The 53,917-nt window shown below is 37.5% G+C and carries 43 protein-coding genes (1 of these 43 running past the window's edge); 21 read left to right on the top strand and 22 right to left on the bottom strand.

Annotation, left to right across the window (positions count from 1 at the left end; translation table 11 throughout):
* Positions 1-236 precede the first annotated feature (236 nt).
* The 19 genes from HNP38_RS16740 to HNP38_RS16650 form a co-directional block, all read right to left on the bottom strand.
* Positions 237-914, bottom strand: coding sequence for a hypothetical protein (locus HNP38_RS16740; RefSeq protein WP_184191659.1), 678 nt, complete (start codon positions 912-914; stop codon positions 237-239).
* A 4-nt stretch (positions 915-918) separates the two neighbouring features.
* Positions 919-1,794, bottom strand: coding sequence for a dTDP-4-dehydrorhamnose reductase (gene rfbD / locus HNP38_RS16735; protein ID WP_317166743.1), 876 nt, complete (start codon positions 1,792-1,794; stop codon positions 919-921).
* 139 nt (positions 1,795-1,933) lie between these two features.
* Complete coding sequence (locus tag HNP38_RS16730) at positions 1,934-2,419, bottom strand: acyl-CoA thioesterase (protein WP_184191655.1); 486 nt, start codon at positions 2,417-2,419, stop codon at positions 1,934-1,936.
* A gap of 69 nt (positions 2,420-2,488) precedes the next feature.
* Positions 2,489-2,992 carry an OmpH family outer membrane protein gene (locus tag HNP38_RS16725; protein WP_184191653.1) on the bottom strand — a complete coding sequence of 168 codons (504 nt, stop codon included), beginning with the start codon at positions 2,990-2,992 and terminating at the stop codon, positions 2,489-2,491.
* Between the two features lie 59 nt (positions 2,993-3,051).
* Positions 3,052-3,609 (bottom strand): OmpH family outer membrane protein, encoded by a 558-nt coding sequence (locus tag HNP38_RS16720; RefSeq protein WP_184191651.1) that lies wholly within the window; start codon positions 3,607-3,609, stop codon positions 3,052-3,054.
* 9 nt (positions 3,610-3,618) lie between these two features.
* The gene (gene bamA, locus HNP38_RS16715) at positions 3,619-6,156 is read right to left on the bottom strand and encodes an outer membrane protein assembly factor BamA (protein WP_184191649.1); all 2,538 of its coding nucleotides are present in this window, start codon (positions 6,154-6,156) and stop codon (positions 3,619-3,621) included.
* Between the two features lie 30 nt (positions 6,157-6,186).
* On the bottom strand, positions 6,187-6,936 hold the full coding sequence (locus tag HNP38_RS16710; RefSeq protein WP_184191646.1) for an isoprenyl transferase: 750 nt from the start codon (positions 6,934-6,936) through the stop codon (positions 6,187-6,189).
* 6 nt (positions 6,937-6,942) lie between these two features.
* Complete coding sequence (locus HNP38_RS16705) at positions 6,943-7,836, bottom strand: DUF6089 family protein (RefSeq protein ID WP_184191643.1); 894 nt, start codon at positions 7,834-7,836, stop codon at positions 6,943-6,945.
* A gap of 214 nt (positions 7,837-8,050) precedes the next feature.
* Positions 8,051-10,546: an exopolysaccharide transport family protein gene (locus tag HNP38_RS16700; RefSeq protein ID WP_184191640.1), complete on the bottom strand. Its 2,496-nt coding sequence runs from the start codon at positions 10,544-10,546 to the stop codon at positions 8,051-8,053.
* 2 nt (positions 10,547-10,548) lie between these two features.
* Positions 10,549-11,406: a polysaccharide biosynthesis/export family protein gene (locus HNP38_RS16695; protein ID WP_184191637.1), complete on the bottom strand. Its 858-nt coding sequence runs from the start codon at positions 11,404-11,406 to the stop codon at positions 10,549-10,551.
* 39 nt (positions 11,407-11,445) lie between these two features.
* A complete protein-coding gene (locus tag HNP38_RS16690; protein WP_184191634.1) occupies positions 11,446-12,564 on the bottom strand; it encodes a glycosyltransferase family 4 protein in 1,119 nt (372 codons plus the stop codon).
* Positions 12,565-12,656: 92 nt separating this feature from the next.
* Positions 12,657-13,661: a glycosyltransferase gene (locus HNP38_RS16685; protein ID WP_184191631.1), complete on the bottom strand. Its 1,005-nt coding sequence runs from the start codon at positions 13,659-13,661 to the stop codon at positions 12,657-12,659.
* 3 nt (positions 13,662-13,664) lie between these two features.
* A complete protein-coding gene (locus HNP38_RS16680; RefSeq protein WP_184191627.1) occupies positions 13,665-14,735 on the bottom strand; it encodes a formimidoylglutamase in 1,071 nt (356 codons plus the stop codon).
* Positions 14,736-14,979: 244 nt separating this feature from the next.
* The gene (locus HNP38_RS16675) at positions 14,980-16,533 is read right to left on the bottom strand and encodes a glycosyltransferase family 39 protein (protein WP_184191624.1); all 1,554 of its coding nucleotides are present in this window, start codon (positions 16,531-16,533) and stop codon (positions 14,980-14,982) included.
* Between the two features lie 104 nt (positions 16,534-16,637).
* Positions 16,638-19,166, bottom strand: coding sequence for a type I DNA topoisomerase (gene topA, locus HNP38_RS16670; RefSeq protein WP_184191621.1), 2,529 nt, complete (start codon positions 19,164-19,166; stop codon positions 16,638-16,640).
* Between the two features lie 265 nt (positions 19,167-19,431).
* Positions 19,432-22,806, bottom strand: coding sequence for a T9SS type A sorting domain-containing protein (locus HNP38_RS16665; protein WP_184191618.1), 3,375 nt, complete (start codon positions 22,804-22,806; stop codon positions 19,432-19,434).
* A 395-nt stretch (positions 22,807-23,201) separates the two neighbouring features.
* Positions 23,202-23,969: an SGNH/GDSL hydrolase family protein gene (locus tag HNP38_RS16660; RefSeq protein WP_184191615.1), complete on the bottom strand. Its 768-nt coding sequence runs from the start codon at positions 23,967-23,969 to the stop codon at positions 23,202-23,204.
* Positions 23,970-24,051: 82 nt separating this feature from the next.
* On the bottom strand, positions 24,052-28,875 hold the full coding sequence (locus HNP38_RS16655) for a T9SS type A sorting domain-containing protein (protein WP_184191612.1): 4,824 nt from the start codon (positions 28,873-28,875) through the stop codon (positions 24,052-24,054).
* 514 nt (positions 28,876-29,389) lie between these two features.
* Positions 29,390-30,526, bottom strand: coding sequence for an EpsG family protein (locus tag HNP38_RS16650; protein WP_184191609.1), 1,137 nt, complete (start codon positions 30,524-30,526; stop codon positions 29,390-29,392).
* A 221-nt stretch (positions 30,527-30,747) separates the two neighbouring features.
* On the opposite strand from HNP38_RS16650, the gene HNP38_RS16645 reads away from it, so the two are divergent.
* The 21 genes from HNP38_RS16645 (at position 30,748) to HNP38_RS16545 (ending at position 50,146) form a co-directional block, all read left to right on the top strand.
* Positions 30,748-34,401 carry an MMPL family transporter gene (locus tag HNP38_RS16645; protein ID WP_184191605.1) on the top strand — a complete coding sequence of 1,218 codons (3,654 nt, stop codon included), beginning with the start codon at positions 30,748-30,750 and terminating at the stop codon, positions 34,399-34,401.
* Between the two features lie 43 nt (positions 34,402-34,444).
* Positions 34,445-35,359: a dialkylrecorsinol condensing enzyme DarA gene (locus HNP38_RS16640; protein WP_184191602.1), complete on the top strand. Its 915-nt coding sequence runs from the start codon at positions 34,445-34,447 to the stop codon at positions 35,357-35,359.
* A gap of 2 nt (positions 35,360-35,361) precedes the next feature.
* Positions 35,362-36,501, top strand: coding sequence for a beta-ketoacyl-ACP synthase III (locus HNP38_RS16635; protein ID WP_184191600.1), 1,140 nt, complete (start codon positions 35,362-35,364; stop codon positions 36,499-36,501).
* Complete coding sequence (locus HNP38_RS16630; RefSeq protein ID WP_184191598.1) at positions 36,501-36,932, top strand: hypothetical protein; 432 nt, start codon at positions 36,501-36,503, stop codon at positions 36,930-36,932. Before HNP38_RS16635 ends, HNP38_RS16630 begins: the two co-directional genes overlap by 1 nt.
* A 4-nt stretch (positions 36,933-36,936) precedes the next feature.
* On the top strand, positions 36,937-37,380 hold the full coding sequence (locus tag HNP38_RS16625; RefSeq protein WP_184191596.1) for an ABC transporter permease: 444 nt from the start codon (positions 36,937-36,939) through the stop codon (positions 37,378-37,380).
* A 5-nt stretch (positions 37,381-37,385) separates the two neighbouring features.
* Complete coding sequence (locus tag HNP38_RS16620; RefSeq protein WP_184191594.1) at positions 37,386-37,790, top strand: hypothetical protein; 405 nt, start codon at positions 37,386-37,388, stop codon at positions 37,788-37,790.
* 53 nt (positions 37,791-37,843) lie between these two features.
* Positions 37,844-38,839: a BtrH N-terminal domain-containing protein gene (locus tag HNP38_RS16615; protein WP_184191592.1), complete on the top strand. Its 996-nt coding sequence runs from the start codon at positions 37,844-37,846 to the stop codon at positions 38,837-38,839.
* Positions 38,840-38,842: 3 nt separating this feature from the next.
* Positions 38,843-39,598, top strand: coding sequence for an ABC transporter ATP-binding protein (locus HNP38_RS16610; RefSeq protein WP_184191590.1), 756 nt, complete (start codon positions 38,843-38,845; stop codon positions 39,596-39,598).
* Complete coding sequence (locus HNP38_RS16605) at positions 39,588-40,853, top strand: ABC transporter permease (protein WP_184191588.1); 1,266 nt, start codon at positions 39,588-39,590, stop codon at positions 40,851-40,853. Before HNP38_RS16610 ends, HNP38_RS16605 begins: the two co-directional genes overlap by 11 nt.
* A gap of 63 nt (positions 40,854-40,916) precedes the next feature.
* Positions 40,917-41,348, top strand: coding sequence for an acyl-CoA thioesterase (locus tag HNP38_RS16600; RefSeq protein WP_184191586.1), 432 nt, complete (start codon positions 40,917-40,919; stop codon positions 41,346-41,348).
* Entirely contained in the window at positions 41,345-42,478 is a 1,134-nt protein-coding gene (locus HNP38_RS16595) for a beta-ketoacyl synthase N-terminal-like domain-containing protein (RefSeq protein ID WP_184191584.1), read from the top strand. Before HNP38_RS16600 ends, HNP38_RS16595 begins: the two co-directional genes overlap by 4 nt.
* A 10-nt stretch (positions 42,479-42,488) precedes the next feature.
* Positions 42,489-43,028: a 3-oxoacyl-ACP synthase gene (locus HNP38_RS16590; RefSeq protein ID WP_184191583.1), complete on the top strand. Its 540-nt coding sequence runs from the start codon at positions 42,489-42,491 to the stop codon at positions 43,026-43,028.
* 101 nt (positions 43,029-43,129) lie between these two features.
* Entirely contained in the window at positions 43,130-43,387 is a 258-nt protein-coding gene (locus HNP38_RS16585) for a phosphopantetheine-binding protein (RefSeq protein ID WP_184191582.1), read from the top strand.
* Positions 43,388-43,472: 85 nt separating this feature from the next.
* The gene (locus tag HNP38_RS16580) at positions 43,473-44,672 is read left to right on the top strand and encodes a beta-ketoacyl-[acyl-carrier-protein] synthase family protein (protein ID WP_184191581.1); all 1,200 of its coding nucleotides are present in this window, start codon (positions 43,473-43,475) and stop codon (positions 44,670-44,672) included.
* Positions 44,669-45,730, top strand: coding sequence for a beta-ketoacyl synthase N-terminal-like domain-containing protein (locus tag HNP38_RS16575; RefSeq protein ID WP_184191580.1), 1,062 nt, complete (start codon positions 44,669-44,671; stop codon positions 45,728-45,730). The genes HNP38_RS16580 and HNP38_RS16575 overlap by 4 nt, the downstream gene beginning before the upstream one ends.
* 190 nt (positions 45,731-45,920) lie before the next feature.
* On the top strand, positions 45,921-46,667 hold the full coding sequence (locus tag HNP38_RS16570; protein ID WP_184191579.1) for a polysaccharide deacetylase family protein: 747 nt from the start codon (positions 45,921-45,923) through the stop codon (positions 46,665-46,667).
* 203 nt (positions 46,668-46,870) lie between these two features.
* The gene (locus tag HNP38_RS16565) at positions 46,871-47,497 is read left to right on the top strand and encodes a LolA family protein (protein ID WP_184191578.1); all 627 of its coding nucleotides are present in this window, start codon (positions 46,871-46,873) and stop codon (positions 47,495-47,497) included.
* A 46-nt stretch (positions 47,498-47,543) separates the two neighbouring features.
* On the top strand, positions 47,544-48,101 hold the full coding sequence (locus HNP38_RS16560; RefSeq protein WP_228461085.1) for a hypothetical protein: 558 nt from the start codon (positions 47,544-47,546) through the stop codon (positions 48,099-48,101).
* Positions 48,102-48,104: 3 nt separating this feature from the next.
* A complete protein-coding gene (locus HNP38_RS16555; RefSeq protein ID WP_184191574.1) occupies positions 48,105-48,479 on the top strand; it encodes a 3-hydroxyacyl-ACP dehydratase in 375 nt (124 codons plus the stop codon).
* A 4-nt stretch (positions 48,480-48,483) separates the two neighbouring features.
* Positions 48,484-48,969 (top strand): hypothetical protein, encoded by a 486-nt coding sequence (locus tag HNP38_RS16550; protein ID WP_184191572.1) that lies wholly within the window; start codon positions 48,484-48,486, stop codon positions 48,967-48,969.
* A gap of 4 nt (positions 48,970-48,973) precedes the next feature.
* Positions 48,974-50,146 carry a DUF2062 domain-containing protein gene (locus HNP38_RS16545; protein WP_184191570.1) on the top strand — a complete coding sequence of 391 codons (1,173 nt, stop codon included), beginning with the start codon at positions 48,974-48,976 and terminating at the stop codon, positions 50,144-50,146.
* A gap of 73 nt (positions 50,147-50,219) precedes the next feature.
* Here the strand turns inward: HNP38_RS16545 and HNP38_RS16540 are convergent, their stop codons facing one another.
* From HNP38_RS16540 to HNP38_RS16530, 3 genes are all read right to left on the bottom strand, one after another.
* Positions 50,220-52,235: an FG-GAP-like repeat-containing protein gene (locus tag HNP38_RS16540; protein ID WP_184191568.1), complete on the bottom strand. Its 2,016-nt coding sequence runs from the start codon at positions 52,233-52,235 to the stop codon at positions 50,220-50,222.
* Between the two features lie 27 nt (positions 52,236-52,262).
* Positions 52,263-53,354: a hypothetical protein gene (locus HNP38_RS16535; RefSeq protein ID WP_184191566.1), complete on the bottom strand. Its 1,092-nt coding sequence runs from the start codon at positions 53,352-53,354 to the stop codon at positions 52,263-52,265.
* A 212-nt stretch (positions 53,355-53,566) separates the two neighbouring features.
* Positions 53,567-53,917, bottom strand: partial view of a C45 family autoproteolytic acyltransferase/hydolase gene (locus tag HNP38_RS16530; RefSeq protein ID WP_184191670.1) — the final stretch only. Its footprint extends 1,296 nt past the window's final position; only the last 351 of its 1,647 coding nucleotides appear in the window; the start codon falls outside the window, past its right edge — the gene reads right to left on this strand; the stop codon is at positions 53,567-53,569.

Below are 53,917 nucleotides of genomic sequence, written 5' to 3'. Positions count from 1 at the left end.
ATTAAAAGCCCTCCTGCGCTGCCTAATACCTCCCGGTTTTAGGTCCCGCAAAAATACAAACTTATCTACACACAAAACAAATCTATTTAACATAATTTTTACATCCACGTAACTTTAAAACTCTAAAACACTGAGTAACAAATTGAAAAATTTTAAAGATTGGAGGCAGTGTTTAAGAAAAGTCTGTGAAAATATGAAAATGTGAAGGTGAAAAATAGAAATTCTTCCGGTTGAAGCTATTTAATTTCCGAATATATAAGGCTTAAAAACTCGGCGAAGGATTTTTCCAACCCTATTATATCACCTGATTTTAAGTTCAGACCACCCACTCCCGAATCATCGGATCTCACTTTTAATGAGGATACCTGAAAGTACTGATTGGCATTTCCCTGCTTTGGCTGAAGCTTTACTGTGGATCCCAACAGTTTTTTTGTGGAAACGGTGTACAACTCTCCGGGAATTGTATTAATCCTCAGGTAAGATCTCGGAGACAGGGTATGGTCTTTTTTATTAATGCTTATTTTCTGATCTTTATCTGCAGAGGCGAACAGGTATAGCCTACCCGTTTGAGAAACCAGCTTTTCTTTCGGTAAATAATATAAACTTAATCTATAATTTGACGGATTGAATTCCTGAGGAGAACCGTCAATATTTTCAAAAGGCTTTAATGCTATTGTATTGGCCCCGATTTCTTTTGCTTTTTTATATATTAATGAAAAGGTGAGTGCATCATCTTTTGAGAATCCCTGTACTTCTACTTCTCCCAAATATTCTGCCTCTTTTATTTCTTCGTTAATCTTATATAAAAATTTGTCTGCATTATCATTTGTTTTTTCAACTTTTGTTAAATATACATTCTGTGCATTAACAAGCTGAATAAAAAACATTAAAATAAGTATTCCTGAGTTCTTCATTGTATTATTGTGAAAGGGTATTAATGCAATCTTCAAGGCTGTTCTCCCAATGTTTTAGCTCAATATTATACGTTTCCTGTATTTTGTCTAAACACATTGTGCTTCTTTTGGGCCTTTTCGCCGACGTTGGGTATTGCTCTGTGGTTAAAGCATTCAGTTTTATGGAAGATCCTGAGAGTTCTGCAATTTTTTTTGCGAAATCAAACCATGTTGTTTCCGGGTAATTGGAAAAGTGAAAGATTCCGAATGTTTTCTGTGGCACTTCAATGATATTCATAATGGCCTCTGCCAAATCATTTGCATTCGTTGGCTGTCCAAATTGGTCTGCCACAATTCCCAATTCTTCTTTTTGAGAAAACAGGCTGAGCATGGTTTTCACAAAATTTTTGTTGAATTCTGAGTACAACCATGAGGTTCTAAGGATAATTGTTTTAGAATTTATTTCCAAAGCCAACTCTTCTCCTTCTCTTTTTGATTCTCCGTAAACGCCAATTGGGTTTGTAAAATCGTCTTCGGAATAGCAAAGGTTTGTTTCTCCATCAAACACATAGTCTGTAGAAACGTGAATGAGTACTGTTTTATAGTCTGCGCAAGCCTGTGCAAGGTGGGCAACTCCTTCTGCATTCACTGCAAAGGCTTTTTCAGTTTCTTTTTCGGCAAGGTCAACTGCGGTGTACGCTGATGCATTGATACAGAAATCCGGTTTGTTATCGTAAAAGAAATCATTAACCTGATCTTCTTCTGTTATATTTAGTGTATGAGAGTCTGTAAAGATGAACTCATAGTTATTTTCAAAGTCAGGAGCTATTTTTCTTATGCAGTTTCCCAACTGACCATTGCTTCCTATTACTGCTATTTTTTTCATGTATACCTGTGTAATTTTTGCCTTGAAATTATTTAGATCTGATGTGGATTGGTAGGATTTTATCCTATTTTATATTAAGCCGCCACTTTGTGGCTCTATAGTAAATTTAAGAATGATATTTTTATAAAATGTTTTCCATTTACCATTTATTGTATTATGAATTTTTCGCGTTTTGAACTCTTAAGAATTTCACTCTTGGTTGAAAGTCTTTCTGCTCCAGATCTACATAAAACTTATGAAATATTTCTTTGATATCTTCCGGATGGACTTCTGACTTTCTTGTTTTGACATTAAAATAGATCACAGTAACCCATAATACGGCATGGATTGTTTTTTCATCCTGGCTTTTCATCAGGATTTCCACTTTGGCGGTTCTATCCCGGATCTCGATCGTTTTGCTGCTTATTACCACCTGGGTATTGTATCTTACTTCTTTCAGGTATGCTATTTCGTTTTGTATTGCGATCCATGTACAGCCTGTTTTTTTGGTGTATTCTTCATAGGTAAATCCGTAGAATGTTTCCACATGGTCTTCCCTGGCATTAAACATGTAATCCAGATATTTTACATTGTTCAGATGCCCTATCGGGTCACAGTCACTAAATCTAACTTTTACCGTGGTTGATACTTCTTTTTCCATTAGGCAAAAATAGAAAAACCGCCTCTAAATGAGACGGTGAGATTTATAAATCTTTGTTAATTTGTAAAATTATTGAACTCCAAGTTCTTTTTTTACAGCTGCAGTAGCGTCTGCACCTCCTTTATAGATAAAAGCGGCAGAGTTAGCATCCATGATATAGTCATATCCGTTTGCTTTTGCAACTTTAGTTACAGCATCGTTTAGTTTTTTCTCGATCGGCTCATAGGCAACATCCTGCTTAGCAATAAAGTCTTTCTGAGCTTTGTCATTCATTTGTCCGATTTCTTCCTGAAGTTTTTGTAATTCAGCTTCTCTTGCTTTGTTCTCATCAGCTGTTTTCTTAGGAGCTTCTTCTGTATATTGCTTTAATTTAGCCTGTCCTGCATCTGCTTTCTTTTTAATTTCAGCCTGCTTAGTATCTAAGAAAGTTTTTAAGTCAGCATCTGCTTTTTTCTTTTCAGGCATTGCATTAAGAACACCTATAACGTCTAAAGTAGCAATTTTTTGAGCCTTTGCCATACCTACAGAAACAACCATCATCACTGCTGCAAATAATACACTTAATTTTTTCATAATTGGTAAATAAATAATTTAATTTGTTTTTTAGATCTTAAATTTAAGTAAAAGTTAACTTACTTTTTACTTTTATTAGTTTTTGCTTTTTTATCTGTTGAAGTTTCTCCTTTCAGCAAAATATCCAATACTTTGTCTGAATAATCGTATCTTTTCTGATGAATAAGCACATTATCCCTTGTTTTATCAAGAACTATGCCTAATCCGTTTTTCTCATATACTGATTCAATAGCACGCCAGATCTGATCCTGAAATGGCTGCACGAGATTGGTTCTTAGCTTGGTAATTTCTCCATTAGCCCCGAAACGCAAACTGGTGGTGGTCTTAATATTTTTCTCCAGATCCAATACTTCTTTCTCTCTCAGCTTCAACTGCTCTCCTATTAATAGTACCTTTTCATTTTCGAATGCTGATCTTTTGCTTTCATATTCGGACTGAAGGTTCTGAAGCTCGGACTGCCAGGTATCGATCTGTGCATTCAGCCTGGCTTCAGCTTCTTTATACTGAGGCAGTTTATTCAAAATATAGTCTGTATCCACCACACCTATTTTCTGTGCGCTGCTTATCCCGAAAAGCAGGAATAATACAAATGTGAAAATTATTTTAAAATTCTTCATATCATTTCATTATAATGATTGGTTCATCAGGAAGTGTGTCTTCCAGCCGGAAGGTTCTGTACCCAGTACGGTTTTATCAAATCCGTAAGCAAAGTCAAATCCGATAAGACCAAAGGCTCCCATATATACTCTTACTCCTAATCCTACTGATCTCTTTAACTGGAACGGGTTGTAGCTTCCCCATGTATTCCAGACGTTTCCTCCTTCTGCAAATCCTAAAGCATATATTTTAGCAGTCTGGTTCAATGAGATAGGGTATCTTAATTCTAACGTAAATCTATTGTAAATAGTACCTCCTCCTTTTTGGGTAATATCATCAATGGTACCTCCATAAGTAGAGGCGTTTTCATAACCTCTTAGCGGAACCAGTTCCCTACCATCAAATCTTCCTCCGAAAAGCCCGGTTCCTCCTACATAAAATCTTTCGAAAGGCGGCGCCCCCAATTCTTTATTATACCCATCCATGAATCCCATTTCAGCGGATGATCTCAACACCAGTTTTCCAACGATCTCATTATAAACATCCGCTTTAAATTTGATCTTGTAAAACTCCATCCACTTATACTTGTCTGTAGGGGACATAGTTGAATAATCTTTATTGCTGAATAATGAATAAGGCGGTGTAAGTTTTGCCGAAAGCTCTATATTGGAACCTACGGTCGGGAATATAGGGTCTATCCCCGCAGAACTTCTGGTCAGTCCTATATTGACACTCAGGTTATTTGCATTTCCGTAATATTCTGTTGTATCTCCGAACTCGAACGGATAGTTGCTGAAATTATATTTCTGGTACTGAATACCTGTATATAGTGAGAAATAATCATCCGGCCATTTCAATAATCTGTTCAAACCAACGGAAGCGGAGAATATGTTCAGCTTCTGATCGTTTCCGGCATTATCCGAATATTTAACTCTGGAGTTATTCAAACTTACTGAAAGGGCTGTCGCCCTTGTTCCGAATAACCATGGCTCAACGAATGATATCCCGTAGTTCTGGAAATATTGTCCTGCCTGTGCCTGGATGGATAAGGTCTGCCCGTCACCCTGCGGTACAGGTTTGAAATCTTTGAGTTTAAGAAAGTTCCTTAATGAAAAGTTATTGAACGTCAATCCTAGGGTTCCGATGAAACTATTTCCTCCGTACCCTGCCTGCAGCTGAACCTGCGAAGATCCTTTTTCAACTAATTTCCAGTTGATATCTACGGTATTATCCTGCTGATTAGGCTGGATATCCTGTCCGATCTGCTGTGGATCGAAGAAAGACATTCCGGCAAGATCAAAATAGGTTCTTTTGATATCGCTTTTTGCGAATAAGCTTCCCGGCTTTGTTCTTAGGGCGCGCAGGATAACATGGTCATGGGTTGTTGTATTTCCTTCCCATGTTACTCTGTTCCAAGAGGCTTTTTCTCCTTCACTGATACGGATCTCCAGGTTAACGGCATCTCCGGAAACGGATTTCTCTACCGGGGTAACGTTTGAGAAAAGGTACCCGTTATTCATATAAACGGATTTGATATCTGAGTCATCTTCTTTTCCTCCGTCTTCCCCAACTTTTTTATTGAATCCTACTGCATCATAGATGTCTCCTTTCTTATACCCGAGAAGCCTTTGAAGATGTTCTGTAGCGTATACTGTATTTCCGGTAAATGTAATATCCCCGATATAGTATTTCTTACCTTCGTTAAGCTTTACATTGATCTCGTAGTTATTCTTTTTATTTCTCCATACAGAGTCGGAAACTATTGCGGCATCCCTGTACCCTAAGGAGTTATAATAGCTAACCAGGTTTTGTTTGTCTTCCTGATATTTTTCTTCAATGAATTTTGAGGATTTCAAAATACCTCCGATACCAAATCTTTTCTGCTTGGTTTCCTTAAATGCTTTTTTTCTGAGTTTAGCATCTGTGATATTGGTATTTCCCTCAAATTCGATATGATCGATCTTTACTCTTTTTCCTTTGTCTATATTGATTGTCCAGTCTACCAAAGCAGGATCATTTGCATTTACTTTGTCCTGAATGGTAATTTTAGTATCTGCAAATCCTTTTTTAATGTAGTCTTTAGGGATATTCGTTTTAAGGCTGGAAACCAGATTCTGGGTAATTTTAGTTCCCGGCTTCAGATTATTGTCTTTAGCCAGTTTTTCATTTTTAGATTTCCCGATACCTTTCCCTGTAAATTTAACTTCTCCCAGCTCTTTCAGATCCTGCAGATAGAATCTTAAAACTACTGTTTCTCCTTCAACACTTTGCACATATACTTCTACTTCAGAAAAGGACTGTGTATCCCAAAGTTTTTTGATTGCATTGCTGATTTTCTGCCCCGGAATCTCCACGTTTTCTCCTTTGGATAGTCCTGTGAATCTTAATATCTGGGCCGGTGTGTATTTTTTCACCCCATCTACAACAATATCTTTAAGCATGTATGTGCCTGTCTGATTTTCTGCATATACAGGATTATTCACTTTTGTGCTGTCCTGTGGAGTTACCTGTCCATAAAAATGTGCAGAAGCAACAAACACAATGATGGGTAATAGTCTAAACTTCATTTTATCGTAGTCTTTCTTTTCTTTAAAATTTTACTGGATTTTTATTTGTTCTCCGGTCATTCCGAATCTTCTTTCTTTGTTTTGATAATCTACAATACACTGAAAGAAAATGTCTTTTGTAAAATCCGGCCACAGAACATCTAAAAACTGCAGTTCTGCATAAGCGATCTGCCAAAGAAGGAAGTTACTTATTCTTATCTCACCGCTGGTTCTGATCAATAAGTCTACAGGGGGAAAATCTTTTGTATAAAGATAGTTTTCGAATAATTTCTCATCAATGCTTTCTACATCAATTTTTCCTTCCTTCACATCTGTGCTTATATTTTTGATGGCATTCAGTATTTCTTTTTGTGAGCCATAGCTTATGGCCAATACTAAATTACCTTTTGTGTTTTCTTTTGTCAGCTCTACCACACGGAGCAACTGTTCTTTTACCAATGGCGGCAGTTTTTCAAGATTGCCGATAACATGCATTCGCAGCCCTTTACTAAAGATCTCATCGGCTTCAAGCAGCAAGGTTTCTGAAAGTAAATTCATCAGGGTATTTACTTCATCCTTGGGCCGGTTCCAGTTTTCCGAGGAAAATGTATAAAGAGTCAGATAAGGTATATGTATCTCATTGCATGCATTAATGGCATTTCTTACCGCATTAATGGCATTTTTATGACCAAAGGTCCTTTCTTCGCCACGAGATTTTGCCCATCTTCCATTACCATCCATAATGATGGCCACGTGTTCTGGTAAATTCTCGGGGTCTATTTTATCTTTAATTAATGACATATTTAATTAATCACAATAACATGGAGGTCTTCCGAAAGAGTAGGTTAATCCTAAACTGAAAGTATTCAGCCAATCTTTAGATCCGGAGTCTCCAATATTTCTTTCACTCAGGAATGCACTTTCCCTTTCTTTGGAAACGATATAATAGTTTCCTGACTGCAGCAGTGACCCACCGGTAGACGGATCCAGGATATCAGCATTATAACTGGACTTTAAGTCTTTGTCAAGTATCTTACTATGATCCAACTGATCTGTCAGCGTATACCTGAATGTAGCTTCTGCAAAAATTGCCCAGCTATAATTAAACTTATATTTTAAACCCACTCCAAAAGGAACATGCACTGTTGTTTTTTTACCTGTAGAATATACTGGTTTGGAAGTATAGTCCAACTCATTAATAGGTGCCTGAGCTACTCCATCCGCATCTCTCCTGAAATCATGCACAAGGGTAGCTTTTGGCGCATCGAACATCAATGCTCCGATCCCTCCAAAAATATACGGGCTCAGCATGCTTACCTGTTCATTATTCACCGGGAAAAAATTATATTCAAACATCAAGCTTGCTTCATATATATTATTTTTCCCATATGCATTTCTATTCCTTCTATATTCTTCTTTTGCCACCTTATCACTGAACTGAACCTGGTTATAACCAAGGTCTAATCTTACAGTCTGATAAGGATTAAAATTAAATCTGTATAACAATCCTCCATAAAAAGGGAATCCCCATTCTGACATCTTGTCTAAATCCAATGGCTTTTGTAAGATATAATTGGTCCGCCCTATATCTGCCACCAGGTTACTCATGCCCAGACGAACTCCCAATTCATTTCTTTGTGCTTTAACACCTGCCATTGTCCCTAGTATGGCAAGGAAGCTAAATAATAATTTTTTATTCATAAAAGAATATGGATTTATGGTTATTTTAAAATTTAATTTTTGCAAATATAAAACATTTTTATATTAATGATATTCTTAATGCTTAGTTAAAAATAAACAAAAAAACATAATTTGTTATAAAGTAAACGGCAAAGTGTCAAAAATATTCTTTTTCTAATAACCCACACCCTGCTCAATATACAGAAACCCCCATTAAATGAGGGTTTGAAAATATTTATTTTTTATTAAATATTGTCTGTACTTTATTTCTTATACGAATCAGTAATGGTTCTTTATAGTTTTTGTCTTCATCAAAATATCCGTATCCGTAACCATAGCCGTACCCATAGCCATATCCATAACCATATCCCTGCTTAGTATTATAGTCATTATATACTAATCCTAAATGCTCAATTTCATCATTATGGTATTTCTCCGTAACCATTTTAAGCATATACTTTTCTGTATATTCATGGCGTACAACATAGATATTGGCATCGGAGTGTTTCATAAGTTCATAAGAATCCGCAACCAGCCCTACAGGAGGGGAATCTATAATAATAAAATCATATTTTTCTTTAAGTTTCTGAATGAATTCTATATTCCTTTCACTCATCAGAAGTTCGGATGGATTGGGAGGAATAGGCCCCGAAGTAGCAACATCCAGATTAGGGATTTTTGTTTTATTGATGATCTGATCAATGGAAACCTCACCTGTCAAATAGTTGGATATTCCATATTTATTGTCTATTTTGAAATCACCGAAAATCTTTGGCTTTCTTAGGTCCATTCCAAGCAAAACTGTTCTTTTATCACTTAAACCTAAAACGGATGCCAAATTGATGGAAACATAGGTTTTACCTTCTCCTCCAATGGAAGAGGTAACAAGAATCACTTTGCTCTTTCCGTTTTCATTGGACAGGAATCTCATATTGGCTCTTATTCCCCTAAACGCCTCCGATACAGAAGATTTCGGGTGTTCCAGAACGGTAAGCATATTTTCATTATTGTTATTACCGATAACTCCTAATAACGGGATTCTGGTAGCGCTCAATAATTCTTTTATGTTTCTTATTTTATTGTCTAGTAATGTTCCTATCAGAATAAATAGCAGCGGCAGCAACAGCAAACCTCCCATAATAGCCAGCTTCGTTCCTTTTACGTTTGGTGCAATAGGGGCTTGTCCAAGATTTTTTGCCGGGTCAATTACTGTAATGTCCGACTGATTGGTCGCCAGCTTCATCTGAGCATCATTCTGTCTGTTAAGAAGGCTATTGTAGGTAGCCTCGATCATATTATAACCTCTTTCCGCATCCAGATATTTTCTTTCTTTTTCAGGATAGGAATCCAGATTGAAATTAGCTTCTGCAATCTCACGGTCTATCTTGTTGATCTCATCATAATATCCTGAGTAATAATTTCTCAGAGAGTTAGAAGAAGCCAATCTGGCGTCATCAATAAGCCTGTTGATCTCTTTCATAGGCTCTGAGTTCGGTGTATAGATGGTAGCCAATTCTCTTCTTTTAAGATACAGGGCTTTTAGCTCCGTAACGGTAGCTGTAAAAAGGCCGTCTTCAAATCCTGCAGCACTGGTACTGATCATCCTATCCAGATTCTGTGTCTGAAGGGTATTCTTAATATTATTCAGAGAATTCAGTTTGCTTAAAAAATCTGCCTTTCTGGTCTCTAAATCTTTTATTTTCTGGAGAGATTTTTCATCCCTGTCTTTAATATCATAAAGTTTTTCGGAAATTTTCAGGTAATTCAAAATTGAGGCACTGGAATCCAGTTTCTTTCTGATTCCATTGATGCTTCCCTGCAAATAGGCATCCGTATTTTTATTAACGATATTTTTGTCTGCAAACCTTTTTTTCTGTAATTCAGCTACAGATTTATTAAGGAAGTTTACCGTACCATTAAGATTATATCCTTTTTTTGTAATAATCATAATGGTATTGATCTCCTTATCAAATTCTACATTGATGGTAGATACGATATTATTTACCGCCTGGTTTACAGAAACCAGGGTAACGATAACTTTATCAAGTGCTATCTTAGGCTTTACAGGATTCTGAATTAACCTGAACTTTAGATTGGGCGTAGTGTACCATTCTCCCACCCTGATTATCTTATTGGCAGGTTTCTCATAGTTAGCAATATTCTGGAAACCTTCTGATTGGAAATTATATAAACTTGTAGACTTTCCTTCATCCGGCAACACAATCTCATAGGTATTATTACTTTTAGGGATCAGCGTAATCGGGTAATTGATCTGCTGCAGATGTTCTTTATCTATCTGTAAAAAAACTGGTGAGTCATTTTTATCCAGATAGGTAGATTTTACCACTCCTTTTGTAGTATAATTCACAAAAAGGTCTAATTCTTTCACCAAATATTCATTATGGGATCTGGACAAAAGCATTTTTTTGAGATAAACCCCATCGTGGTTCCCGCCTTGTCCCCAAATCAAGTTGATCGACTGGTTAGGGGTAAAATAACTGGCTGTATTATTAGAAATACTCAAAGACAAATTGGACGCATATACATTTTGTGCATAGTATTTACTATAAACCCAAGAGATGACATAGCCAATAAGCAGCATGAAAACAAACCAGTACCAGTTCTTTAAAATCTTTCTTAAAAAATGTTCAATATCAAATAATGAAAATGATCCGTATTTCTCTTTCTGGGAATCATTTTTCTCTACAGTAGCATCTTTTCCTGGAATCATGATTATAGATTTTTAAGAAGTAGGTAAATTGATAATGCCGTTGTAATCACGGATACCCCTGTAGTTAAAGTTTGTATCGGATCTTTTCCGAGTCCGTTCAGGCTCTTCGCCCGTGTATTAAGATAGATCTCATCACCGTTCTGTATATAATAGTACTGTGAATTCATAATGTCCTCCCGGGTAAGGTCTATCCTGGCGGTCTTGATCCCTTCGGGTAATTTTCTGCGGATCACAATATTTTTTCTGTCAACACTCCTGTTCAATCCCCCATTTATGGCCAGAGCTTCAGTAATTGTCATGGTATTTTTATGAGCAACTTTTTCTCCGGTAATTCCCGTAGTTTCAATATCTCCTAAAATATAATAAGTAATCCCGTCCGTATTCAGCCTTACTTCGGATTTCCCATCCTGAAAGTTTTCATTCACTTTATCCTGGATTTCCTGGGAAACTTCTTCTATGGTTCTTCCTTCCGCCTTCACATATCCTATTCCAAAAACTTTGATATCTCCTCTGGAATCAACCCTTAAACCTCCAAAATAAAAAGTAGCATTTCCGCCATTTGCACCACTGCCTCCTGAACGCCCGGTTGCTACGGTGTTTGTACTTCGTGCCTCACTGCTTCCTGATGTATTATAACTGGAATAGAACTGTGCCGCATCTCCTTTAGGAGTTGTCACAATATTCAGATTTAAAATATCATTTTTGGTAATTCTGTATACAGGAATATTATAGGGAACCAGTCCTTCTTCATTGATGACAAGGTTCTCATTGGGCTGCAAGTATCTTACATCCTTTGTAGTAATACAGGACGTAAGAAAAAAAGGCAGCAAAAAGAATAAATACTTATAGTTCTTCATCATATTTCAATGTTGTTTGCAAAAATAAAGATTTTTATATTGTTACTTCTTATTATTTCTAAAACGATAAATAAAATCGGGCAGATAAGCTCCCAAAAAGCCTAACAGCAATATAATCACAAGTAACAGGTTTACATTTATATGTCTTAAATAATAGGCAACAATTACAATCAAAAGATAATAAACTATGATATAAAAACTGGATCTTCTGTGGGTGAGATTAAGTTTTAATAGTTTGTGATGGATATGGTTTTTATCGGCATCAAAAGGAGATCTTTTATTGGCGAGCCGTATAATAATAACATTGAGTGTATCTACAATAGGCAAAATCAAAATAGCAACGGCAACCGCTGGAGCGGATCTTAAATGATACCTTGGAACATTCGGAAGGGCTTTATCTATAAAAATATCAATAAAGCATACAGCAGTAAATGCCAGTAAAAACCCTAAAAGCATGGACCCCGTATCCCCCATAAATATTTTATTGGTTCTGTAATTTGATAAATTATAATACAGAAACGCCAGAACCGCCCCAATTATTATCACAGATAAAACCACCAGCGGATAATTGTATTGCCCCAGCCTGTAATAGCTTATCCCAAAAAGCGCACTGCATATCACACAATACCCTCCCGCTAAGCCATCAATACCATCAATGAGATTAAAAGCATTGATGAGAATAATAAAGGTAACTATACTGAACAAAACACTTACCAAATAAGATAGTTCAAATACTCCGCATATTCCGAACAGGCTTCTTATCCTGATATCTGACCCTATTACGATAAGTGATGAAACAATAATCTGGGCTACCAGTTTCTTATAAGCCCTCATTACCACAATATCATCCATTACTCCTATATACAGAAGAATAACCAGTGAAGCAAATAAAAATTTATAGAGATCAAAAAGTTCGTAGGCAAAAATAGAGGCACATATCCCGATGGAATAGAAGATGGCAATCCCGCCTAAATTGGGTATTTTTCTTAAATGGGAACTTCTTATTCCCGGCTCATCCATCAAGTTTTTCCTTCTGGATATTTTTATGATGGTAGGTATGGAGAAAAAGGTAATTAAAAACGAAAATATGAAACCTAACCCTATTTTCACATAAAAAATAGAGATCCCCGTCTGAGTCAAGAACAATTCAAAATTCTTCATTTTTTTCTATTCAAGTACACCCTTTGCTTTTGTAAAGAAATCGGTTAGGAAATCTTAATTAGATGCATTCAATAATAGTACTTTCATTTGTGTTATATCAATTTTCTTATCAGTTTCTTCTGTCCGGCAAAAAAAAGCAGATAAAAAATCTTTTTTTTCAGTGGCAAAGATAAAAGATAATTCTTATCAAAACGATTATACTTCAATATATCTTTAATTTTTATTCCCTTTTCTTTGATGAAGACTCCCAGCTGATCGGACATTTCGTAAAAAGTTTTTTCATTTTTCACAAAGGCCAGATAAGCCAGAAAGGAATACACCCCTTCAAAAATCTGGAAATTTTTAAGCTCTTTCTTTTTACCGGAATACCCGGATTTTTCAAAAGCAGATTCCACATCTTCCACGGCCTTCAATATATCCAGGCCCTTTTCCGTATGGGTTTTGGTGATGGAATCCGTGCGTTCAAGATACTGATAATGAAAATTCTGAGTCTGTGCCAGCATTTCGCATTCCAGTAAAAGCTGTGGAATGAGCTGTATATCTTCAAAATGAACTCCTTTTTTAAATCTTTTGCCGTTAAACAATTCTTTCTTAAAAAGTTTGTTGCAGGCAAAATAGCTGATATCAGAAAAAACTGAAAAATTATTTTCCAGAACAATCTGCTCAGGCATATTGGGAATCTGGGTCAGCTTTTGGGTTACATTTCCATGTTCATCGACTTTCTGAATGTTGCAGATCACCATTTTTGCCTGATGTTTTTCTGCCAGGGCCAACATTTCTTCAAACATGGTTTTGGTAACGTAATCGTCACTGTCTACAAAACCAATATAATCTCCGACAGCTCTGTCAATGCCAAAGTTCCGGGCATCGCTTAGCCCTCCGTTCTCTTTATGTAAAGCTTTTATTTTGTCCGGGAATTTCCGGGCATAGTTTTGAATAATTTGCTCAGAGTTGTCTGTACTTCCGTCATTCACCACCAGAATTTCAATATTCTGAAGGGTCTGATCAATTAAAGAATCAAGACATTTTGCCAGATAATTTTCGACATTATAAACGGGAACAATGATGGAAACTTTTGAGGGAACAGTATTCGTCATACATTAAATTTTCGTCAGTCTTGCGCTTAACCAGCCTTTCTTGGCCTCATCGAAGTCTTTCCTCGAGCACGGGACACAGTTTTCTATATTCTCATCATCCCCAAAATACCATAAGTTGCTAAAGGTATCGCGTTTGAAGGCGTACTGCTTATTATCTATCAGCACATAAAAAACTTCATAGTGCCTTTCTTTGGGATGTGACCGCTGGATGTTTATGCCTTCTGTCAGGTACCAGATCATCTGTGCCAAAAGCTGGTGATTGAGCTGGTTTTCAGAATAAATATTATAATTAAAGATCCCTACGGATTGTAAATTTTCACTCAGTCCGATTTCTTTCATATAGGCACAGACCTCTCGTCTGTTCAATCCGTTTACCTGAGGATTCATTGAAAAAGCATCACTGAAGCTTTCTATGGCATCACAGTTTACGGTAACCAGATCTGCTTTTCTGAAAAAGGGTTCTGTTTTCTCTGTAGAGTTCATCATTTCAGCCAAACGGACAATATCAAATTCCACTTCCCTGATCAGCTTTACGGAATCCATTTCATTCAAATGCTTCTGGTAGCCTAAATGATGATAATTCTTAATAGAGAAATTTTTAGCCCCGAAAATTTTGCTTAGAAATGTATATTCATTAATATCCTCGCCTTGTTTCAGGGAAATGATATTGCTGATCTGGGTATAATTAATGTTTTTTTTGTGAAAATTCAGTGCAGAAAACAGTGAGAAGGCAAAGTCATTCGACCCTCCGATGATCACCGGAATAGCCCTTTTGTAATGACACGCCGATAAAACTTCCTGCAGAATATAATGTGAATCCTGAACGGTTTTACCTGAAACCAGGTCTCCCAGATCCACAACAGGAATTTCAAAATCCAGCTGCGAGAGCTGATAAAATTCTTTTCTTATAGCCGTGAAATCCTGTACTTCCGCATCGCCGTTGGCTCCCCTGTAATCCGAAACAAATAAAAGAACAATGCTGTCTTCTATAATCTCTTTGGTAATACGGCTCCCGATTTGCCAGCTTTCTGTTTTGAAATTTCTGGGTGAAATGATAAAATCTTCAAAATTCATAGTTTTAATTTGAAAATTTGAGAATGTGATGATTTGTTAATTATTCTTATTCCGCAAACATACAAAAAACCGCAACAAGTAAAGAGATCTGCATTACTTTTATTAACCTATTGCAGGCATTGTTAGTTGAGAATAGAGCTTTAAAACCCTACAGATATAAAATTCTGATTTTAAGCCTATTAAATCTTATAGATTTTAGAATCCTACAAGGTTCGGAAAATAGCTCTGTTAATTTAGAGGCTGTTTAATTATCTGAAATCTTTACCTCAACATCTTTCGGCATAGATACCCTGAATTCCTTAAGGTTTTTAATCAGATTATTTTTTTCATCAGGTTTTATACTATAGAAACTCACCTTAGGTCCTCCACAAATATAATTATCTTTTATCGTCCATTCTCCCGTTTTCTGAAAGTTATCCGGCATATGAAGCCAGTTATCAAAAACAAGAGCAATATCGTAATTATTGTTTTTGGAATATTGGTATACAAAGTTTCTTAGTTTTGGGTTCTCTATATTAAACTCACCGTGATCATTTTTCCTGATCTTTGCTATTTCAATGGTTCCCAGGCCGTAAGTATCCAACAGGCGGATATCCGTGAAATAGGCAATAGCCCCAATATCATTGGCAACAACTTTTGACTGGTTATAATATTTTTTAAGAAAATCCGCCATCTGAATCTGCTGATCAAAAATATTCTTTGAGGCAAGCGTTTGTTTTTCAAACATAGTCCAAGTCCTTAAATAAACAGGCAGCGCCAGTAACAGTATAAAGGCAAATTTCAAAAACTGTTTTCCGGAATTAAGAATTTCTTCAATAAAATCTTTCAGAACATACACCAGTAAAACGAATAAATATGCTTCATATCTTACCAGCCAGCCAAAGTTAGCAAACAAAAGGTGCAGCGTAAATCCCAGAAGAATAACAATCTGGAGGTTATTAGACTTTAGAAAATCCAGCAGGCCGGATCTTTTATTTTTGAAAATGAAGATCATTAAAAACACCACTAAAGGCAATAGAGAAAGCCCACGATAGCCGTTTCCTAAAACCCTTATCACAAATCCTGATATACCACCATCACTGGTGTTTCCTTTCAGAATAAGAGAATTGGGCAGGAAATAAGAGCCGTTTTGTATTGAAATGATCCCATAAATAATAACCGGCAAGAGAGATGCAACCCCAAGCAAAATGCTTTTCTGGAATTTCTTTTCAACAAAGAACAGGTAAGCACAAATAAAAAATATAAAGAATAAGCTCTCGTATCTAAAACCTACCGACAGAACAGCAAATAACAGTAACAGAGCAAAATTCTTTGACAGATGATCTTCTGAATATTTTTTGAAATAAAAAAGGCTCAGTAACAGGAACAAGGTGTGGAAGACATGTTCCATACCAATCAGCACCATTGTAAATAAAGGCATGCACCAGATCACAAGATTGAGACAGAGAAGATAAGCCCTGTTGCTTAGCGTCTTAAAAATATTGTTGACACATACTATCAGAAAAAAAGCCGCTATCAGGTTTAATACGATCGGCCAATATTCATAATTGCCGAAAAATTTGATAAAACCTGCCAACAGCAAAGTGAAGAAAGGTGAGGAAGTGGTAGATGAAAATTCATATTTCGTAATCCCCCACACATGATGCAGGGCGAAGTTTTTTGCTATAGACAAATGGATATAAGCATCATCCAAAGGATAAATATATCTTCCCGCAAAAGATACAACGTTGCCTATTGATACAATTATGCAGAGGGTAAACAATAATAGTGTCAACAGGAAAAAAAGATTTCTTTTCATCATTTAAAATTTTATAATCGGATCTTCAATACTGAAAGACCTGTTATATGCAATAATTACCGGATGTATCTGTTTCTGATCACAGGATCCGGTTAATGTGTTTTCTACTTTTTCTTTGCTACGGTTTTTTTCTTCGCCGCCGGCTTCTTTTTCTCTGCAAAAGCATTTTTATCCTGATCTGTGATCCATTTTTTCACCTCATCCAGAGAAACGCTTTTCAGCTCTTCCGCATCATATTTCGTATCATCTTTTTTCTTCGGAATTTTGAACATGCCTTTCCCAAATTTGATGAAAGGCCCCCATCTTCCGTTTTCAATGGAAATTTTTTCTTTTTCCCACTGCTGGATATATCTGTTGGCTTCTTTTTCGAGCTTGGCATCAATCAGTTCATTGATATCGCTTTGAGAAAGGTTTTCGAAATTGTATTTCTTCGGAACGTTCACAAAAATATCTTTATACTTGATAAACGGACCGAATCTTCCTGTTCCTTTGGTCACCGGATCTCCTTTATAGGTTGCAATAGGAGCATCAGCCTTTTTCTTCTCTTTAATGATTTCTTCTGCACGTCCCTGACTGATGGATAACGGATCTTCCCCTTTCGGAATGCTGATGAAGCTTTCGCCCCATTTCACATAAGGCCCGAATCTTCCTACTCCTACGGAAACTGCCTGCCCTTCAAAATCTTTCAGATCAAAAGGTAATTTGAAGAGTTCAAGGGCTTCTTCCAGGGTGATGGTGGCAATATTCTGCCCGACCATCAGCGAAGCAAATACCGGCTTCTCTTCATCATCTGTTTCACCGATCTGGATCATTGCCCCGAATCTTCCGATCCTGGCATGAACATTTTTCCCGGTTTTAGGGTCTATTCCTAAAAGCCTGTCTCCGGTAGCACGATTGGCATTTTCTTCCACATCTTCAATCCTCGGATGGAATTTGGAATAGAAATCCGTCATCATTTCTTTCCATTTCTGCTCCCCGTTCGCAATTTCATCAAAGCCCTCCTCCACTCTTGCCGTGAAACCGTAATCCAGGATCTCCTTGAAATTATCAGTCAGGAAATCATTGACAACTTCACCGATATCCGTAGGAACAAACTTATTTTTATCCCCGCCGAATTTTTCCTCAAGGACCTGCTTTTTGATATGATCTTTTACCAGAGAAATTTTAACGACTTCTCTGCTCTGTGGTTCAATTTCTCTTTTATCCACATATTCACGATTCTGGATGGTCTGAATAGTCGGTGCATAAGTAGACGGACGCCCGATTCCCAGTTCTTCAAGTTTCCGAACCAGCCCGGCTTCCGTATATCTTGCACTTGGCCTTGTGAATTTTTCTGTGGCAGTGATCGTTTTGTAAGTCAGAATTTCTCCTACATTTACTTTCGGAAGCAGCTTTTCATTGTTTTCTTCATCTTCCTCTTCAGTTTTAACAATTCCATAAGCTTTCAGGAAACCATCAAAAACAATCACTTCACCCTGTGCTTCAAAGTTTTGGGGCAAGCCCGGGTTTCCGATCTCAATAACGGTCTTCTCAATTTTAGCATTCGCCATCTGAGAAGCCAAAGTCCGTCTGTATATTAGCTGGTACAATTTATTAAGCTGGGAATCGCCTATGCTTTTTACTCCAAAATCAGTCGGCCTGATCGCTTCGTGGGCTTCCTGTGCGGAAGCTGATTTTGTGGTATAGTTTCTTGGTGCAGAGTATTCGGCACCATATTCTGATATAATTTGTCTTTTGGCACCTTCTATTGCTTCCTGGGAAAGGTTCACCGAGTCTGTTCTCATATAGGTAATGTACCCTTCTTCATATAATGCCTGCGCAAGGCGCATGGTGGTGGTCACATTGTATCCCAGTCTTGAGGAAGCTTCCTGCTGGAGTGTGGAAGTGGTAAAAGGTGCTGATGCAGAGCGTGTTCCGGGTTTGGTCTCAACATTCAGGACTTTGAACTCCGTTGTTCTTGCATGCTCAAGGAATTTTTCAGCGTCTGCTTCTTTTTCGAAGTCTTTTTTAAGTTTAGCAGAAATTTCCTGTTCTGTTTTATTCAGAAAGGTCCCATCCAGCTTAAAGCTTGCTCTCGGAATAAACTCGCGGATCTCCTTCTCTCTTTCAACAATTAACCTTACGGCTACTGACTGAACTCTTCCTGCTGATAACCCGGGCTTTACTTTTTTCCAAAGAACAGGAGACATTTCAAAACCTACGATTCTGTCAAGTACTCTTCTTGCCTGCTGGGCATTTACTAAGTTCTGATCTATATCCCTGGGATTATGTATTGCTTTTAGAATGGCATTTTTAGTAATCTCATGAAAAACGATTCTTTTTCTTTTTTCTGGTGTTAGTTTTAATTCATCTGCCAGATGCCATGCAATGGCTTCTCCTTCCCGGTCTTCATCGGAAGCCAGCCAAACCATTTCGGCTTTCTTTACGGCAGATTTTAGTTCTGTTACCAATTTCTTTTTGTCTGCAGAAACTTCATAATCAGGACTGAAGGTCTCAAGGTCTATTCCCATTCCTTTTTTAGGTAAATCCCGGATATGTCCGAAACTGGATTTCACTTCAAAATCCTTTCCTAAATATTTCTGAATAGTTTTTGCTTTTGCCGGAGACTCAACGATTACTAAATTTTTCGACATTCTAAAAATTTTTGCAAAAGTAAAGTTTTTTTATCAGATACTTTTGCAGTATCATTTTAATTTAATAATCAATGGAACTTAATTAAGACTTAGTAAAAAGAATCCGAAAGGGCTAAACTCCTCCTTTTCCGCATTTTAAGCTTAAAAAAGCTCACAAATCAGAGGGACATAGAAATTATCTTCATTTTCAATAGATGCAGCATATGTGTAATTCATTTTCACAAAAAGCAAGGGAGATCAATGACCTCCCTTTTATTTTATATTGTTATTGTTTTAGAATTTTAATAATACTTTCGGAATTATTGATCCTTACCAGATAAGCTCCTGCGGCCAGTGATGAAATATCGGTTTGCTTTTTTTCAAATTTACCGGATTTTACGAGTTGCCCCGAAATACTATAAATCTGATAGTAATAGTCTTTTTCATCCGCTGCATCAATATACAGGATATCTTTTACAGGGTTTGGAAATAAAATGATTTTATTTTCCTTTACTTTTTCGATTATTTCTGTTTTACTATACGTACCGGCTGCTTTCGTACCTGACGCGAGTGTTACCGGAAGCCCCGGAAGCGGGCCTTCTTCCTGACCCGAAGAATTATATTTTATCTTCACACAACGGCAGTTCATTCCGAAATAAGGGTCGTTATTATCATGAAAGACCATCATACGGTTTGCTGTAGATGCGGCATCAAAAATAACATTCAACGGCCTTCCTATATAATTAGAGTTCAATGCCGCCGTCCAGACTCCCGGAAACTGGAAATTAATCACATTGAATGTTCCCTGAGCCGTCTGATTACCGATTACATTCCTGATCCCTCTTGATCCTGAATTAGGATAATTTCCTATGGCATAGGCAGGATTGTTAAAGGTATACCCTATGGTCGTAGTGGTACTGTTCCTCACCCGTACTCCCGAATAGTCGGTAATAATACTCAATAGTGATGCTATATTTTTATCTTTTTTATACCATGGAGTCTGCCCGAAATCTTTATTCGAAACAAGAGCAGTATTGATCAGGTCAGGAACCCGCCAGCCTTCAGGGCATGGGTCAAAAGGAGATTTTTCCCCTCCTCTGCCCCACCTGTCTGAAGCTAAATTAGGTTCATTAGCCAGCCAGTCTGTTCCATTGGTATAAAGCGGGGTCGCACCGTTATAAGGAGCAAATGCACTTGGAGTCATATATACCAAAGGATTTCTCACCGAGTAGGAAAGTACTTTGGCTATTTTCTCCGAAGGTTTATCTCCTGCTAAAACATTGGCATTAGCAGCATTGGCATAGGTATTATATGGAACAATATAGCTTCCCGATAAATTATTGTACGCAGCATAGGTAAGTGTTGTATAGGCCACTGAACCATTGGCAGAGACATTTCCTAAAAATACGCTGTGTGAAGCCCTGTTATCCGTATACTGAAAAACAGGAATAGGATCTTTTCTGCCCCATTGATAATGCACACCGCCCGAAGCTCGTATTTTTGCCAGTTCAGCAGCAGTGGGAGTAAGCGGATTAGCGGGTACAGGGAAAGCATCCGTAGCCCCCAGGTTCCTGTCCATAAATTCTGTTTTAAGAACGTTATACCCTTTAACCACATAATTTATATAGTTGACGGCTGTACTGTTTGGCAGTTCGGTAAGATAGGTATAAGAGCCCACCGGAGTATCGGTCACCCAAATATGCCACGACCAGTAAACAGGGCTTGTAATACTTCCGTTATGAAGAGTTATGACAGCATTTCCACTTTGATTCGGATTAACCGTGACAGCGATCTTTGAGCTTGAAAGCTGTGAAACAGAGCCCGGAGAAGGATTTACCATCAGAACTTTATTGATCAGAGCGGTATTGGTAGTCCAGAGTACATTGGCTTTTAAATTATTAAAGCTAGAAGCATTTAATATATTCTGATTGTTCAGAAGCTGGCTCTGAACTGAAAATGCTTTACTTACAGGGATCTCAATGATTGTCGCAACCGCGCTTTTAACAATCTGATAGGCATTCGGGTTATTCATGCCCTCTCTATATTCCAAAGAAACCTCCATAAATTCTGTAGGAAAATCATAGTTATTGATAGTGTATAATGGGTCTTTTATACATCGGCATCCATTGGCGTCCGCGGTTTTGGCCGTTGCCAAAGGCATATAAAAATATCTTCCTATTATATTGGGGTAAGCCGGATCCGGTATATCCGGCTGGTCTTTATCCGGAATCATGAATAGCATCCTTGCGCCTACAGCCGGAGAGGCATCAAAATGTCTTGGCATGGTAGCAGTCCATAAGCCTACATGGTGCTCATCTGTATACTGACCCATATGAGCCAATCTATTAAGCTGTCCTGTACCGGGAAACATTCCCATGTCTTTTCCTCCTGCATTTCTCATATCGAATCCCCAGTTCGCATAGACCCGGAAACCTGTCATAAAACCAGGAACGCCCGTATCTGTAGGTTTTACTATATGATATTTATTGATTTCAAAAGTATTATTTCCCATATTCGTTCTTACTCCATAGGGAGAAAAATCTATTCTTATGTCGTCAACATATGATGTTGAACCCATATTGGCAACCAGCACGGAAGGCATCCGCCAGCCGTTGGGACACGGGTCATATGCAGATTTGTCTTTGTAGGGGCGGGCATTAGTATCATTATTATAGTCTGCCATCACTATTTTTCCTTCGGAATTATCCGACCACAGATTGAGCTCCGGAAGCCTGTTATCTGCAAGGGAAGCTGATTTCCCAAACCAATTGACCGGCAGATTGGCATTATTGTTATAATAGGCCTGCCCTGAGTTATCATCTTTGTTTACATAAATCAGGCTTAACGGATTTCTTACAGAAAGCCTGATATTATTAGTAATTTCAGCATTTGAAAGCAATACATATTTAGTGAGGTCATCAATTCTGAGAGCGTTTGTGAAATTCTTGGCACCCCTGTGCCTTATTCTGCCTATGGAACCGCTTACTTCATAGAAATCATCAGATTTGGTTACAAGAGGGGGGATGGGATCTTTTCTTCCCCATTGATATAATAATCCTCCGCTTCTGTTCCATTCGGTATCAGTCATCGAACTGCTTACAGCACCCAGATTCCTATCCATCCAGTTCCATTCGGAATCAGGTATTACCTCAACAGTCCCATCACTTTTTTCCCGTTTCACATCGGTGAAGCTCTTATAGGCAGACCCTTTGGACGGATCATCGGTTACCCAGACATGCCAGCTCCAATAAATTTCTCCGTTTACTTTCAAAGCAATCACAGCATTCCCTTCTTTGGATTTATTGACCGGAACTTTAATTTTACCATCGATGCCCGGATCTATTAATTCAAGTGAATAGCCGGTCGAAGTTTTTATGAGGCCATGAACATCTTCCCACAGTACTTCAGCCGTTGCCTTTCCGTCGGGAATACCTTCACCCTTGATCAATTTGTTCTCTTCCCACATAGCATATGCTTTTTTTACCGGAATATAGAGACCTTCACTGTCTTGAGACGGATCAAAAATATAACTATTGGGTGCTTTCGTCCAATCCTGAGCAACTGATCTTGCTATAGTCTTCTCTGTATTGACAGATTGGGCAAAAATACCCGAAGACATCACGCAAGCAATCGCAATGCAAACATTTATAAAATTTTTCATATTCTTAGCGTTATTTCCTGTGTCAAATTTACGATTAATTTAAAATTAAACAATTATGATTATATAAAATTCATAATTAAATGATTATTAATTATCATTTGCTAACAAACAGATTATCATTTGTTAATTAATCAATTATCATCTGTTAATTAATCATGAAAGGCAGAAAAGAACTCTTTCTTGGCATTCATAATGCTGTATACGAGAAGAAAGAAATACTCCATTGAAGTATACCAACAAATTAAGGGGCAGCGTCTGCGACGCTGCCCCTTAATTATTACGGGATTTTTTTCAGATTAAAATTATCAAACAGGAAATATTATTTTCTCTTCAATAATAGGTACACTCCTAAGGAAAAAAGAAATTCCGATAAAGAAGGTTAAATTATGGAAGCTCTATTTTATATTTCTTAAATTCTCTGCTAAAAATTCACTGAATTTTTGATAACCTTCTTTATTTAGATGAAGCGGATCAGAATAAAGATTTTTATTATTACTATAATCACGACATACTGTATCAAAATTTAAGAGTATAATTTTGTTGTCTAATTTATTATCATATAAATCTTTCAACAGGGCAGCTCTATAATCATTTATTGTAAACTCCTCTCCTCCATTCAAAAACACGTCTGCAGTTTTATTACTTAACTTACTTATAATATTCTTTTTCTGAAAGTTCTCTTCAATACCAAATTCCGGTAAAGAAACAACTACAGGCTTAATATTATAATGCAACAATGTTTTAATAATCAACATCATGTGATGAGAGTAAAAGTCCGGACCCAAATCCATGGCCGCATCATTCACCCCTGCTATTATAATACAATAGTCTGGCTGTCTCTCAATAATGCTTTTTGAAGAAAAATCTTCGTTCCCTTCTTTGAATAGGTTTTCATAAATAAGTTTGGTCTTAGCTCCAGGATTACCGGAAGCAAAAACTTCAGCCACAATCTTTCTATCCAATAATTTTTGCTCTAACAAAGAGTCTAATCTCTGTCGTACAACCCAACTATCGCCAATAATCCCTATTTTCAAATTTTCTTTTTTTGAAAAACCAATAGAAAAATATTCTTTTTGATCAACATATGAATACTTATCATAGAAGTACTTAAATCCCACAAGTCCTAAAATGATAATGAGAACAATAAATATTTTCTTTTTCATCTTTAATATTTATAAATTTTTGACAAAAATAACAAAAACTACCTCATAATTAATGAGGTAGTTCAATTTAAAATATTAATTATTATTCTTTAATAATCTTTACTACAGTTTCGGCATTATTAATTCTTACTAAATAAACTCCTTGCGCTAAAGAAGACACATCAGCCTGTTTACTTTCAAATTTACCTTGTTTCACAAGCTGTCCTGAAACGCTATAGATCTGATAGTAATAAGCCTTATCATCCGCATTGATATACAAAGTATTCTTTACGGGATTAGGGAAGACAGTCAGCTTTTTATTATCTTTCTGAATTTCTTCTATTTGCTTTTCAGCAAAGATATTTCCTGCTTTTGCGGCAACATTCTGCGGGACGGCAATAGCATTTGGATCATATCTTCCGATTTCTTTTCCGTTGGCATCTTTTTCTATTTTAGCACAACGGCAGGACATAGCAGCCTGTGGATAGAATGCTGTTCCAGAAGCTAAGTTCCCACCATTACCAGCAGTACTTTCTAAGCTTAGCCCAATAGCAAACCCTGTATAATTCTCCACCGGAGAGCTTGTCCACAAGCCTGTATGATATCGATAATTATCAGCCTGCGGAAAAGATGCATAAGATGGGTTTTTCCAATCATTTCCGCCTAATATACCTCTAATACCCGTTGTTGGGATATTACCAATATTATACTTTGAGCCTCCGAAGTTAAACACCCATCCTGATCTACTAGTGGGTGGCGCACTTTCAATATTATTAGATAATGTAAATCCAGGATAGTTTTTTTGAGTTATAGTATTATTAGTTCCAACGTATCCCCCAGTTAAGGCATAAATTGTTGATTGAGCAAGGCCATACTCATTAAACGTCCCATTGGTATTATAACCATTATAAAACCATGGAGAAGACCCTTTAGCATAGCTACCCTTACCATCTGATGTTGCCCCAAAAACACCTGTCATGCTTGTATCCGGTACCCTCCAGCCTTCCGGACAAGGATCATAGGGTGATTTTTCTGCAGCGTGTCCCCATCTGTCTTGAGCCTGTCCATTTTCATCTGAAATCCAATCTTTAACCTGCGAGGACTTTACCGTCAAAGAAATATTGTTCTGTGCTGCTGTTTCATTTCCTGTTCTGTTCCTAAATAAGAAAGATAAAGGGTTTTCTGTGGCATACTTTATTACTTTTCTTATTTTTTCATGTTTTGGTTCTGTACCTGCGATTCCCGCAGAGACTTTATAAGTATTCCATTCACGAGAGTACCCATTAACAGCATCTGTTGAACTAAACACAGCATCTGTAACTGGGGTTGCTACATTATAGATCACATTTCCGGAGGCGTCTACATTTGTTTGTCGGAATACGTTATAAGTCCCTTGTACAGTAACGGCCTTTTGCGTATTTTGAATTCCACCCGGGTTATGGAAAGTAGGCAACGGATCCTTTCTTCCCCATTGGTAATGCAGACCTCCCGATTGTTGTATTTGATTTTTTATTTGAAGCTCTACTGCTGGGGTAGCACCACTACTGAGGTAACCTGGTAAATCTTGCAATGCCCCTAAGTTTCTATCCATAAAAATCGTTGTTAAAGGCGGTAACAAACTTTTGGTAGGATTAACAATATGCCCGCTAGTTGTTGCTTTGATACCTCCATTCAATTGTGATTCTGTAGTATAAACCACTTCTCTTGTTTTATCTAATGGATTAGTAATTGGCGCCCAAATATGCCAGCTCCATAATATCTTATCAGGATCAGACTGTCCCCACACTCCATTATTTCCTTTATGGAAAGCTACTACAGCATTTCCTTTTTGCCTAGCTGCAAGTGTTACCTCTATCTCTTCATTAGGATATGTACCAGTAATTTTCACATTTTTAATAAGGGAAGGATTGGTTGTCCAGACTACGCTTGGTGTATTTTTTACCCCAACCGGAAGCTGCTTATTATCGGATAAATAAAGCTTTTGCATTGCATAGGCTTTTTTAAGGCTTATCTTTAATACTTTATCAGTAGCACCTGCATCTGCAGCATCACCGGTCATTACCACATGACTGTTAGCTTCTTTCGTCCACAATTTGTAGTCTGTATTATCGGTTTCAGCAGAGGCTACATATTGTGTATTAAAATTACCTAATAAGCCAATATTAGGATCTTTCATACACCTTACTCCACCAGCGGCATTAGCCTTAACAACTTGATTGACATAGATTGCATTCCATCCTGTTGGAGATTTTGAGATATCTTCAGGAGAGCTGTAAAAAAGAGTTGCCCTTGCTCCACCAACACCATAGGTAGCCGTGCTTAATGATCCATCAGATGACTGATCTTGATATCTAACTTGTTTAACGCTTGCATGATTACCACCCGTAACATCAGGTCCATAGTATTCATAATTTCCATTTGTAGGCAGAATCCCTATCCGCCTGTCCGCCGTTCCCATGAAATCTATCCCCAGACCCGGATACACTTTTACCCCATTCAAAACAGGGCTTACACTGTCCGGATAGATCATGTGGTTCGCTAAGATTTCATCATCATTAACAGTCCCTGTGTTTTTTCTTCCGTAAGGATTCAAATCACTGTTAATTGTACTTCTTCCATATTGGGAAGGTACCCTCCATCCGGAAGGACACGGATCAAATTCCGATTTCAATTCATAAGACCTGCTGTCAGCCTTAAGATCCGCCCCGCTACTGGTGGCATTACTATGCAATCCCCTTCGATTGTCAGACCAAAGATCCCACGTTTCTATCAAAACAGGATCCGCACTGGACACCTTATATTCTTGCTTAGAGAACCAGGTTCCGTCATGGATTGCATTAGTAATCATATGAATAGGATTATTAATAGAATATCTGATATTACCATTAATGCTATCTGGAGTATCCACCCCTCTACTTTTAACAGGAATTCTCCCACTATTTGGCTCAGAAGGTACGATCCCGGCATTTTCATGTCTCCTCGTACCAGCAGTTCCAGTAATTTCATAAAATTGAGCATCTTTATATACTAAAGTAGGGATAGGGTCTTTTCTACCCCACTGATACATTAGCCCACCAGATTTATTCCAATCATTTCCTAAGAAACCAGCATTGGTAGCCCCTAAATTCCTATCCATGTATTCTGGTATAAACGAAGTTCCTGACAGATCCGTTTCAATACCCTGCCCATAAATAGCTCCCCCTTCAGGATTGTCTGTTACCCAAATATGCCATGACCAATAAATAGTATTATTGACTTTGAAATCAATACTTGCATTGCCTTCTCCTTTAGTTTTATCGATGATTACTTTTATTTTAGCATCTTCACCAGAGCCTTCAATCGTGGTGGATTTTATTAAACCGTTTACATCTTCCCAATATACAGATGTCGTTTGGATGCCATTAGTATCAATAGGAGTATATACATTATTTTCGTTCTGCATATATCTGCCTTTTGCCCACATTTCATAGGCTTTTTTCACCGGGATATAAAGCCCTTCCACATTATTTCCGTCCTTGTCCTTTCCGGTGAAGATATAACTGTTAGGAGCTTTTGTCCAATCTGTATAATCGGATTCAGCTCCCGGATTGATGCTGAAACAGCTGGTGGAACATTCAGTAGCAGGAGGAGCTCCGAAAATTCCCACATAGCTTATAAATTTGTTAATTTCATCTTCTATATCCATCAAAGGTCTTGATGGCCCGTTCCAGCTATTAATCACTTTTGTATTCCTGATAGCCCCTACACCATACAAAGACGCCTGAGAGGTATTGCTCAATGAGAAATTTTCAGACCCCGGCCCTCTGTGTTTATCATATAGTGGTGGATAGCCAAAGGTGTTTTGAGTATTATAATTACTTGTAGCGGTAAGGGAAATATATTGCCCGTTGTTCTTATATATTCTTAAACCCGTTATTTTGCTTATAACAATTACTACAGGCTGCTGATCTGCAAAGATATCACCTAATTTTTCGTTGATATAATTATACAAATTATAATACCTGTTAATTAAAGCATTAGGATTTGTAAAATCTAAATAGCCCCTACCAGCCTGCTCTCCCCCTTCTTCCGGAGGCAAAAACCAATTGCTGAAATTAATAAAGAAGCTTTCATTTGAAAACTTTCCGGCAAACATATAAACCGGATCATGATATGAAAATTCAAAAGGGCTGGCATCACTACCCTGGTAGATATACTTTTGTGAACTTGCAATAGTGGCAAGACTATTCGGATTGGTAATATTAATAACCGGCGACACAGTATTCGTATTATCTAATAAGGCATCTCCCTGGAAAGAAAGGGTATTATCCAATTTTTTTGCCAGATGCTGAGAGGTCACCCTGTCTTTTACACCGGAAACACTTCCGTTTGGATTGTATAAAACGGTACCGTTCTTTTTAGGGGTAAACAGAATGGTATACTGATTTTCATCCAGGTCACAATTCCCATAGGTATAATTTGACTGTTTATAATGAGTTACCATTTTATCCCACGTAATGGTCTGCCAATTGGCAATATCCGAATCAGAACTTAGTTCCACCTTTACGGTATATGCATTTAAAGCGGATGCAGGCAGTTCGAAATTTACAGTAAGCTCTTCATTATACTCATAGTTACCTGCAAAGGACCTGCACCATACCGTTACCCAGTTATTTTGAGCATCCTTATACTTAACTGTAAGTTTCACATTGTCGGAAGTATTGGGTTTGTAAAAGTTTCCTTTCACGACAACCAATCCTTTCTCGTTCACATTCTGGTTTACCACAAAACCAGAATCCAGGTCATAAACATACGGCGTCAGAAATTTGGCCGTAGAATTGTTCAATGCTTTCCCTCCATAGCCGGGGACCATGAGTGGTGGAGAAGAAGCACGAACGGCAGCAACAGAAAACATTGCGGCAAAAATCAAAATGGATTTTCTTTTCATATGTGTTAATTTTAAAAAGTATTTTTTGAAAATATGAGATAGCTTTTAGAAACAGTCACAATTCTTTAGGATCTAACCAAAATGATAGATCAAATATTTATGCTTTTCTGTCAAGCTAAGCCTTAACTACAAAGGATGGGAATAAATGGAAGAAGAGAAAAAGACCTCTCCAGGGATAGCAAATTTTTCATTATTGTGTTTGTTTAAAAAATTATCAAAGTATTTAATGAAACAAATTTCAGTTAATATGAAATATCCTGCAATAGTGAAATTGATTTTTGTAAAAAAGGCTCAATAGATTTATAAATTTGATGTTCAATCTCAAGCATAACCCACTGTAGATCTTTAAATTATATGTTTTATTTACAAATCATTCCTAAAAAAGAAAAATTGTATTTCCAAACTATATTTTCTGAAAAATTAACAATTTTAATTAATCGAGATATGCACATTTTTAGAAAATCAGCCGTAAATCTTCCAGTATATTTCCATCATTGTTTTAGAATGTGCACTTTTAAGGAAGAAGGAAATTCTTGTAAAGATCAATTGTAAATTTACCTGATACAATATTTCTAAAGCTCGAGAATACCGCAATATTAAATATCACCATAAATATAATGAACGCATAGATCATTTTTTTTGAACTTTTAGACACCACATACATGGCATTGGGAATGATCAGGAATCCAAAACCAGTAAAAGCACCTACAAGCCTAGACGAGAAAACGGGATTGTTCCTGAATATGAAGTAAAAGCATATTCCCACAAGGGCATAATTCCTATGATACTCGTAATACGGGTATTTCTCTTTTAACTTTGTATCAAATACGAAAAGGAAGAAAGTAAGAATAGCCGTTAAAATCTCCGGTATACCTATATTTCCGTTAAGCCTTTCCGCTGTTTCATCCATATAGGCATTGAAACCACCAATAACGGCACTATCTGAAGCAATACTGTCCAGAAAGCTGCCAAAAACCCTGTAGACCTCAAAAGGCGACAGGAATATGGATATTACAATAGCTCCCAACATGACTCCTTTATTTGCCGGAATACGGGCCACCCAATACATTGGTAAAAATGCATAACTTACATTATGAATCCCTCCCGCCAGATAAATACAAAGAAGATAGTAAAACAGCTTTCTTTCTTTTATAAACCTTACTGCATAATACACTATAAAAACCCCCAGCCCCTGCCTCATCTGCCCACATTCGGTAATGAAAAACCCGGGAACAAACAGGAACAGGATAAAAGTAAACGGATAAAAAGTATTATCTTCTATATACCTGGCCTTGAAGAAGATCGTAAGAACAGCCACCACAAAGGTAAGCATGTAAAAGGGCGCATTAAAAATATTTAAAAGCAGCTTATTGATCAGTACATACAGCCATTCCACCGCAATTTGCTGTGCAGGCTCCATGTGCAGGCCTTTCTGAATAATACTTGAATAATCTAATGTATCAGAATAAGTATAAATACCCCGGTAACTCCCATAGTCTGCCCCGGCATCCCGGAACCCGGCAATAAGCACCAGATAACCACATAAAATATAAAGATATTTCCTGTCTACCTTTCCCTGGAATACTTCCTGGTAACTAAAAATGAGCAGAAAAAATATGGCTATCAGAAAATATGGGTGCAGTAAACTCATTATTTTATAGGTATGTAGTCCTAAAACATATCAAAAACTAAGTCCCTTATTTAAAGAAGTTTTATATTCTAATTTTTTTCATCAATTGGGAACTTCTGCAAAAGTATAAGTTTTTTTTATTTCACCTAGAATATTTTGTTGATTTTCAATGAAACTTATAGATCAAAACTTTTGAACTAATTCTTAAAAATTTAAATTTGCAAACCGGATTTTATAATAGAATGCATCGTTTTTTTATATTTTTATATGATCTGATTTCAAAAAATCGTTTCCTTTCTGTATTATTTGCATTAGGGATTAGTGCTTTGTGCCTGTTTTTTGCCTCCAGGATCAATTTTGAAGAAGACATTAACCAGATCATTCCTAAAAGTGAGAAATCTGATCTTACGGCAAAAGTTCTTAAACAGCTCAACTTTTCCGATAAGATCATTGTGATTATTGAAAACAAATCCGGAGAAGACAATTTTCAACTCTCTGAAACTGCTGACACTTTTTTACAAAAGACCGAACCTATGCAAAAGTATATCGGCTCCATCCAGGGGAAAGTGAATGACAATGAAATTTCTGAGACGTTTGACTTTGTCAGCCGGAATCTCCCGTTATTTCTGGACGAAAACGATTATAAAAATATCGAAAGAAAGCTCAGCAAAGACAGCATTGCCAGACAGGTAGAAAATAATTACATATCGCTGGTTTCTCCCACAAGCCTGGTGACCAAAGATTTCATTAAAAAAGATCCGCTCGGGATCACATTCTTAGGCATTAAAAAGCTCAACGCCTTAAATATCAGCAAAGATTTTAAGCTGGAAGACAATTATATCGTTACAAAAGACGGTAAGAACCTTCTCCTGTTCATTGAACCTAAAAACAAAAGCAACGATACGAAAAACAATGAAGTTTTCGTTAATCAGCTTAATGAAATAAAGGACAGTATCAATAAGCAATTCAAAGGAAAGACCGAAATAAGCTATTTCGGATCTCCGGTTATTGCCGTTGCCAATGCCCAACAGATCAAAAAAGATATACAGAATACTGTTTTGATCTCCATGACAGTGCTTTTGATCCTGCTGATTTATTACTTCAGAAACTTCTTTACACCCATTATCGTTTTCCTTCCAACCGTTTTCTCGGTTTTGATTGCCCTCATGATTTTATACTTTATCAAAGATAAAATTTCAGCCATATCATTAAGTGTGGGAGCCATTCTGATCGGCATTACCATAGACTATGCCCTTCATATTCTCACCCATTATAAACATAATAACAACATTGAGGAACTTTATAAGGAGATCACACAGCCTATTATATTAAGCAGCGCAACGACTGCCGTATCCTTCTTATGCCTGGTCTTCGTCCGTTCGGAAGCCCTTAAGGATTTAGGCCTTTTTGCTGCCATAACGGTTATTCTATCCTCTATTTTGGCATTAATTATTGTTCCCCAGCTTTATCATCCGAAGAAAAAAGAAAAAAAACTTAATACCAATTTCATAGACAGGATAGGTTCTTATCCGTATGAAAAAAACAAACCCCTGATTATTGGATGTTCGCTGATCATTATTGCGTGCCTGTTTGGTTTCAGGCATGTAGGGTTTAATGAAGATATCGGCGACCTGAACTATATCCCGGAGGAATTAAAAATAAGTGAAGCAAAACTGGAAAAACTTTCAGATATCACTTCAAAATCCATCTATACCATCTCTTATGGGAATTCTGAAGAAGAGGCATTAACGAGAAATTCCCAACTGAATCATTTTCTGGAACAGGAAAAACGGGAAGGTAAAATTTTAAGCTATAATTCTCTTGGGAATATTGTCCTGTCTGAAAAAGACCAGCAAAAGAAAACAGACGCCTGGAAAAAATTCTGGGATCAGGATAAAAAAAAACAGACCATTTCCGAACTGATCCGTAATGGTAATAAATTTGGATTTAACAGCACTGCATTTGCACAGTTCGATGAAACTTTACATCAAAATTATTCAACTTTAAGCCTGAAAGACTACGAAAAAGTAAAAGCACTACAGATCTCCGAATTTTTAGGCAGTGAAAAAGGATTTTACACGGTTTCAAACGTTGTAAAAGTTGATGAGAACAAAAGAGATGCTTTTATTAAAGACATAGAAGAAAAACATGATGTTCTGGCTATCGACCGCCAGCAGATGAATGAAAATTTTTTGGGATTGCTGAAAAAGGATTTTAATACACTGATCAATTATTCTCTTCTGGCCATTATCCTGACGATCATTGTCTTTTTCAGGAACTTTGAACTGTCTGTACTTACGATGTTCCCGATCGTTTTAACGGGGGTGGTCACAGCAGGGATATTGTATTTCTTAGGATTAGAATTAAACATTTTCAGTACTGTGGTCTGTACGTTAGTCTTCGGGGTAGGTGACGATTTCAGTATTTTCCTCACAAAAGCAATGCAGAAAGAGCATACTACAGGAAAAAATGAACTTCCTACCTATAGGATCTCCATTATTCTAGCGGTTTTCACCACCATATTATCCATAGGCTCACTGATCTTTGCCAAACATCCGGCATTACATTCGCTGGCTTTGGTAGCCCTCATCGGTATGTTTTCCGTGATTATCATTACCTCAACCCTTTACCCTTTCTGGTTCAGGCTTCTGATCATCCACAGAGCCAAAAAAGGACTTTCGCCGGTTACTTTCAGGATGTTTATACACTCTATTTTTTCGTTTTTGTATTATGGACTGGGAGGATTGTTTTTCTCGGTTTTCGGAAGTTTCTTTGTGAGAAATTCAAAAGGCAAAACGTTAGACTTCATCAAATTATTAATGGCCCGTTTTTTAACTTCTGTCCTATATCTTAATCCATTAGTAAAGAAAAAGGTTATTAAGAATATAAGAGAAGACTTCAGCAGGCCGGCAGTTATCATTGCCAATCACACCTCGTTCCTGGATACACTTGCGATTGCAATGGCCACTCACAAAATTGTGTATCTGGTGAACGATTGGGTGTACCAGTCACCGGTATTCGGTAAACTGGTGCGGGCTTTAGGCTTCTATCCTGTCTCTCAGGGAATAGAAAACGGAATGGAAAAACTGAAAGAAAAAGTAGACCAGGGATACTCTCTTGTTGTTTTTCCTGAAGCAGAACGGTCTTATACCAATGATGTCATGAGATTCCACAAAGGAGCATTCTATCTTGCCGAACAATTCGGGCTGGACATTCTTCCCCTTTATATTCACGGAAACTCCGAAGTCCTTCCAAAAGGGGATTTCATTATTTATGATGGAAACATTATTGTGAAAACAGGCGACAGGATCAGTAATCATGATACTTCCTTTGGTAAGAATTATTCTGAAAGGACAAAGAAAATCAATGCCTATTACAGAGGTGAGTTTGCCAGACTAAGAAACGAGATCGAAGACGAAAATTACTTTAAAAAGAAATTATTCTTATCCTTTCTATATAAAGAAAATGATGTGGTACAGGAAGTAAAACAGGATTTCAACACCAATAAATCTGTTTATTTTGAATTAAACAAACACATCCCAAATGATGCTGTTCTTCTGCACATTGCAGACGACTTTGGCCAGAAAGATGTTCTTCTGACCCTATATCAGGCTGGCAGAAGAATATTCAGCCGGATCGGCAATGAAGAAAAGCGAGAGATCGCCAAACAAAATTATTTGGTAAAAAGAAGAAAACTGAACTACATAGATGATATCTCGAAAGTCAACAAAAAGATTGATGTACTTCTGGTTTCAGATGAAAACTTTGACCTGAACAGCATTTCAGATCCGCCCGAAACAGTTATTTTACTGAATATAAAAAATCAGAAGTTCGAAAACAGCACCTATTTGGAGGAATTAAACTCCGGATCAATAAAAATTTTCAAAAAACAGTAAATAAATCTGAAAAGTATATTTTTGTAAACATTAAAAAATAGTAATGAAAAAAAACATCCTTGTTATATACTATTCACAGACCGGCCAGCTGGAGGACATTGTGAAGAATATAGCCCGGCCTTTTGAAGATAATAAGGAAGAATATAACGTTACCTACTATAATATCCGGCTAAAAGAGGATTTTCCTTTTCCATGGCCCGATGATGTTTTTTTCAACACCTTTCCGGAATCCTATCTGCAGATCCCAAAAGAGATCTTCCCGCCATCAGAAGACATCCTCAGCAAAAAATATGACCTTATCATTTTCGGATATCAGGTATGGTACCTTACCCCGTCTATCCCAATCATTTCATTCCTGAAAAGCGGATATGCCGAAAACCTACTGAAAGACACTCCCGTAGTGACCGTTTCCGGAACACGGAATATGTGGATGCTCTCCCAGGAAAAGCTGAAAGTATATTTAAAAAATATGAACGTCAGATTGGTAGGAAATATAGCACTGGTAGACAGGCATAATAATTATACCAGTGTATTGACCATTTTACGCTGGCTGACAACCGGTAAAAAAGAAAAATCAGGACTCCTTCCGGCTGCCGGAATTTCGGATGAGGAAATTGCCGGAGCAGGAAAATACGGAGAGATCATAAAAAAACATTTCAAAAATAATGATCTGGAAAATCTTCAGCCTGACCTGGTGAAAAATGGTGCCGTAGAGATCCGCCCCTTCCTCGTAAGAGTGGAAAAAGTGGGCAACAAGATCTTCACTATCTGGTCCAACCTTATCATCAGGAAAAAAGAAAAGCGGACATTGCTGGTAAAATTCTTTAAGGTATATTTGATGGCTGCGATCTGGATCATTTCGCCAGTTGTTTTAATATTTCATATATTGTTGGCACCCGTTTTGAGATCAAAAAGACAAAAAGAAAAAGAATATTTACAAGGAATAAATTTAAAATAAAGATGCACGACGTATTTATAACAAAAGCTTCAACATACCTACCAAATGAGCCCGTATCTAATGATGAAATGGAAACGTATCTTGGACTGGTAAACGATACCCCTTCCAAAGCGAGAGCTTTAATTTTAAGGAACAATAAAATAACGACCAGGTATTACGCTTTAGATAAAAACGGAAAACCCACCCATACCAACGCTCAGATTACAGCAAAAGCTGTTGAAGGCCTTTTTGATGAGAACTTCACAAAAGACAATATGGAATTGCTATCCTGCGGAACCACTTCTGCAGACCAGATCCAGCCTTCTCATGCCTCAATGGTGCATGGAGAACTGAATTTAGGGAAATCCATAGAGATCAATACCTCTACGGGACTTTGCAATTCCGGGATGAATGCATTCAATTATGCTTTCCTTTCCGTGAAAGCCGGAGTAAAACAAAATGCAGTCTGTGTAGGTTCCGAAAGATTTTCAGCCTGGATGACCGCTGATAAATTCAACCATGAAGCGGAAAATTTGAAACTGCTTGAAGAAAGACCTATCATTGCTTTCAAAAGAGAATTCCTGAGATGGATGCTTTCCGATGGAGCCGGGGCTTTATTACTGGAAAGCAAACCCAGAGAAAACAGTACTTCTTTAAAAATAGAATTCATCGATTTTTATTCCTATGCCCACGAAATTGAAGCCTGTATGTATTCCGGCTGCGAAAAACAGGAAGACGGAAGCTTAAAATCCTGGGCAGATCATCCTTCGGATGAATGGCTGAAACAATCGCTTTTTGCTTTAAAACAAGACACCAAGCTTTTGGATGAATTCATTCTCGTAAAAGGAGCTGAAAGTCTAAGGGCTTCATTTGATAAACATAACCTGGACCCTGAAAAAATTGACCACGTCCTGGCTCATATCTCTTCCGGATACTTCAAAGAGGGACTGAAAGAAGAATTTGCTAAAAAAGGCATGGACTTCCCTTGGGAAAAATGGTACTATAATCTTTCTGAAGTGGGAAATATCGGGGCAGGTTCCATATTTATTGCCTTAGAAGAATTAATGAATTCGGGGACATTGAAAAAAGGAGAAAAAGTACTGCTTTGTATCCCTGAAAGCGGAAGATTTGCTTATTCTTGTGCATTGCTAACTGTTTGCTGATGGAAAAACAATTACCTATATCCGACAAAAATTTCGTGGAAAGCCTTATCCCGCAAAGATCCCCTTTCGTGATGGTGAATGAGCTTGCAGAATATTCTGAAAACCACCTGATCTCAGGATTAGAAATAAAAGATGATAATATTTTTGTTCAGGATGGTGTTTTTCAGGCTTCAGGACTTATAGAGCATCAGGCACAAAGTGTAGCACTGCATACCGGTTATAAATATTACCTTTTGGGAAAAGAAGCTCCCACAGGATACATTGGAGCCATAAAATCCTTTGAGGCCGAAGAATTGCCTGAAGCTGGAGACCATTTACAGTCGGAAGTTGAAATCCTTAATGAAATAATGGGTGTTACGCTGGTGAATACGACCACCAGACTGAATGGCAGAGTGATCGCCAGATCCCAAATGAAAACCGTTGTAAAATAATCGTATGAAGATCACGGAAGATAATACCATTAATATACGCCATTACCTGCCTCACCGTGAACCCATGCTGATGGTAGACCATATTTTGGAGCTTACCAAAGAAAATGTTATCACTTCCTTCGAGATCACCCACCATAATATCTTCGTTCATCATAATGAATTTTCTGAAGCCGGCCTCATTGAAAATCTGGCACAGACATGCTCGGCAATTCTTGGACAAAGTTTCTTTGAAAACCCGGAAGCGGATACAAAAGTGATCGGTTTTATTACCAATATAAAAAAAATAGAGATATTTTCCCTGCCAAAAACAGGCGATAAGATCATATCAAAAGCATCACTGATCTCTCAATATGAGAACATCTGCCATATCTTTTGTGAAACTTTTAATAATGATGAGTTATTGATCAGAGCCGAGATCAATTTATTTATTCAGGAACTCAAACAGTAAAACAAATGAAAAAGCAAGACCTTCCCCAAGATGAAAGCAACCTGAAGTCAGCCAACATGACCGAAGTGTTGTATGTTACGGATGAAAACGATAATTATACCACGGCCAACAGTATTGGTTGGGAAGCTAAAAAAGCAGCTTTGGATGAGTCTATGGAACTTATTTATGAAAGAATAGAAGAAGCAAAGCAGGATGTTGCCAATAATCTTGTAAGCCCTGTTGTTTACTTTATGGAGCTGAATAAAATGGATCTGAGCGTATTAGCAGCGTATGTAGGAATGTGGCAATGGCGGGTAAAAAGACATACAAAACCCAAAGTATTCAAAACGCTAAGCGAAAAAGTACTGAAAAAATATGCGGATGAATTTGGTATTACAGTAGACGAATTAAAAAACTTCGACGGAAAATAATGAAACCTTACAGGTTTTGAAAACCTATAAGGTTTGGTAAAATCAAAAAACTAATGGAATTGAACTTTGAACATCATCAGACCGCACATTGTGAAAATGGTGTTGCCTCCAATTTATTACGATATAAAGGCTTAAAACTAAGTGAGCCTATGATCTTCGGGATCGGTTCCGGATTATTCTTCGTGTACCTTCCCTTTTTGAAAGTGAACTTTGCTCCGGGTTTCAGTTATCGCCCGATGCCGGGTGCTATTTTCAGCAAAGCGGCAAAAAGGCTGGGAATTAAAATTAAAAGACAGAAGTTCTCCAATCCCAAAGACGCACAGTCAGCATTAGAAAAAAACTTAGAAAACAATATACCTACAGGATTGCAGGTAGGGGTTTTTAACCTTACTTATTTTCCTGAAGAATACAAATTCCATTTCAACGCCCACAATTTGGTGGTGTACGGAAAAGAAAACGGAAGATTTCTCATCAGTGACCCTGTAATGGATTATGTGACCTCCCTTTCCGAAGCAGAACTGGAAAAAGTAAGATACGCTAAAGGAGCACTTCCTCCGAAAGGGCATATGTACTACCCTATTTATGTTCCTGAAACCGTAAATCTGGAAGAAGCCATCAGAAAAGGGATCAAAGATACCTGCAAAAACATGCTGGCTCCCGTTCCTCTTATCGGGGTAAAAGCCATGAGATGGGTCGCGAAAAGCATTCCGAAATGGGCAGACAAAAAAGGAACAAAGGTTACCAATCACTATCTGGGACAACTGATCCGGATGCAGGAAGAGATCGGCACCGGAGGCGGAGGGTTCAGATTCATTTACGGAGCCTTTTTGCAGGAAGCTGCGGAGATCCTTAAAAATGACCAGCTGAAAGAACTTTCCAAAGAAATCACGGCAATTGGTGACCTTTGGAGAGACTTTGCCGTAGATATTGCCCGTGTTTATAAGAACAGGAATTCAAAAAGCAATATTTACAACGAGCTTTCAAAATCTATGCTTCATATTGCCGATCTGGAAGAAGCTTTCTATAAAAAACTGAGCAAAGCGATCTAAAATATGGCTGAGAATAGTATTGAGATCAAAAACTTGTACAAGAAATACAAAAATTCCGACGAATTTTCTGTAAATGATATCTCTTTGAATATTGATAAAAACGAGATCTACGGGATCCTTGGCCCCAACGGAGCAGGAAAAACCACGCTGATCTCTATGCTTTCCGGTTTGATCAAGCCTACTTCCGGACAATTTAAGATCAACGGATTATCTCCCCAAAAAGACAGTTTTAAACTCAAACAGATCATAGGCATTGTTCCACAGGAATACGCATTATATCCTACCCTTACTGCAAAGGAAAACCTAATGTTTTTCGGGAGTTTATACGGCTTAAAGCATAAAAACCTGCACAAAAGTATCGATGAGTCTTTGGAAATTATGGGACTATCTAAATTCGCGGATAAAAAAGTAGACCAGTTTTCAGGTGGTATGAAACGCCGCTGCAACCTCATCGCGGGAACCCTTCACCAGCCGAAAGTACTCTTTTTGGATGAACCGACCGTAGGTGTAGATGTTCAGTCTAAAAAAGTCATCATTGATTATCTAAAAGAACTTAATAATAGCGGGACGTGCATTATTTATACTTCCCACCATCTTTCAGAAGCGGAAGAATTCTGTACTAAAATTGCTATCATCGACAAAGGGAAGATCCACGCAGCAGGAACGCCGGAAGAGCTTATCGCACAAATTGCCCATGCCGAAAACCTTGAAGATGTTTTCATTTCATTAACCGGAAAAGAATTGAGAGATGTTGTATAAATTGTGGAGAAGTTTTATCAAGGAAATTCTTTTACTCAAAAGGGATATTGGCGGCATCGTTATTATCTTCGTAATGCCTTTATTACTGATCATAACGATTACCCTCATCCAGGATTCCACTTTTAAAAATCTTGAAGGCTCAAAGATCCCGATCATTTTTATCGATAATGATAAATCCGAAGTCTCTAAAAGCATAAAAAAAGAACTGGAAAACAGCAAAACCTTCCAGTTACTGACCGATTATAATGAAAAGTCAGCCCAAGAGGCGGTTTTTTCAGGCGAATACCAAATGTCGATCGTCATTCCTGAAAACCTGACCAAAGACCTGAATTCAAATATAGAATCCAAAGTCCAGAAAATAGTAAGCTCTTTCGGGCTGGAATCCGATTCTGCAGCTACCCTGAAGCCAGTTTTAAAAGCTAAAGAAATTCATTTATATTTTGATCCTGCCACCAATTCCGGGTTCAAAAGCTCTGTCATGAATTCTGTTAACAAAATGGTTTTCGAAATCGAGAACAAAAAGATTTATAAGGCTTTTCAGGATCAACTAGGTACCACCGAAAACCTTGAAGAGAACAAAAACCTGATCAGTTTCAAGGAGATCACACCAAAAAAAGGAGATACAGAGATCCTTCCGAATTCTGTTCAGCATAATGTCCCTGCATGGACGCTTTTTGCGATCTTCTTCATTGTTGTTCCGCTTTCCATTAATTTAGTCAAGGAAAAAAGCCAGGGAACCAGTGTGAGGGCCAGAGTGAGCCCCACTCCTTATTATATTCATATTTTAGGAAAAACGTTTACTTATCTTATCATCTGCATCATCCAGTTTCTGCTGATGGTTGCCGTAGGTATTTACCTTTTTCCTTATATGGATCTGCCAGCATTTGATGTTTCAGGAAAAATGTTTCATCTGATTATAGTAACTTTATTTGCAGGATTAGCAGCAATAGGTTTTGGGGTTTTACTGGGAACGATAGCTGACACCCAGGAACAGTCTGCACCATTTGGCGCAACTTCAGTGGTGGTTTTAGCAGCTATCGGAGGAATCTGGGTTCCGGTTTTCCTGATGCCTGAATTTATGCAGCATGTCGCAAAATTTTCTCCTATGAACTGGGGATTGAATGCTTATTATGATATTATTTTAAGAAACAGCGGCATTGGAAACGTGGCTAAGGAATTAGCATTGTTATTTTTATTTTATGTAGCCATGGTATCTGTTTCCATTTTTTATGAAAGAAAACAGAATGCAGTCTAGAATAAATATAGTACTATAAGATTTATAGTTTAAAGCCTGTATAATTACACAAACAATTAAAAAATGCAGTCCCGGGAAGAAAACATATTAAGTTGCACAGAAGAAGTAAGAGTACGCTTCAACGAGACAGACCCACTAGGGATTGTCTGGCACGGGCATTACATCGTATACTTCGAGGACGGCAGGGAAGCTTTCGGAAGAGAGCATGGCCTTACTTATCTCGACATCCAGAAAGCAGGGTATGTAACGCCTATTATCAAAAGTACCTGTGAGCATTTTCTCCCTTTAAAATACGGGGAAACATTTAGAATTGTAACTACTTTCGTAAATTCTGCCTCAGCAAAACTGATCTACAGATATGAGCTTTTCAACTGGGAGAACAAGCTGGTATGCAGCGGAGAAACCGTTCAGGTATTCTTAGATTCTGAGAATAATTTATGTTTATACAACCCTGATTTTTTTCAGAACTGGAAAGATAAAATGGGACTATCATGAAGAAGGAAATTTATATTACAGACTATAATTGCGTAACTCCTTTAGGAATGAATGTAGCTTGCAATTGGGAAGCTTTGTTACAGAATAAATCGGGAGTGGCTTTACATAAGATCATTGAAAATCAGGACGCATTTTATGCTTCTATGATCAACTCTGAAAAATTAGAACAGGAATTCAACAAAAACTTCGGGTATCAGGATTTTACAAGATTAGAAAAGATGTTTCTGTTGTGCTTAAAACCTTTGGTAGAAAAGCATGACATCACAGAAGAAACGGCTTTCATTCTCTCTACAACCAAAGGAAATATCAGCTTACTAAAAAATCAATCCACTTTACCCGAAGGAGCTTATCTTTCACGTTTAGCACAGAAAATTGCTGATTTTTTTGGATTTATCACAAAGCCTATTGTTGTTTCCAATGCCTGTGTTTCAGGAGTCATAGCGATTGCCGTGGCGAAAAATATGATCGGGGCAGGAAAATATAAAGATGCATTTGTGGCGGCAGGGGACGAAATTTCAGAATTTGTGATCTCCGGTTTCAATTCTTTTCAGGCTATTGGAACCAATCCTTGCAAACCATACGATAAAAACAGGAATGGAATTAATATCGGTGAAGCCACGGCTGCTGTTTATATGACCTCCGACACTGTAGAAAACGAAAAGTTTAGTTTTAAGGTATTGGGTGACTCTGCCATCAACGATGCCAATCATATTTCAGGGCCTTCAAGAACCGGGGATGGATTGTATGCAAGCATTAAAAATGCAATGACAGAAGCCAATGTGTCTGCGGAGCAAATTGATTTCATTTCCGCACATGGAACAGCAACCCTTTACAACGATGAAATGGAGGCCGTCGCTTTCAACAGAATGGAATTACAGAACGTTCCTTTAAACAGCATGAAAGGTTTTTACGGGCACTGTCTGGGAGCATCGGGATTATTGGAAAGCATCATTTCTATGGAAAGTGCTTTGCATAATACATTAATCCCTTCCAGGAATTTTGAAGAACCGGGAATCTCTCAGCCTTTACATATCATTACAGAAAACAGGCCTGCAGAGATCAATTATATTCTGAAGACCGCATCGGGATTTGGAGGGTGCAATGCTGCCATTATTTTAGAAAAATGTTAATAGGAAAGTGATGGAGAAGACAGATATTTGCACCATAGAACATTCAGTAATAATCGTCAACGGAAAAACTGTTTTTGAAAGCCAAAACGGAACATTCTCGGATTTTGCGAAAGAAGCTTATAAAAATTCAGGGATTATTTATCCAAAATTCCACAAAATGGATAATCTGAGCAAACTGGCTTTTCTGGCTGCCGAAACTCTTTTAAAAGACAAAGATAATAGCAAGACAGCATTGGTTTTTGCGAACAGGTCATCCAGTTTAGATACTGATTTTAAATACCAGGAAAGCATCAATTCTCAGGAGAATTATTTTCCGAGTCCCGCTGTTTTCGTGTATACCCTGCCTAATATCTGTGTCGGCGAGATCAGCATCAGGCATCAGATGCAGACGGAGAATGCTTTTTTTGTTCTGGATGAATTTGATGAAGATTTTTTAAATGAGTATTCCCGCCAGCTTTTATTGTCCGGAAGGGCAGAAAAGGTATTATGCGGCTGGGTGGAACTCTATCGGGAAAGTTATAAAGCTTTCGTATATTTGTTAACATTATAAAAATGTAACAATGTAATAATCCAGCAGTGTAACAATGACAAAAAATGCATTGGTACATTGGTAAACTGATACATTGCTACATTATAAAATTATATTTTTTTATGGAAAACCTAAAAACAGAATTGAAACACAAAATTATCGAAGTCCTAAATCTTGAAGACGTTTCTGCAGAAACAATCAAAGATTCTGACCCCCTATTCGGAGGCGGACTGGGACTGGATTCTATTGATGCTCTGGAACTGATCGTTCTTCTTGACAAAGACTACGGAATAAAGTTATCTGATCCTAAGAAAGGAAAAGAGATCTTCCAGTCCATCGATACTATGGCGAAATTCATCGAAGAAAACAGAACAAAATAGTTCAATTTAACAATGTATCAATGTACCAGTTTACCAATATTGTTACATTGCTAGATTGATACATTGATACATTATTGTATAAAACATGGGTCAAAAAATTGCCATAACAGGAATGGGCATCATTTCTTCCATTGGAAACAATGTGGAGGAAAACCTTCTCTCTCTTCAATCCGGCAGGCATGGTATTTCAGATATTGAATTGTTTGAAACCCGACATGCCGGAATTATAAAGACCGGCGAGATAAAATTATCCAATGAAGAACTTGTGCAGAAACTTCAGCTTCATGAAGACAATAATGTGACAAGAACCTCTTTATTGGGGATGGTTGCCGCCAGAGAAGCTGTAGAAAGTGCCGGAATTTCAGAGATTAACGAATACAAAACCGGACTGATCTCCTCCACCAGTGTAGGCGGGATGGATATCACTGAAAAATATTTCTATTCTTATGAAGATTTTCCTGAAAAGCAAAAATATATTGACGCTCACGATGCAGGAAATTCCTCACTGGCTATTGCAGACTATTTAGGGCTGAAAGGCATGGTTTCTACCATCAGTACAGCCTGCTCATCTGCCGCCAATGCCATTATGATGGGGGCAAAACTGATCAAAAGCGGAGTTTTGGACCGGGTGATCGTAGGCGGAACAGATTCTCTTTCAAAATTTACCCTGAACGGATTCAATACGTTGATGATCCTCACCGATTCCTATAATACTCCTTTCGATAATAACAGAAAAGGACTGAATTTGGGTGAGGCTGCCGCATTTATAGTCCTTGTGTCTGATAAAGTGGTAAAAAAGGAAAACAAAAAAATTCTGGGTTACCTTTCCGGTTATGGAAATGCCAATGATGCCCATCACCAAACGGCTTCTTCAGAAAACGGACAAGGAGCTTATTTAGCCATGCAGCAGGCATTGAAAATTTCCGGGCTTCAAAAAGAGAATATAGATTACATCAATGTTCATGGGACGGCAACTCCCAACAATGACCTGTCGGAAGGAATTGCCATGATCAGGATTTTTGGAGAAAATAATGTTCCGGAATTCAGCTCTACCAAGGCATTTACTGGACATACACTAGCCGCCGCCGCCGGAATTGAAGCTGTTTTTTCTATTTTAGCCATACAAAACAATATCATTTTCCCGAATCTGAATTTCAAAACGAAAATGGAAGAATTCGATCTGGTTCCTGTTACAGAACTGAAAAAGAAAAATATCAACCATGTGCTTTCCAATTCATTCGGATTTGGAGGGAATTGTTCAACACTAATTTTCTCAAAATCATGAATGCCGTGTACATTAACAATGCCTCCTGCATCTCGGTTCAGGACACTTTAAATGAAAATTTCTTTGACCATCTTACTCCTGAAAATTCTGTTCAGGTGGTAAAAGCCATTGAACCTAATTACAAGGAATTCATTCCTGCCGCCATGATCAGAAGGATGTCCAAAACCGTAAAAATGAGTTCCGTTGCCTCTCATTATGCTTTGAAAGAAGCAGGAATTGAACAACCCGATGCCATTATCGCAGGAACAGGAATGGGATGTTCACAGGATTCTGAAAAGTTTCTTAAAAATGTGATCGATAATCAGGAGGAGTTTTTAACACCTACTTATTTTATTCAATCCACACACAATACCGTAGCAGGCCAGATTGCATTAGGCCTTCAGTGCCACGCTTATAATTTCACGTATGTGAATACCTCTTCATCCCTGGAGTTTTCATTTTTAGATGCAATGCTTCAGATCAATGACGGAGAAGCTGAAAATGTCCTGGTGGGTTCTACGGATGAACAGACTGAAAGAACAATGGAATTGTATTGTCTGAACAATACGATTAAAAAATCAGAAGATTTGCCTTTTGATTTTTTGAATTCAAAAACGGATGGGGTTATTTGGGGAGAAGGCTCAGGATTTTTTGTTTTAGGCAAGGAGAAAACAGAGAGTTCTTACGCACAGCTCAAAGACATTCAGATCAGTAACCGGTTAGATTTGGATGAGGTTCAAAATTTCATAGGAGATTTTTTAGCTAAAAACAGCCTTACTTATAATGATATTGATGCTGTCATCTTAGGTGTTAGCGGAGATGCCAGGTCTGACATTTATTATACAAAAGCAATGGGCCTGTTTACCAGCTCTGCATTATTATATTATAAACATCTAAGCGGGGAATTCAATACAGCAAGCAGTTTTTCAACGTTTGCAGCCTGTCATATTCTGAGAAATCAGAAAATTCCTGAAGTGATGATGATTAATTCCGTGAAAAAAGATGGTATTAAAAATGTTCTTCTTTATAATCACCTGTTGGGAAACGATCATAGCTTGGTTTTATTGGAAAAAGTATAATTGGCAAAAAGGCGAAATCGTAAATTTGCTGAATAAAAATCAACAGCATGTTCGTCATTCAGAACAGAATGAAATGGAGCGTGGAATCTAAATATTCATTATCTTCAACAGTTGAGATTTCTATGGAACGACAAAGATTACGTTTATAAATGATGAAAAATAGAAACCTTAAATATCAAAATAGAAAAAAGTGAAACATTACCCATTCATACTGTTTTATCTTTTCTGTAACGTATTTATTTATGCGTTTCATGGGAGCTTTTGGGTATATCTGGCTGGTTTTCTTGCATTTTCTGCGGTTGTGGTTTGGGGTTCTTTTGACATTCAGCTGGGGTACTTTGTCAACAGCATTACTCATAAAAGAACAAGAATTAAAGAAATTGCTCTTACTTTTGATGACGGTCCTACAGAATTCACCCCGAAGTTTTTGGATATACTGAAGGAAAATCAGGTAAAAGCTACTTTTTTCTGTATCGGCAAACAGATCGAAAAATATCCCGAAACTTTTAGAAGAATCATTGCAGAAGGCCATACGATCGGTAATCATACTCTATCTCATTCTAACAACACAGGATTTTTATCCACTTCAAAAATGGTTGAGGAGATCGAAAAATGTGACGCAATCATTTTCAATATTGGACATATCAAAACCAGTATCTATCGCCCTCCTTTCGGTGTTACCAATCCGAATATTGCCAAGGCCATTAAAAGAACGCATAAGAAAAGTATCGGCTGGAATGTACGTTCGCTGGATACGATCATTGATGATGAAAAGAAAATTTACAGAAGAGTTAGCAAAGGTGTAAAAAAGGGAAGTATTATCCTTCTTCACGACACTTCGGAGAAGACTTATAACGTTTTGGTAGATTTATTGCTATTTTTGAAGAAGAAAAAGTATTCCACTTTTACTGTGGATTCAATTATATTTAAACCATAAAAGTCACAAAAGACTTTTTATAACAGTTAAGATATTTAAGTTTAATGAAATGACTGTAGAAAAGAGTGCATTAGCTTATGTAAATCTTTGATTTTTTAACTTATGCGGACTTTTATTTTCAAAATATTTAGCTTAAAGATACTAAAGTGTTTAAAATTTCATGATTCTTTTGTGAGTTTTGTGGTTAATTAATACATCAAAAAATGATTAAAAACATTGCTTTCGGAGCATTTTTATTAATTTCAGGCTTGTTTTTTGCCCAAAATACGGCTATGTCCGGAACAGAAGCCAAAGCTTTTGTTACCCGGGTTTCTTCAGGAACCCAACAGATCAAAACATTGCAGAGTGACTTTACACAAACCAAAAAGATGGATTTTTTGGATAAAAATATTGTGACGCACGGCAAAATGTCTTTAAGATCTCCGAATATGTTAAGTTGGAGATACACAAAACCTTATCAATACAGTATCGTTTTTAAAGACAATAAGATCTTCATCAATGACCAGGGAAAAAAGTCTTCCGTAGATGCCAAAAGTAAAACTTTTGAGAAGATCAATAAGTTAATTGTAGGAAGTTCAAACGGAAAAATGTTCAACGATCCGGAATTTACGGTAACCTATTTCAAAAATGCGAGTTTTGATGTCGCCAGATTTACTCCAAAATCTTCCCAGCTTTTAAAATATATCAAACAGATCGAGCTGTATTTCCCTAAAAACCAATCTACGGTTTCACAGGTAAATATGCTGGAAGCTTCGGGAGACACTACAAATATTGTTTTCAAAAACACTAAGATCAATGCGCCGATCGCTGCTTCAGAATTTACTTTATAATTGTGGCTTACTTTTGCTCCTGATTTCGTGCAAAACCTACCAGCTTATGGATGCAACGCCGGTTTCAGCTTCTGAGAAAACAGTTGAAAATCTGTATTTTTCTTCCGGTGAGGATTATGTATATAAATGCCAGATGGATATTTATAAAAACCCTGTAAGCGGAATCCTGATCATCAAAAAACTGAATGAAACGACACACCGTGTGGCATTAACTTCTGATTTCGGAAATAAACTGATCGATTTTGAGATCTCTGACAATGATTTTAAGGTGAATTATGTGATCCCTGACCTGGATAAAAAGATCGTCATCAATTTTCTGAAGAATGATTTTCAGCAGCTATTAAAAAAGCAGTATCCGGTAAGTGAAAGTTTTGAAAACGCACAGTCAAAAATATATCTTTCAAAAACGGAAAAAAACAACTACTACCTGTTCTTCAACAAAGAAAACGGTCTGTTACATAAGATCATTTATACAAAAAATAATAAGGAGAAAATCGATTTTACTTTTGAGGCAAAAAAACATATCTTCGCGGATGGTATCGATCTTCAGCACAAAGATTTTAAGATCAATATCAAACTATTTCAAATAACAGAAACCGAGTAACTTATGGAAAGTATTCTTACCGATTTTTATACTTTACAATCCTACGAAAAAACAGAGAACGGAGGCTTTATGGCAATTATCAGCCTGAATAAGGACCATGATATTTTCAAAGGACATTTTCCGGGAAACCCTGTTACGCCTGGAGTCTGTATGATACAGATCGTAAAGGAGCTTACGGAAGAGTTTACCGGATCAAAATTATTCTTAAAATCGGCTTCCAATGTGAAATTCATGGCGATCATCAATCCTTTTGAAACTCCTGAATTAAAACTACATCTGGATATCATCGAAAGTGAAAATGAAGTAAAAGTGAAAAACACTACTTCTTTTGGCGAGACTATTGCATTAAAAATGTCTGTAAACTATAATAAGATCTGACATTATGAAACTTCTCTTATCTTTATTAACCGGATTGTGCCTGTTCTTTCAATCTGCGGATATTGAAGCATTGAGGAACAGCTATGCAAAAGCCAATCAGTCTGTAACCAACACACAGAGCTTTATTGATCTTACAGAAAAACAGTCTTCTTCTGATGCCGTAACTTCAGCATATAAGGCAGCAGCCAAAATCATGGAAGCCAGGATCACAAAGGAAAAAGGCAAAAGAAAATCATTTGTAAAATCGGGAGCAACAAGCCTTGAGAATATTATTAAAAGTAATCCAAATAATGCCGAATTAAGGCTTATCCGATTAAGCGTTCAGGAAAATCTTCCGAAAATTGTAGGGTACCATTCCAGCATGAAGGATGATAAAACCTTTATTTTGAATAGCTACAGTAAGCAGAATACCGGCCTGAAGAATTATATTAAGAAGTTTGCTTCACAATCCAAAACGTTTACCGCCGCAGACAGAGCTTTATTAAAATAAAACAATGACCATCCCTGAAGTACGAAACGCCATTTCCGAAAAGAAGATATGCGTTTTAATACCTACCTACAATAATGAGAAAACTCTGAAAAGAGTGATAGACGGTGTTCTGGAATACACTGAAAGCATTATTGTGGTCAATGATGGCTCTACAGATTCCACGGCTCAGATCCTGAGTCAGTATCCGAAGATTGAGGCTATTACATTATCTGAGAACAAAGGGAAAGGAAATGGCCTTAAAACAGGTTTCAGGCATGCTAAGAAATCAGGATACAATTATGCCATAACTATTGATTCGGACGGGCAGCATTATCCTGACGATATCCCTGTTTTTGTGGATGCCCTTCTTCAGGAACCGGAAGATGTGTTACTGATCGGAAACCGGAATATGTCCCAGAACGGGATTCCTAAGAAAAGTAGCTTCGGGAATCGTTTTTCCAATTTCTGGTTCTGGTTTGAAACGGGAATTAAGCTGGAAGACACCCAATCCGGGTACCGCTTATATCCTTTACATAAGATTCCGGAGAAATACTTTACCCCGAAGTTTGAATTTGAGATCGAGATCATTGTAAGAACTGCGTGGAAACATGTTCCCGTGAAAAATGTCCCGATCAAGGTTTTATACGACCCGGCGGAAAGGGTTTCCCATTTCAGGCCGTTTAAGGATTTCACGAGGATCAGTATCTTAAATACCATACTTGTTATCATTACTTTATTGTACATTATTCCGAGAAATTTTGTGAATAATTTCAAAAAAAAAAGCCTTAAAAAGTTCATAAAGGAGGATGTCCTGGAAAGTGACGGAAGCAATCGTACGAAAGCATTTTCTATTGCTTTAGGGATCTTCATCGGCCTGTCTCCTTTTTGGGGATTTCATACCCTGCTGGTGATCTCTTTAGCTGTTCTTTTTAAGCTGAATAAGGTATTGGCATTTGTTTCATCCAATATCAGCTTACCACCGTTTATTCCTTTTATTATTGCTGCTTCATTGTTTTTAGGGGCGCCTTTTGTACAGGGCAACAGTAATATTTTAAGCCATGACCTGAATTTTGAACTGGTAAAAAATAATCTCCTGCAATATGTGATCGGAAGTGCGATCCTGGCATGTACCGTGTCTGCACTTTCGGGAATAACTGTTTATTTCTTCCTGCATAAGCTTAATCCCGAAAATAATTAATCTTAAAACATCCATAAAAAAATGCAAAGCCTTTCGGCTTTGCATGATATGAATTGTTATATCCGGTTCTAATTTATTTCTTAATAACCTTCTGAGTGTATGAAACTCCTGATTTATCTGTTAAATGTAACATATAAATACCCGGATTGAATTCTCTTATGGAGATTGAATTCTTTTCCACTTTGGTCTGCAGAACCATTTTTCCGCTCGCATCATATACTTTAGCTTCTACAGGAACAAAATTACCTTTGGTATTAAAATAGATCATATTATCACTCGGGTTAGGATATACCGTGAACAGTTCTTTCGTATTCTGAATTTCGTTCACATCCAAAGCTGAAGCTCCTTCTATTACATGCAATGTTGTCTTAGGTGTTACGTTATTAATCGTATCAACAATGCCTGAAGGCCATCTTACTACAACTTTCGTAATCGCTGTAGCCTGCCCTATTCCGAAATGAACGTTCAGCGTATTCATATTCCCAAATCCTGTACCGCTCTGCACTTCTCTGATCTGTTTTCCCCAGGAACCGTAAATCTCTACTCTTGCTCCGATACCGTTTCTGTTACTTTGAACTCCTCTTAAGGTAACTTTCAGCCATTTATTGGTATTTCCGTTATTGATCAAGATATTATTTCTGTTCTGAATATCCAGGAACCCGTCATTATTCAGATCTCCAATAGGCCTGTCGATGTCGTCTATCGTATTGTAGCTGTTAGGGTTAGGAGTAAACTGGAAATTTCCGTTCCCAAACATAATATTACGCCCGGCTCCTAAAATATCAAGATATCCGTCATTATCGAAATCATAGGTGATATATTCCCTATTGGCACCTGCAAGATTTGCATATCCGGAACCTACAGTAACATCTGAGAAAGTTCCATTGCCGTTATTTTTCATTACTTTGCTATACTCAGAACCTGAATTTGAACCCATCAACAGATCTACCCATCCGTCATTATTAAAATCTCCGCATGCAGCAGACCATATCTGGGATGGGTCAGCAACATTCGCTGTAGCTGCTACATTGGTAAAGGTTCCATTCCCATTATTTCTATGAAGTTCATCAGTACTTCTGGCAGCACTTCCTCCACACTTAGCCATAAACATGTCTACATCACCATCGTTGTCATAGTCTGTCCAAACGGAAGCATAATTTCCTCCTGAAGGATAATCGCCTATTCCTCCCTGGTTATGGTTCATATTCGTCCCGTCATTCATATAGTACCTGTTCGGGGCATTATCATCACATACAAAAGCATCCAGTTTACCATCACTATTAAGGTCAACGAAATTCGTACGCTGTACTAAATAAGATTGAGGCTTTCTGTCGGAAGTATAGCTGGTTCCTGAAGCATCTGCTTTTACAAAACATATTCCGCTACTGGCCCCATAGAGCAGATCATTAAAGCCATTATTATCATAATCTCCCGCTGCAATACTCCAGTTAGGCAGCACTGTGGTAGTCGGTACTGTATGGGTAGTATTGGTAAACCCGCCTGCCGCTTGCTGATAAGAAATAACAATTTGTGTTGTACTCACTACAGAGACAATATCATCCAGATAATCTCCGTTCATATCCACGACACAATTATTATAAGATCCTGCCGCACTCACAGGCACAGAGGTAAAGGAAAGCCTGTCGGGCGCTGCCGTTTCTGTGATTTTGAAATTGAATCCGGTACTATCCCATCTGTTGTCGAATGCTATATAATAGGTAGTTCCCGCAATTGCCGTAAAGGTAACCTGAGAACCATTATTTCCGGCATAGTCATCACTGGCATCAATACAAGCCAATGAGCCGCAGGTTCCTCCATATACTATCAATCGGGTATCCACAGTCTGCCCTGTAGCCACTGAAGAAACGGTGACTGTTCTAGTCTGAGTAGGGGTATATTTATACCAGGCTCCTGATGTTGCCACCCCTCCAACAGTCAATCCACACAGATTGGTAGGTGCGGTCCCTCCGGTAAATCCTGTTACCGTATGGGTACCCGCTGCGACCGTAAGAGCAGTACTACACGTCTGCTGGGCAGATCCCCATGCTATACTGGAGAATATCAGAATAAAAGATAATTTTCTTTTCATGATTTTTCGCTTTTTAAATTATATACTTTAGTTACATGGCTGATTAAAAGAGTCAATCCATTGCTGGAGTAGGAGAACCCCTTTATCATCCACTATTGTTCTTCCCAACAAAGGCATTCTGACAGATTCATCCTCGGTATCGAGCCTGAAATTCATTACTGATTTGAGATGATTTCCGGGACGTATAATTTTTTGTATGGTCGGATCTATAGGTTCATCTGCAGTCACACATACTCCTAAATTGGCCAGATTGGTAGTCGAGCTAAAGTTGAGCCGCAGAGCACGGTAATTACAATGTCCTTCCTGTTCATGGCAGTGTGCACAATTGATATCCAGATAAGAGCGCAACCGGATATCCAGAGGCTGGCTGGTATCTTTATAATTTACTGTGGAAGCTATATTCGCAGGGTAGCTTACCAAATAGCCTTCATCTACCAATTTCTGCAATTGGTTTTTAATATTTCCGGGATAATTATAATTATTATTAAGGTTTTGAGGCTTTAATCCGATAGGAGCAGGATCATCCCCCAGTTTATGACATGTTAAACATTCGGATTGTGAAGGTATTCTGTAGTCTATATTAACAATATCTCCATTTTCTTTTTTGAAAGTGATATTTTGGGAGCTGCCACTCATAAAATCTGTTCCCGTAACCAGATCGGCTTCTGTCTGTGCGTCATTCCATAAATATTCTGCAAAGATCCAGCCGCTTGATTTTTTTATCATTAGACGGGTCTCAATGATTTTGGTAGTATTACCCGGCTGTATGGTGTTGTAGTAAAAGTTTTTTATTAAAACCGTTCCTACAGGAAATTCCAATATTTTATTGCCTGCAACGTAGGTAGCTTTTGTTCCTGCCGGCATCCAGATAAATCTCTTTTTTAAGGCATAATCGGTAAATAATGAACTTGCAGGTTCAAAGGGAAGCACCTTGCTTGATGGTGTCAAATTTTTTAAGTCCCCGGTAAAAAAAGCATAAGTGGATAATTTAGCATAGGGAACTTCATTGATATTAAAATTCACAAAAGACCCCTGCGCTACTTCTACTACTGCCTCATCATTTTTACAGGAAAACAGCCAAAAGAGACATAAAATAGACAAAAAATAGATTTTTTTCATTAATCTGATAATTTTAGAAGAGCGAAGATATGCAATAAATTCATATATTTCAACAAAAACACGCATAATTAATTAAAAAAAATATTAAATTAATCAGAATAATTCATCAAACCAGTTAAAACAAGCAAATAAGCTAAAAAATGATAAAAATGAAAATTGATTAAAAAAATCAGCCGTAATGCTTATTATTATTAATTCTAATTTAAGAGAACTTAGTGGTGTTTTGCAACTCTTCTTAAATACCTTTCTATATTTTTTTTGTCCGGAATGGTGGTAATCTCTTTAATCAAAGCTTTTTCAAACTCAATCTTTGCTTTTTGATATTCTTTGCGCTGATAGTAATATTTTCCTGCCTGATCATATACCAGCCAGAAATCAGGGTTCAATGATTGATAGAGGGTAATAAAGCCTTCAGAAAGTACCATATTATTTTTAATGGCAGCATTCATTTCTGCATTCATCAGTTTATACTGCTCATAATTTTTAAAGTCCCGGGAATGTATAAAAGGATCTTCTGCAATATTCATTTGCGATTTTGCCAATACGCCTTTCTGCAATCTTTT

The sequence above is a fragment of the Chryseobacterium defluvii genome (genome assembly GCF_014204415.1).
Taxonomy (GTDB): Bacteria; Bacteroidota; Bacteroidia; order Flavobacteriales; family Weeksellaceae; genus Chryseobacterium; species Chryseobacterium defluvii_A.
Note: the sequence above shows the minus strand (reverse complement) of the source record. Positions and strands in the feature narration are given on the sequence as shown.

Excerpts from the sequence above, each read along its gene's own strand:
- HNP38_RS16740 (WP_184191659.1), bottom strand. The coding sequence starts at position 914 with ATGAAGAACTCAGGAATACTTATTTTAATGTTTTTTATTCAGCTTGTT.
- HNP38_RS16730 (WP_184191655.1), bottom strand. The coding sequence starts at position 2,419 with ATGGAAAAAGAAGTATCAACCACGGTAAAAGTTAGATTTAGTGACTGT.
- HNP38_RS16725 (WP_184191653.1), bottom strand. The coding sequence starts at position 2,992 with ATGAAAAAATTAAGTGTATTATTTGCAGCAGTGATGATGGTTGTTTCT.
- HNP38_RS16720 (WP_184191651.1), bottom strand. The coding sequence starts at position 3,609 with ATGAAGAATTTTAAAATAATTTTCACATTTGTATTATTCCTGCTTTTC.
- bamA (WP_184191649.1), bottom strand. The coding sequence starts at position 6,156 with ATGAAGTTTAGACTATTACCCATCATTGTGTTTGTTGCTTCTGCACAT.
- HNP38_RS16710 (WP_184191646.1), bottom strand. The coding sequence starts at position 6,936 with ATGTCATTAATTAAAGATAAAATAGACCCCGAGAATTTACCAGAACAC.
- HNP38_RS16705 (WP_184191643.1), bottom strand. The coding sequence starts at position 7,836 with ATGAATAAAAAATTATTATTTAGCTTCCTTGCCATACTAGGGACAATG.
- HNP38_RS16700 (WP_184191640.1), bottom strand. The coding sequence starts at position 10,546 with ATGATTCCAGGAAAAGATGCTACTGTAGAGAAAAATGATTCCCAGAAA.
- HNP38_RS16695 (WP_184191637.1), bottom strand. The coding sequence starts at position 11,406 with ATGATGAAGAACTATAAGTATTTATTCTTTTTGCTGCCTTTTTTTCTT.
- HNP38_RS16690 (WP_184191634.1), bottom strand. The coding sequence starts at position 12,564 with ATGAAGAATTTTGAATTGTTCTTGACTCAGACGGGGATCTCTATTTTT.
- HNP38_RS16685 (WP_184191631.1), bottom strand. The coding sequence starts at position 13,661 with ATGACGAATACTGTTCCCTCAAAAGTTTCCATCATTGTTCCCGTTTAT.
- HNP38_RS16680 (WP_184191627.1), bottom strand. The coding sequence starts at position 14,735 with ATGAATTTTGAAGATTTTATCATTTCACCCAGAAATTTCAAAACAGAA.
- HNP38_RS16675 (WP_184191624.1), bottom strand. The coding sequence starts at position 16,533 with ATGAAAAGAAATCTTTTTTTCCTGTTGACACTATTATTGTTTACCCTC.
- topA (WP_184191621.1), bottom strand. The coding sequence starts at position 19,166 with ATGTCGAAAAATTTAGTAATCGTTGAGTCTCCGGCAAAAGCAAAAACT.
- HNP38_RS16665 (WP_184191618.1), bottom strand. The coding sequence starts at position 22,806 with ATGAAAAATTTTATAAATGTTTGCATTGCGATTGCTTGCGTGATGTCT.
- HNP38_RS16660 (WP_184191615.1), bottom strand. The coding sequence starts at position 23,969 with ATGAAAAAGAAAATATTTATTGTTCTCATTATCATTTTAGGACTTGTG.
- HNP38_RS16655 (WP_184191612.1), bottom strand. The coding sequence starts at position 28,875 with ATGAAAAGAAAATCCATTTTGATTTTTGCCGCAATGTTTTCTGTTGCT.
- HNP38_RS16650 (WP_184191609.1), bottom strand. The coding sequence starts at position 30,526 with ATGAGTTTACTGCACCCATATTTTCTGATAGCCATATTTTTTCTGCTC.
- HNP38_RS16645 (WP_184191605.1), top strand. The coding sequence starts at position 30,748 with ATGCATCGTTTTTTTATATTTTTATATGATCTGATTTCAAAAAATCGT.
- HNP38_RS16640 (WP_184191602.1), top strand. The coding sequence starts at position 34,445 with ATGAAAAAAAACATCCTTGTTATATACTATTCACAGACCGGCCAGCTG.
- HNP38_RS16635 (WP_184191600.1), top strand. The coding sequence starts at position 35,362 with ATGCACGACGTATTTATAACAAAAGCTTCAACATACCTACCAAATGAG.
- HNP38_RS16630 (WP_184191598.1), top strand. The coding sequence starts at position 36,501 with ATGGAAAAACAATTACCTATATCCGACAAAAATTTCGTGGAAAGCCTT.
- HNP38_RS16625 (WP_184191596.1), top strand. The coding sequence starts at position 36,937 with ATGAAGATCACGGAAGATAATACCATTAATATACGCCATTACCTGCCT.
- HNP38_RS16620 (WP_184191594.1), top strand. The coding sequence starts at position 37,386 with ATGAAAAAGCAAGACCTTCCCCAAGATGAAAGCAACCTGAAGTCAGCC.
- HNP38_RS16615 (WP_184191592.1), top strand. The coding sequence starts at position 37,844 with ATGGAATTGAACTTTGAACATCATCAGACCGCACATTGTGAAAATGGT.
- HNP38_RS16610 (WP_184191590.1), top strand. The coding sequence starts at position 38,843 with ATGGCTGAGAATAGTATTGAGATCAAAAACTTGTACAAGAAATACAAA.
- HNP38_RS16605 (WP_184191588.1), top strand. The coding sequence starts at position 39,588 with ATGTTGTATAAATTGTGGAGAAGTTTTATCAAGGAAATTCTTTTACTC.
- HNP38_RS16600 (WP_184191586.1), top strand. The coding sequence starts at position 40,917 with ATGCAGTCCCGGGAAGAAAACATATTAAGTTGCACAGAAGAAGTAAGA.
- HNP38_RS16595 (WP_184191584.1), top strand. The coding sequence starts at position 41,345 with ATGAAGAAGGAAATTTATATTACAGACTATAATTGCGTAACTCCTTTA.
- HNP38_RS16590 (WP_184191583.1), top strand. The coding sequence starts at position 42,489 with ATGGAGAAGACAGATATTTGCACCATAGAACATTCAGTAATAATCGTC.
- HNP38_RS16585 (WP_184191582.1), top strand. The coding sequence starts at position 43,130 with ATGGAAAACCTAAAAACAGAATTGAAACACAAAATTATCGAAGTCCTA.
- HNP38_RS16580 (WP_184191581.1), top strand. The coding sequence starts at position 43,473 with ATGGGTCAAAAAATTGCCATAACAGGAATGGGCATCATTTCTTCCATT.
- HNP38_RS16575 (WP_184191580.1), top strand. The coding sequence starts at position 44,669 with ATGAATGCCGTGTACATTAACAATGCCTCCTGCATCTCGGTTCAGGAC.
- HNP38_RS16565 (WP_184191578.1), top strand. The coding sequence starts at position 46,871 with ATGATTAAAAACATTGCTTTCGGAGCATTTTTATTAATTTCAGGCTTG.
- HNP38_RS16560 (WP_228461085.1), top strand. The coding sequence starts at position 47,544 with ATGGATGCAACGCCGGTTTCAGCTTCTGAGAAAACAGTTGAAAATCTG.
- HNP38_RS16555 (WP_184191574.1), top strand. The coding sequence starts at position 48,105 with ATGGAAAGTATTCTTACCGATTTTTATACTTTACAATCCTACGAAAAA.
- HNP38_RS16550 (WP_184191572.1), top strand. The coding sequence starts at position 48,484 with ATGAAACTTCTCTTATCTTTATTAACCGGATTGTGCCTGTTCTTTCAA.
- HNP38_RS16545 (WP_184191570.1), top strand. The coding sequence starts at position 48,974 with ATGACCATCCCTGAAGTACGAAACGCCATTTCCGAAAAGAAGATATGC.
- HNP38_RS16540 (WP_184191568.1), bottom strand. The coding sequence starts at position 52,235 with ATGAAAAGAAAATTATCTTTTATTCTGATATTCTCCAGTATAGCATGG.
- HNP38_RS16535 (WP_184191566.1), bottom strand. The coding sequence starts at position 53,354 with ATGAAAAAAATCTATTTTTTGTCTATTTTATGTCTCTTTTGGCTGTTT.